This is a genomic window from Photobacterium rosenbergii (assembly GCF_003026455.1).
GTDB lineage: Bacteria > Pseudomonadota > Gammaproteobacteria > Enterobacterales > Vibrionaceae > Photobacterium > Photobacterium rosenbergii.
The window spans coordinates 1-56,064 of the sequence record NZ_PYMB01000025.1 but is presented as its reverse complement, the minus strand read 5'-3'; the positions used below and the strand labels follow the sequence as shown (position 1 = coordinate 56,064).

53 protein-coding genes and 1 riboswitch are annotated in these 56,064 nt (G+C 51.0%); of the genes, 35 read left to right on the top strand and 18 right to left on the bottom strand.

The window, feature by feature from the left end:
- Positions 1-423: 423 nt before the first annotated feature.
- Genes hemG through C9J01_RS25270 form a run of 3 tightly spaced genes read right to left on the bottom strand, consistent with a single transcriptional unit; the run spans position 424 to position 3,092 of the window.
- The gene (gene hemG, locus C9J01_RS25280) at positions 424-948 is read right to left on the bottom strand and encodes a menaquinone-dependent protoporphyrinogen IX dehydrogenase (RefSeq protein WP_107300866.1); all 525 of its coding nucleotides are present in this window, start codon (positions 946-948) and stop codon (positions 424-426) included.
- A 19-nt stretch (positions 949-967) separates the two neighbouring features.
- Entirely contained in the window at positions 968-2,425 is a 1,458-nt protein-coding gene (locus tag C9J01_RS25275; RefSeq protein WP_107300865.1) for a TrkH family potassium uptake protein, read from the bottom strand.
- Positions 2,426-2,459: 34 nt separating this feature from the next.
- A complete protein-coding gene (locus tag C9J01_RS25270; protein WP_107300864.1) occupies positions 2,460-3,092 on the bottom strand; it encodes a YigZ family protein in 633 nt (210 codons plus the stop codon).
- Between the two features lie 439 nt (positions 3,093-3,531).
- Between C9J01_RS25270 and fadB the strand changes: the two genes are divergently transcribed.
- The 3 genes from fadB (at position 3,532) to acuI (ending at position 8,030) form a co-directional block, all read left to right on the top strand.
- Positions 3,532-5,694 carry a fatty acid oxidation complex subunit alpha FadB gene (fadB, locus tag C9J01_RS25265; RefSeq protein WP_107300863.1) on the top strand — a complete coding sequence of 721 codons (2,163 nt, stop codon included), beginning with the start codon at positions 3,532-3,534 and terminating at the stop codon, positions 5,692-5,694.
- A gap of 27 nt (positions 5,695-5,721) precedes the next feature.
- Positions 5,722-6,888 (top strand): acetyl-CoA C-acyltransferase FadA, encoded by a 1,167-nt coding sequence (gene fadA, locus C9J01_RS25260; protein WP_107300862.1) that lies wholly within the window; start codon positions 5,722-5,724, stop codon positions 6,886-6,888.
- Between the two features lie 161 nt (positions 6,889-7,049).
- A complete protein-coding gene (acuI, locus tag C9J01_RS25255; protein ID WP_107300861.1) occupies positions 7,050-8,030 on the top strand; it encodes an acrylyl-CoA reductase (NADPH) in 981 nt (326 codons plus the stop codon).
- Positions 8,031-8,089: 59 nt separating this feature from the next.
- On the opposite strand, the gene C9J01_RS25250 is transcribed toward acuI, so the two are convergent.
- Positions 8,090-9,031, bottom strand: coding sequence for a LysR family transcriptional regulator (locus tag C9J01_RS25250; protein WP_107300860.1), 942 nt, complete (start codon positions 9,029-9,031; stop codon positions 8,090-8,092).
- A gap of 147 nt (positions 9,032-9,178) precedes the next feature.
- Positions 9,179-9,361, bottom strand: a complete 183-nt coding sequence (locus C9J01_RS25245) for a hypothetical protein (protein ID WP_107300859.1) — start codon at positions 9,359-9,361, stop codon at positions 9,179-9,181.
- A gap of 139 nt (positions 9,362-9,500) precedes the next feature.
- Here C9J01_RS25245 and tusA point away from each other — a divergent pair, with 139 nt between their 5' ends.
- On the top strand, positions 9,501-9,749 hold the full coding sequence (gene tusA, locus C9J01_RS25240) for a sulfurtransferase TusA (RefSeq protein ID WP_107300858.1): 249 nt from the start codon (positions 9,501-9,503) through the stop codon (positions 9,747-9,749).
- A 59-nt stretch (positions 9,750-9,808) separates the two neighbouring features.
- Here the strand turns inward: tusA and C9J01_RS25235 are convergent, their stop codons facing one another.
- From C9J01_RS25235 to C9J01_RS25225, 3 genes are all read right to left on the bottom strand, one after another.
- On the bottom strand, positions 9,809-10,069 hold the full coding sequence (locus tag C9J01_RS25235) for a hypothetical protein (protein ID WP_107300857.1): 261 nt from the start codon (positions 10,067-10,069) through the stop codon (positions 9,809-9,811).
- Between the two features lie 176 nt (positions 10,070-10,245).
- Entirely contained in the window at positions 10,246-10,803 is a 558-nt protein-coding gene (locus tag C9J01_RS25230) for a TMEM165/GDT1 family protein (protein ID WP_107300856.1), read from the bottom strand.
- 93 nt (positions 10,804-10,896) lie between these two features.
- Positions 10,897-11,000: riboswitch (yybP-ykoY riboswitch) on the bottom strand.
- Positions 11,001-11,090: 90 nt separating this feature from the next.
- Positions 11,091-11,885 carry a YiaD family glycine zipper/OmpA-like lipoprotein gene (locus tag C9J01_RS25225; protein WP_473805719.1) on the bottom strand — a complete coding sequence of 265 codons (795 nt, stop codon included), beginning with the start codon at positions 11,883-11,885 and terminating at the stop codon, positions 11,091-11,093.
- A 180-nt stretch (positions 11,886-12,065) separates the two neighbouring features.
- On the opposite strand from C9J01_RS25225, the gene glyQ reads away from it, so the two are divergent.
- The 3 genes from glyQ (at position 12,066) to C9J01_RS25210 (ending at position 16,725) form a co-directional block, all read left to right on the top strand.
- Positions 12,066-12,977, top strand: a complete 912-nt coding sequence (gene glyQ / locus C9J01_RS25220) for a glycine--tRNA ligase subunit alpha (protein ID WP_039463466.1) — start codon at positions 12,066-12,068, stop codon at positions 12,975-12,977.
- Between the two features lie 9 nt (positions 12,978-12,986).
- The gene (glyS, locus tag C9J01_RS25215) at positions 12,987-15,056 is read left to right on the top strand and encodes a glycine--tRNA ligase subunit beta (RefSeq protein ID WP_107300855.1); all 2,070 of its coding nucleotides are present in this window, start codon (positions 12,987-12,989) and stop codon (positions 15,054-15,056) included.
- Between the two features lie 418 nt (positions 15,057-15,474).
- A complete protein-coding gene (locus tag C9J01_RS25210; protein WP_107300854.1) occupies positions 15,475-16,725 on the top strand; it encodes a valine--pyruvate transaminase in 1,251 nt (416 codons plus the stop codon).
- Positions 16,726-17,384: 659 nt separating this feature from the next.
- Here the strand turns inward: C9J01_RS25210 and ibpA are convergent.
- The 5 genes from ibpA to dnaA all read right to left on the bottom strand — a co-directional run bounded on the left by ibpA (position 17,385) and on the right by dnaA (position 24,265).
- Positions 17,385-17,825 (bottom strand): small heat shock chaperone IbpA, encoded by a 441-nt coding sequence (gene ibpA, locus C9J01_RS25205; protein ID WP_107300853.1) that lies wholly within the window; start codon positions 17,823-17,825, stop codon positions 17,385-17,387.
- Positions 17,826-18,223: 398 nt separating this feature from the next.
- Positions 18,224-20,638 carry a DNA topoisomerase (ATP-hydrolyzing) subunit B gene (gene gyrB / locus C9J01_RS25200; RefSeq protein WP_107300852.1) on the bottom strand — a complete coding sequence of 805 codons (2,415 nt, stop codon included), beginning with the start codon at positions 20,636-20,638 and terminating at the stop codon, positions 18,224-18,226.
- Between the two features lie 19 nt (positions 20,639-20,657).
- A complete protein-coding gene (recF, locus tag C9J01_RS25195) occupies positions 20,658-21,737 on the bottom strand; it encodes a DNA replication/repair protein RecF (RefSeq protein WP_107300851.1) in 1,080 nt (359 codons plus the stop codon).
- Positions 21,738-21,741: 4 nt separating this feature from the next.
- On the bottom strand, positions 21,742-22,842 hold the full coding sequence (gene dnaN / locus C9J01_RS25190; protein ID WP_107300850.1) for a DNA polymerase III subunit beta: 1,101 nt from the start codon (positions 22,840-22,842) through the stop codon (positions 21,742-21,744).
- Position 22,843: 1 nt separating this feature from the next.
- Positions 22,844-24,265 carry a chromosomal replication initiator protein DnaA gene (gene dnaA / locus C9J01_RS25185; protein WP_107300849.1) on the bottom strand — a complete coding sequence of 474 codons (1,422 nt, stop codon included), beginning with the start codon at positions 24,263-24,265 and terminating at the stop codon, positions 22,844-22,846.
- Positions 24,266-24,572: 307 nt separating this feature from the next.
- Here dnaA and C9J01_RS25180 point away from each other — a divergent pair, with 307 nt between their 5' ends.
- The 27 genes from C9J01_RS25180 to C9J01_RS25050 all read left to right on the top strand — a co-directional run bounded on the left by C9J01_RS25180 (position 24,573) and on the right by C9J01_RS25050 (position 48,935).
- Positions 24,573-25,328 carry an amino acid ABC transporter substrate-binding protein gene (locus C9J01_RS25180; RefSeq protein ID WP_107300848.1) on the top strand — a complete coding sequence of 252 codons (756 nt, stop codon included), beginning with the start codon at positions 24,573-24,575 and terminating at the stop codon, positions 25,326-25,328.
- 88 nt (positions 25,329-25,416) lie between these two features.
- Positions 25,417-26,088: an amino acid ABC transporter permease gene (locus C9J01_RS25175; protein WP_107300847.1), complete on the top strand. Its 672-nt coding sequence runs from the start codon at positions 25,417-25,419 to the stop codon at positions 26,086-26,088.
- Positions 26,085-26,822 carry an amino acid ABC transporter ATP-binding protein gene (locus C9J01_RS25170; RefSeq protein ID WP_107300846.1) on the top strand — a complete coding sequence of 246 codons (738 nt, stop codon included), beginning with the start codon at positions 26,085-26,087 and terminating at the stop codon, positions 26,820-26,822. The genes C9J01_RS25175 and C9J01_RS25170 overlap by 4 nt, the downstream gene beginning before the upstream one ends.
- Positions 26,823-27,008: 186 nt before the next feature.
- A complete protein-coding gene (rpmH, locus tag C9J01_RS25165) occupies positions 27,009-27,143 on the top strand; it encodes a 50S ribosomal protein L34 (protein ID WP_004411068.1) in 135 nt (44 codons plus the stop codon).
- Between the two features lie 13 nt (positions 27,144-27,156).
- Positions 27,157-27,513: a ribonuclease P protein component gene (gene rnpA, locus C9J01_RS25160; protein WP_107300845.1), complete on the top strand. Its 357-nt coding sequence runs from the start codon at positions 27,157-27,159 to the stop codon at positions 27,511-27,513.
- Complete coding sequence (gene yidD / locus C9J01_RS25155) at positions 27,480-27,737, top strand: membrane protein insertion efficiency factor YidD (protein ID WP_107300844.1); 258 nt, start codon at positions 27,480-27,482, stop codon at positions 27,735-27,737. The genes rnpA and yidD overlap by 34 nt, the downstream gene beginning before the upstream one ends.
- A gap of 2 nt (positions 27,738-27,739) precedes the next feature.
- On the top strand, positions 27,740-29,347 hold the full coding sequence (gene yidC, locus C9J01_RS25150; protein WP_107300843.1) for a membrane protein insertase YidC: 1,608 nt from the start codon (positions 27,740-27,742) through the stop codon (positions 29,345-29,347).
- A 137-nt stretch (positions 29,348-29,484) separates the two neighbouring features.
- The gene (gene mnmE, locus C9J01_RS25145) at positions 29,485-30,852 is read left to right on the top strand and encodes a tRNA uridine-5-carboxymethylaminomethyl(34) synthesis GTPase MnmE (RefSeq protein WP_107300842.1); all 1,368 of its coding nucleotides are present in this window, start codon (positions 29,485-29,487) and stop codon (positions 30,850-30,852) included.
- A 174-nt stretch (positions 30,853-31,026) separates the two neighbouring features.
- Positions 31,027-31,470: an FMN-binding protein MioC gene (mioC, locus tag C9J01_RS25140; RefSeq protein WP_107300841.1), complete on the top strand. Its 444-nt coding sequence runs from the start codon at positions 31,027-31,029 to the stop codon at positions 31,468-31,470.
- 432 nt (positions 31,471-31,902) lie between these two features.
- A complete protein-coding gene (gene mnmG / locus C9J01_RS25135; protein WP_107300840.1) occupies positions 31,903-33,792 on the top strand; it encodes a tRNA uridine-5-carboxymethylaminomethyl(34) synthesis enzyme MnmG in 1,890 nt (629 codons plus the stop codon).
- A gap of 9 nt (positions 33,793-33,801) precedes the next feature.
- Positions 33,802-34,422 carry a 16S rRNA (guanine(527)-N(7))-methyltransferase RsmG gene (rsmG, locus tag C9J01_RS25130; RefSeq protein WP_107300839.1) on the top strand — a complete coding sequence of 207 codons (621 nt, stop codon included), beginning with the start codon at positions 33,802-33,804 and terminating at the stop codon, positions 34,420-34,422.
- A gap of 16 nt (positions 34,423-34,438) precedes the next feature.
- Entirely contained in the window at positions 34,439-35,233 is a 795-nt protein-coding gene (locus C9J01_RS25125; RefSeq protein ID WP_107300838.1) for a ParA family protein, read from the top strand.
- 15 nt (positions 35,234-35,248) lie between these two features.
- Positions 35,249-36,136, top strand: coding sequence for a ParB/RepB/Spo0J family partition protein (locus tag C9J01_RS25120; RefSeq protein ID WP_170114933.1), 888 nt, complete (start codon positions 35,249-35,251; stop codon positions 36,134-36,136).
- 178 nt (positions 36,137-36,314) lie between these two features.
- Positions 36,315-36,704: a F0F1 ATP synthase subunit I gene (locus C9J01_RS25115; protein WP_107300836.1), complete on the top strand. Its 390-nt coding sequence runs from the start codon at positions 36,315-36,317 to the stop codon at positions 36,702-36,704.
- Between the two features lie 8 nt (positions 36,705-36,712).
- Entirely contained in the window at positions 36,713-37,498 is a 786-nt protein-coding gene (atpB, locus tag C9J01_RS25110) for a F0F1 ATP synthase subunit A (RefSeq protein ID WP_039468196.1), read from the top strand.
- A gap of 67 nt (positions 37,499-37,565) precedes the next feature.
- A complete protein-coding gene (gene atpE / locus C9J01_RS25105) occupies positions 37,566-37,823 on the top strand; it encodes a F0F1 ATP synthase subunit C (RefSeq protein WP_005302247.1) in 258 nt (85 codons plus the stop codon).
- Between the two features lie 49 nt (positions 37,824-37,872).
- The gene (gene atpF / locus C9J01_RS25100; RefSeq protein ID WP_039468204.1) at positions 37,873-38,343 is read left to right on the top strand and encodes a F0F1 ATP synthase subunit B; all 471 of its coding nucleotides are present in this window, start codon (positions 37,873-37,875) and stop codon (positions 38,341-38,343) included.
- A gap of 16 nt (positions 38,344-38,359) precedes the next feature.
- Positions 38,360-38,893, top strand: a complete 534-nt coding sequence (atpH, locus tag C9J01_RS25095; protein ID WP_107300835.1) for a F0F1 ATP synthase subunit delta — start codon at positions 38,360-38,362, stop codon at positions 38,891-38,893.
- Between the two features lie 16 nt (positions 38,894-38,909).
- Complete coding sequence (gene atpA / locus C9J01_RS25090) at positions 38,910-40,451, top strand: F0F1 ATP synthase subunit alpha (protein WP_107300834.1); 1,542 nt, start codon at positions 38,910-38,912, stop codon at positions 40,449-40,451.
- 44 nt (positions 40,452-40,495) lie between these two features.
- Positions 40,496-41,362, top strand: a complete 867-nt coding sequence (atpG, locus tag C9J01_RS25085) for a F0F1 ATP synthase subunit gamma (protein WP_107300833.1) — start codon at positions 40,496-40,498, stop codon at positions 41,360-41,362.
- A gap of 32 nt (positions 41,363-41,394) precedes the next feature.
- Positions 41,395-42,801, top strand: coding sequence for a F0F1 ATP synthase subunit beta (gene atpD / locus C9J01_RS25080; RefSeq protein WP_107300832.1), 1,407 nt, complete (start codon positions 41,395-41,397; stop codon positions 42,799-42,801).
- Positions 42,802-42,818: 17 nt separating this feature from the next.
- The gene (locus tag C9J01_RS25075) at positions 42,819-43,241 is read left to right on the top strand and encodes a F0F1 ATP synthase subunit epsilon (protein ID WP_107300831.1); all 423 of its coding nucleotides are present in this window, start codon (positions 42,819-42,821) and stop codon (positions 43,239-43,241) included.
- Between the two features lie 203 nt (positions 43,242-43,444).
- The gene (gene glmU, locus C9J01_RS25070) at positions 43,445-44,803 is read left to right on the top strand and encodes a bifunctional UDP-N-acetylglucosamine diphosphorylase/glucosamine-1-phosphate N-acetyltransferase GlmU (RefSeq protein ID WP_107300830.1); all 1,359 of its coding nucleotides are present in this window, start codon (positions 43,445-43,447) and stop codon (positions 44,801-44,803) included.
- Positions 44,804-44,991: 188 nt separating this feature from the next.
- On the top strand, positions 44,992-45,759 hold the full coding sequence (locus C9J01_RS25065; protein ID WP_107300829.1) for a DeoR/GlpR family DNA-binding transcription regulator: 768 nt from the start codon (positions 44,992-44,994) through the stop codon (positions 45,757-45,759).
- A gap of 18 nt (positions 45,760-45,777) precedes the next feature.
- Positions 45,778-47,610 carry a glutamine--fructose-6-phosphate transaminase (isomerizing) gene (gene glmS, locus C9J01_RS25060; protein WP_107300828.1) on the top strand — a complete coding sequence of 611 codons (1,833 nt, stop codon included), beginning with the start codon at positions 45,778-45,780 and terminating at the stop codon, positions 47,608-47,610.
- A gap of 312 nt (positions 47,611-47,922) precedes the next feature.
- Positions 47,923-48,303, top strand: coding sequence for a helix-turn-helix transcriptional regulator (locus C9J01_RS25055; RefSeq protein WP_039468230.1), 381 nt, complete (start codon positions 47,923-47,925; stop codon positions 48,301-48,303).
- A 230-nt stretch (positions 48,304-48,533) separates the two neighbouring features.
- A complete protein-coding gene (locus tag C9J01_RS25050; protein WP_107300827.1) occupies positions 48,534-48,935 on the top strand; it encodes a helix-turn-helix transcriptional regulator in 402 nt (133 codons plus the stop codon).
- Between the two features lie 24 nt (positions 48,936-48,959).
- On the opposite strand, the gene ilvA is transcribed toward C9J01_RS25050, so the two are convergent.
- The 5 genes from ilvA to ilvG form a co-directional block, all read right to left on the bottom strand.
- Positions 48,960-50,513, bottom strand: a complete 1,554-nt coding sequence (ilvA, locus tag C9J01_RS25045) for a threonine ammonia-lyase, biosynthetic (protein ID WP_107300867.1) — start codon at positions 50,511-50,513, stop codon at positions 48,960-48,962.
- Positions 50,514-50,519: 6 nt separating this feature from the next.
- Complete coding sequence (gene ilvD / locus C9J01_RS25040; RefSeq protein WP_107300826.1) at positions 50,520-52,361, bottom strand: dihydroxy-acid dehydratase; 1,842 nt, start codon at positions 52,359-52,361, stop codon at positions 50,520-50,522.
- A gap of 66 nt (positions 52,362-52,427) precedes the next feature.
- Complete coding sequence (gene ilvE, locus C9J01_RS25035) at positions 52,428-53,363, bottom strand: branched-chain-amino-acid transaminase (protein WP_107300825.1); 936 nt, start codon at positions 53,361-53,363, stop codon at positions 52,428-52,430.
- Positions 53,364-53,383: 20 nt separating this feature from the next.
- Positions 53,384-53,632, bottom strand: coding sequence for an acetolactate synthase 2 small subunit (ilvM, locus tag C9J01_RS25030; protein WP_107300824.1), 249 nt, complete (start codon positions 53,630-53,632; stop codon positions 53,384-53,386).
- Complete coding sequence (gene ilvG, locus C9J01_RS25025) at positions 53,632-55,278, bottom strand: acetolactate synthase 2 catalytic subunit (RefSeq protein ID WP_107300823.1); 1,647 nt, start codon at positions 55,276-55,278, stop codon at positions 53,632-53,634. The genes ilvM and ilvG overlap by 1 nt, the downstream gene beginning before the upstream one ends.
- A gap of 407 nt (positions 55,279-55,685) precedes the next feature.
- Here ilvG and C9J01_RS25020 point away from each other — a divergent pair.
- The coding region (locus tag C9J01_RS25020; RefSeq protein ID WP_272898739.1) for a magnesium chelatase domain-containing protein at positions 55,686-56,064 on the top strand (379 nt) is incomplete at its 3' end.

Genomic DNA, 56,064 nt, shown 5'->3' with positions numbered 1-56,064 from the left:
TAAGCGCACCCGAAGGATTGTTTATGTCGCTGCCGCTCGACTTGCATGTGTTAGGCCTGCCGCCAGCGTTCAATCTGAGCCATGATCAAACTCTTCAATTAAAGTTTTGGCTCAATGAATACTGTTATTACTTATTTCTAAGTAAGAATTGACTGTGCCGATATAGCCGAAGCTATTTCGTATTGGTCACTCAGTTTCATTGATAATTCTTTTGTTGACTATCATTTCACGAGTGCCCACACAGATTGCATGGTCAAATTGTTAAAGAACAATCCGCTACGTTGCCGGCTTAATTTGCCGTGCTCCGTGTCGGTGAGGTGGCATTATAGAGAGTTCGATCACGTTGGCAAGGGTCTTTTTTAAAAAAAACAACCAAACTTGACAGTTCGAACAAAAAACAGCCAAAACCATCAAAAAGCCAGCTTAAAAGGCTTTGAACTGGTCTGCAAACGCCTCTACTTTTTGCCAATCCGTATATTCGACTTCCTTGCTGGTATCGGTTTCACCACCAGTAATGCGCATAATGAACTGGATCATCACTCGGTCAAACCAACCGTACCGTGGATAACGCAATGCTCCGGCAAAAACGGCTTGCAAAGCGGGTTGCCATGGCGACTTCTTGAGGAACGTCTTCATATAGACACTCGTCTCAGGTGTATTCTTCCCTTCTTTACGGGCTGTCAGGTTTACACAGAAAAAGCCAACTTTATGTTGCTTCAATGCAGCGAGGTTCTGATCGATAAATTGATACAGCTTTTTATTAAGGTGGCCATAACGTATCGAAGCCCCAACCAAAATGCGGTCATATTGGTCAAAAGCAACGGCTGGCAGCTGGTTGACATCAGCCAACTCACACTGATACCCCTCGCCCAGTGTCTTCTCTATGTGGCGCAAAATTTTGATGGTTTGACCATCGCTGCTTGAATGAAGCAATAAGACTTTTTCCACGATGTTTCCTTATCAATTGTTAACTACGCCAAAACGTAGGAGTAAATAGCACCAGCAAGGTAAAGACTTCCAAGCGACCAAACAACATTGCGATGACCAGCACCCACTTGGCAGGATCGTTAATTTCACCAAAATGCACCGCCACCTCGCCCAGACCTGGGCCCAAGTTGTTCAAGGTTGCCGCAACAGCGGAGAATGCCGTGAGTTCGTCTAAACCGGTAGCAATCAAGGCCAACATACAGATCACAAACACCAAAGCATACGCCGAGAAGAATCCCCAAACCGCATCGACAACTCGCTGTGGTAGGGCTTTATTACCGACCTTGATGGTATATACCGCTCTCGGGTGAACCAATCGCTTGAGTTCCCTGACCCCTTGCAGCAACAGCAGGAACATCCGGATAACCTTTATACCGCCACCCGTCGATCCTGCACAGCCGCCGACAAACGATGAGAACAATAGCAAGACTGGCAAAAACAGTGGCCATTCAGAGAACCCGGTTGTGGTAAAGCCTGCCGTGGTTGATATAGACACGGTTTGGAACAGCGCCTGATCAAACGCATCATGGTATGAGTTATAGGAGTGGTGCTTGAGCAGCATGCCGAAACAGATCAGGAACAAAATCAACTGGGATGCAAAGAAAGCCCGGAATTCAGGGTCACGCCAATAGGTTCGCAGGTGAATGCCACCATTGGCAAAAGCCGCAAAGTGCAATGAGAAGTTACAGGCCGAAATCAGCAGAAACACCACGGTGATCATGTTTATCGTCGGGCTGTTGAAATACCCCATACTGGCATCATGGGTAGAAAAACCACCGATAGCCACCGTCGAGAAGCTATGGGCTATGGCATCGAATGCTGTCATTCCAGCTAACCAGAAGGCCAAGGCACAGCTAATCGTCAAGGCAAGGTAAATGTACCACAGCGCCTTGGCGGTCTCGGCAATACGTGGTGTCATCTTGCTGTCTTTGACCGGCCCCGGGATCTCAGCCCGGTACAGCTGCATACCACCGATTCCCAGTACCGGTAGAATGGCGACCGCCAATACAATGATCCCCATACCGCCAAACCATTGTAGCAACTGGCGATAGAACAATATCGCCTTAGGTAGGTAGTCCAGTCCGACAATCACGGTCGCCCCTGTGGTGGTCAGGGCCGAAAAAGATTCGAAAAAGGAGTCGGTCACTGAGAGATCGGGGGTTTTGGCCAGGATGAAGGGAACAGCACCGGCACTGCCGATTACGGTCCAGAACAGCACCACAATAAGGAAGCCATCCCGCGCCTTTAATTCCCTACGATAGTGCCGGTTAGGCACCCATAGCAATGCACCGCCTGCGAACAGGAGGAAAAAGGTCACGACAAATGGCAGACCAGCACCGTCACGATAGATAAATGCCACAAGGGCTGGTGCCAGCATGGTGACACTGAACAAGGCGAGCAGTAGCCCGACAATCCGGATTATGGAACGAAATTGCATTGCCTAATCGGCTCTCATATATAGTAGTGAAAAGTTAACAGGACGGCTCTGAACGATCGACTGCACTCACCTGCCCGCCACTGCGACTGAAAAGTGTCGCACTGAATGCCTCGACCTGGCGACGATCAAGTTCAATCACCAAAGTGACCTGTTGGCCATAGTCCGCTTCAACCTGCTGGCCGGCAAACTCTGCCACCAATGACTCCACCAGCGATACCTGATTATACTCGCAGCTGATCAGCAGTTCTGAAGTTATTAACTTTTCTTTGGTTTGTAGCACAGTTAGCGCTTGCTGAACCCCGCCACCATAGGCTTTGACCAAACCACCGGTACCGAGTTTTATTCCTCCCGAGTAGCGGGTCACCACTGCAGTGACCTCCCCAACGCCAGAACCACTCAGTTGGGCCAGGATCGGCTTTCCCGCCGTTCCGGATGGTTCACCGTCATCACTAAAGCCCCACTTCATCGAGTCTTCGGGCCGCCCAGCAACAAATGCCCAGCAATTATGCCTGGCATCATGGTGCTTATCTTTGATGTGTTGGACAAACGCCTTGGCAGCCTCGACGCTCGGAGTGTGTGCCAGATAGGTAATAAAGCGGCTTTTCTTGATTTCTTCTTCGAAAGTCGCACTGCTAGCCGGGATCAGGTAAGGCTCACTGACGGTCATATGCTGCCGTATTTCTCTGTTATTGATGGAATCTCTCAGGATACCATATCACCGGTAGTTGCTGTATCTACTGGACAGGACAAGGGCTAAAGGGAATGAATAAACAAAATCCTTTGGTGGAATAATAGCTACCGCTCCGAGCATAAAACTATGCGCCTTACTATCTATAAATTACTCATTACAACAAAAAAACAACATAACACCACTTCCCCCCTTCCATTTCAATAACCCATTAAGCAACTGAAAATAAATCAAAAAGGCTGTACAAAGACTCAAAAACCACATCCATCGATGCTTTTACCCACATCAAAAGTTAAACAAATGTTTAAAATAGGTATTGTAATCGTTGCACAACAGGTTCAGACTATTATTTAACCTACTGACAGGTCAAACCAGTTAAATCAAATCCGGCACAGACTGGAACTCATGGAGATAGAAGATGATTTACCAAGGTGAAACCCTATCCGTTCGCTATCTGGAAGATGGCATCGCCGAGCTTAACCTCAATGCACCCGGCGCAATCAACAAGTTCGACCTCAAAACCCTGGAAAGCTTCAATGAAGCCCTCAATGCGCTCTACCATCAGAGTGATTTGAAGGGGCTACTAGTAACCTCAAGCAAAGATGCCTTTGTAGTGGGCGCTGATATCACCGAATTCCTTGGCCTATTTGCTAAACCTGCCGAGGAGTTGTCGCAGTGGGTCACCCATGCCAACGACATCTTCAATAAATTGGAAGACTTACCGGTTCCGACCCTGTCAGCGGTTAATGGCCACGCCTTAGGCGGTGGTTGTGAATGTATTTTGGCGACCGATTTACGCTTGGCAGATAGCAAAGCACGTATTGGCCTACCAGAAACCAAACTCGGTATCATGCCGGGATTCGGTGGTACCGTTCGCCTGCCACGCCTGATCGGCGCTGATTCGGCAATGGAAATCATTACTGCCGGTAAAGACAAGAAAGCCCTCGATGCACTCAAACTCGGTATCGTGGATGGTGTTGTCGAGCCAGAGCAACTGCACTCTGCGGCACTGGCTATGCTAAAAGATGCCATCGCCGGCAAACTAGACTGGCAATCCCGCCGGGCACAGAAAAAAGCACCATTGGCGCTAAACAAAATCGAAGCGACCATGAGCTTTACCATGGCCAAGGGTATGGTCGCCCAAGTGGCAGGTCCCCATTACCCCGCGCCGATGGCCGCAGTCAAAACCATCGAGGAAGCAGCCTGTAGTGAGCGTGATGAAGCACTGAAGATTGAAAACAAGCATTTCGTCACCCTCGCCAAAACCGATGTTGCCCAGTCACTGGTCGGGATCTTCCTTAACGACCAATACATCAAAGGCCAAGCCAAGCAAGCAGCTAAAGCCGGACAACCCACCAGCAAGGCGATGGTATTAGGTGCCGGGATCATGGGGGGCGGGATCGCCTACCAGTCCGCCCTCAAAGGGGTACCGGTATTGATGAAAGACATCAGCGACGCTTCACTGGATTTGGGCATGGGTGAAGCCGCTAAACTATTGAACAAACAACTCGAGCGAGGCCGTATTGATGGTCTTGGTATGGCTAAAGTACTCGGTGGGATCACTCCGAGCCTGCATTATGCTGGTGCCGAAGAGGCCGATGTGGTGGTAGAAGCCGTGGTCGAGAACCCGAAAATCAAAGCCGCCGTGCTCAGTGAGGTCGAAGGCCTGGTGGGCGACGATACAGTGATCACCTCAAATACTTCCACTATACCAATCAACTTGCTGGCCAAGTCGCTCAAACGCCCAGAAAAATTCTGCGGCATGCACTTCTTCAACCCAGTACATCGCATGCCGCTGGTTGAGATCATCCGAGGCGAACACACATCCGATGAAACCATCAACCGCGTGGTGGCCTATGCCGCCAAAATGGGCAAATCCCCTATCGTGGTCAATGATTGCCCGGGGTTCTTCGTCAACCGGGTACTATTCCCTTACTTTGCCGGCTTTAGCCTGCTATTGCGTGACGGAGCTGACTTCCAGCAGATCGACAAAGTCATGGAGAAACAGTTCGGTTGGCCAATGGGCCCTGCCTACCTCTTGGATGTCGTCGGTATTGATACCGCGCACCATGCCCAGGCCGTGATGGCCGAAGGCTTCCCAGAGCGTATGGGCAAAGACTACAAAGACGGTGTGGATGTGATGTTCGAAAATGAACGCTACGGCCAGAAGAATGGCAAAGGGTTCTACGCCTACAGTATCGACCGCAAGGGCAAGCCGAAGAAAGCGGCGGATCCTGAAGTTGGTGATTTAATTGCCCCGGTAACCGGTAATGCGACACCTTACGATGCCGAAGCGATCATCGCCCGAATGATGATCCCAATGATCAACGAAGTGGTGCGCTGCCTCGAGGAAGGGATCATTGCCAGCCCGGCAGAAGCAGATATGGCATTGGTTTATGGCCTCGGCTTCCCTCCATTCCGTGGTGGTGTTTTCCGTTATCTCGATACCCTCGGCCTTGCCAATTATGTCCAGTTGGCGGATAGCTATGCCCACCTTGGTGCCGTTTACGAAGTACCGGCAGGCCTGCGTGAGAAAGCAGAGCAAAACGGCCGTTACTACCCAGTACCGAGCAACGCGTAACCATGGCTTAAGGATGAGGAATTGAAAATGAATAACGTTGTAATCGTTGATTGTATCCGTACCCCGATGGGACGCTCTAAAGGCGGCGCTTTCCGCCATGTACGCGCTGAAGATTTATCTGCCCATCTGATGAAAGGCTTGCTGGCACGCAACCCACAAGTCGACCCTGGCAGTATCGAAGATATCTACTGGGGCTGTGTCCAACAAACACTCGAGCAAGGCTTCAACGTTGGCCGAAATGCGGCGTTGCTGGCCGGTATTCCCCACACAGTCGGCGCGACGACCGTCAACCGCTTGTGTGGCTCCTCGATGCAGGCGCTCCACGATGCCGCCCGCGCCATCATGGTGGGTGACGCTGATACCTGTTTGATTGGTGGTGTTGAACATATGGGCCATGTACCAATGAACCATGGTGTCGACTTCCATCCGGGACTATCTAAATCCGTCGCCAAGGCTGCGGGCATGATGGGGCTTACCGCCGAAATGCTCGGCCGGATGCACGGCATCAACCGTGAAATGCAAGATGCCTTTGCCGCCCGCTCCCACCAACGAGCCCATGCCGCGACCATCGAGGGCCGGTTTGCCAACGAGATCTACCCAACCGAGGGCCATGATGCGGATGGTCGGTTGACCCTATTGAGCCATGATGAGGTCATTCGCCCGGAAACAACCGCGGAGTCACTATCGGCACTACGCCCGGTATTCGACCCTGCCAATGGTACCGTCACTGCCGGTTCTTCCTCGGCCCTATCGGATGGCGCATCAGCCATGTTGGTAATGAGCGAAGACAAAGCCAAGGCCCTTGGCCTGACTATTCGTGCCCGGGTCAAGGCGATGGCGATTGCCGGTTGCGATCCATCTATCATGGGCTATGGGCCGGTACCTGCCAGCCAGAAAGCATTGAAACGTGCCGGTCTATCCATTGAAGATATCGGTATGGTGGAGCTCAACGAAGCTTTTGCGGCCCAGTCACTCCCATGTGCCAAAGATCTCGGTTTGCTGGATGTAGTGGAGGAAAAGGTCAATCTCAATGGTGGGGCCATCGCCCTCGGGCACCCTCTAGGCTGCTCGGGTTCGCGTATTTCCACCACCCTGATCAACCTGATGGAACATCACGATGTCCAGTTTGGGCTGGCAACAATGTGTATAGGTCTAGGCCAGGGGATTGCCACTGTTTTTGAACGAGTTGAGTAATCTTTGCGTATAAAAAAGCCCGCCCCGGCGGGCTTTTTTTGATCTACACCTAACATGCGCACTTTACATAGATTAAATGACTAACTTTCATTTTATTCATAGTTGTTTCAGGTCTACACTCATAACCACTTAAGACGCTTGTATTAATTCGGAGCATCCCTATGTTTAAGGCACTGGTTCTAAACCAAGAAGAGAAAAAAACAATTGCGACAATCGAACAGTTGGACGACAGCCACCTTCCTGAAGGTGAAGTTCTGATCGATGTTGATTACTCTTCCCTGAACTACAAAGACGGCTTGGCCATCACAGGTAAAGGTAAGATCATCCGCAACTTCCCTATGGTGCCGGGTATCGACCTAGCCGGTACTGTCGTCAGCTCTGAAGATACACGCTACCAAACCGGTGACAAAGTCGTGCTCACTGGTTGGGGTGTGGGTGAAAACCACTGGGGCGGTATGTCACAGCGTGCCCGCCTGAAAGCGGATTGGCTCGTTCCTCTACCAACCGGTATGGATAGCAAGAAAGCCATGATGGTCGGTACTGCCGGTTTCACCGCCATGCTTTGCGTACAAGCGCTATTGGATGCCGATATCAAACCAGAAGCCGGTGAGATCCTAGTGACCGGCGCCAGTGGTGGTGTAGGTTCGGTCGCGGTAACCCTATTGGCCCAACTCGGCTACAAAGTGGCGGCTGTCACTGGTCGTGTTGAACAAAATGGTCCGCTGCTAGAGAAACTTGGTGCTAGCCGTGTTATCGACCGTAGCGAGTTCGAAGAGCCAGCACGTCCGCTAGAAAAACAAGTATGGGCAGGTGCTGTCGATACCGTTGGTAGCAAAGTGTTATCCAAAGTACTGGCACAAATGGACTACAACAGCGCAGTTGCCGCTTGTGGTCTAGCCGGTGGTTTTGATTTGCCTACAACCGTTATGCCGTTCATCCTGCGTAACGTACGCCTGCAAGGTGTCGACTCGGTAATGTGCCCAACTGAAAAGCGTATCGCTGCGTGGGAAAAACTGGTTGAGCTACTACCAGAGAGCTTCTATGAGCAGGCTTGTACTGAAGTTGAGCTTGATGCAGCGCCACAGTATGCAGAAGACATTACCAATGGCCAGGTAACCGGCCGTGTCGTGATCAAGCTTTAACAGCTATTGCGAACATAACAACTGTTTTTAAAGCCGGGTTTATCCCGGCTTTCTACTATTTACTCCAGCCCCATATCATCAATACGCTTGGCGATCAGGCGGCTACATTCCTCTTTGACTATCGCCCTTAACCACTCCTGGGCTGGTGAATGTTCACAGCGCGGATGCCAGATCATCGAGTAGTCAAACGGTGTAAAGGCAAACGGCAAGGGTTTGACCACCAAGTCGTAGCGTTCTGCTACCAAGTAAGCCAAATCCGCAGGCACGGTAATGATCAGCGGCATGGTATCGACAATCGCCAATGCCGCCTCCAGGTGATAGGCCCGTAAGACCATCTTGCGTTTGGGCTGACCTACCAGGGCTTGCTCAATCAGTGCTTTTACCCCGTCACTAATTGCAATCATCGCGTGGGGATGGGCGAGATAGTCTGACAGGCTCATCTCCTCATCGGCCAACGGATGGTGCTTGGAGAGCAGGCACAAGACACCAACGCGGCCCAAGATCTCACTGCGCAGTGGTTCAACCGGCCCGGTCGGACGGCAGATCGCAAGGTCAGCCCCTTCATAGGTCAGCTGATCGGCCAATCTATCATGTTGCAGGGGCAGAAACTCAAACGAGACCTCAGGTGCCTCCTGATATATACGCGGCAGGGCAAACGGCAAAATGGTCTGCATGGCATAATCAGTCGTCGCGATGGCGAAGGTCTGATCACAACTACGCGGGTCAAATTCGACCGGAGACAACAACTGGCGCAGGGACTCCAACGGCTCGCCCAACGCCCGGTCGAACTCCAACGCTTTTTCGGTCGGGATCAGGTGCTGTCCCTGACGGGTAAACAGCGGATCGCCTAGCAAGTCGCGCAACCGCCCCAGTACCCGGCTCATTGCCGATTGGCTCAGGTTCAAGCGGGTCGCAGCCTTGCTGACGCTGCTTTCCTCTATCAGTACCCGCAACGCCACCAGCAAATTCAAATCACGACGATAGATGTCTTCTAATTCCACAATGGCTTACCTTGGCAGGAAAGTTTGGCGTCATTCCAAACAGGATATGACTCAGTCTGGTATTATTTTATCGTCCAGATAAAAAAAATCCCGCTATATAAGCGGGGAAGCCCAAGAAAACTGGGGGAGTGTAGTAGATGTGCAGTGTTAGCTTTCTTCTTCCTCGAGCTCGGGAGAATTGGTGAGCTCTAGCCAAAGTCCTAGCGCGGCGGCAATCAAACCACCAAGCGCAATAAAACTGGTCTCATTCGGCGCACGTAGCATCAGAGAGCAAAACGTAATGAAGCAAAGTACGCTGTAAATAGTCAGGCGATCCATCTGAGTCAACATAGTTCCTCCTAATCCTTCAGAAGACAAACGTTAACGACTTGTTAATAACGTTACACGTTTTGTTTTGATTTGCCAACCCTTATTGATTAATTCTTGCCCATAAGTATGATCACTGTCTTCAACAGAAGATGTAGATGCTATGACCGCTATTTTTGACAATCCCACCCACAGCTTGGAAGCAGAAGGACTTCGCTGCCCAGAGCCTGTGATGATGGTGCGTAAAACCGTAAGGAAAATGGCCGAAGGCGATACCCTGCTCGTCACTGCCGATGACCCTTCTACGACTAGGGATATTCCAAGTTTTTGCCGATTCATGGATCACACCCTGATCGCGGCTGACACCGACAGCCTGCCTTACCGGTACTTAATAAGAAAAGGCACCAACTGACCGATCAAAAAAAGGCAGCTCATCGAGCTGCCTTTTTACTATTCGGGAACCTTCAAGGCTCAATCCTCATTACGGTAAGAATCTCGCAGTTGGCGGTTAGCTTTATCGAGCTCGTGGCGCAGCTCGCGGATTTCCTTCTTCATCGGCAGGACATAACGCAGCCTAACCAAGGCATCTACCGAGAGGTACGTCGTCACAATGGCACCAACCACCATCGGCAACCACATATCCGTCAATACCATACCAAGAATATTCAGCGCCAATGCAAAGTTGAATAACCAGAATTGACTCTGGGGCGATATTGCAAGAAAACGGTTCATAACCCCCTCCTATACAGCGGCAACCGTCCAAAGGTACTGGTACCAACATATCACGCCAACTTCCCCGGCACTGCTGCCATGCTCACAATTTAAGTGGTTGTTATCATAGTGTCATCTTAGCTTGTGAGCCGGGCCCATCAACCGGGATGTTCCACGTGGAACACGGTTAGCGAAGATTACATGCCGAACGCGGCGGCAACAGCAAGACCGAAGAACAAGGCCGCTGTGATCTTTCGAATCAAACCTAACGGCATACGATCAGCGGACAACTTGCCGATCAATACCACTGGTACATTAGCCAACAACATACCAATCGTCGTCCCCAATACTACCCACATCAGTGCATCACTGTATTTCGCGCCAAGCATAGTCGTAGCGACTTGGGTCTTGTCACCGATCTCGGCAATGAAAAAGGCAATGAAACTGGCGACAAACGGCCCACGGTTGGAGATCTCCTCGTCATCATCGAGCTTATCAGGGATCAGAATCCAGCCGGCCATAACAACAAAACTCACCACCAATACCCACTTAAGCACTTCAGGCGTTAGGTAGTCGGCAACCACAACACCGAGCCAGGCAGCCAAAGCATGGTTGGCAATAGTGGCAAAGAAGATCGCCAGAATAATAGGGATTGGTTTGCGGTAGCGGCTAGCAAGCAGCAAAGACAACAATTGGGTTTTATCGCCAATTTCTGCCAAGGCAACCGACGTAATTGAGATAGCTAAAACACTCACGACATGCTCTTCGGGGCGAGGAAAATTTAAAGAAACCACAGGTAAACGCACATGCCCCACCCCGGTTCATGCTGGTTTACCGATGGTCTCGCCAAACTCACTAGTAGGATAAACGTGAGTCACAAACGCCATGAAGATTTTGCTTCAATTATGTTGACGCTTGTCTTGTCAGGACAAGAGGCTACTCCCCAAAGGTGCGGCAATTCTACACATAGCTCAGGCTAAGTACAAGGTACAAAAAAGGGCCCGTTAGGGCCCTTTTTCCAACCAAGATTATTCTTGTGGAATTAACCTTGTGGAGACAGCACGATTTCTACTCGGCGGTTCTGGGCACGGCCCTGTTCGTTTTCGTTAGACGCAATCGGGTGTGATTCACCCATACCTTTTGTCACGATACGGTTGCTGGCTACACCACCACGCATAAGCTCGTTACTTACTTCGCTAGCACGCACCTGGGACAGGCGTAGGTTGTAAGATGCCGCACCTGTACTGTCAGTAAAACCATAAACATTTAGCATGGTTTCATCATATTCTTTGGCAACCAGCGCCACACTGCTAAGGGCGTTTTTAGCCTGGCCACTCAGCGCGGTGTCATCAACACCAAAGGTAATGGTGTTTGGCATGTTCAGGACAATATTGTCGCCGTCACGGGTTACGCTGATACCGGTGGATTGCAGTTGCTTGCGTAGTTCAGCTTCCTGCACATCCATGTAGTAACCGATACCGCCACCCAGCGCAGCACCCGAAGCCGCACCAATCAGGGCACCCTTACCACGGTCGCTCTTGCTCGAAGACGCAGCACCGATAGCAGCACCCGCCACCGCACCGATGATTGAGCCACTGGTCGCTTTCGCAGTTTGATCTTCACCAGTATAAGGGTTGGTTGTTGAACAACCTGTTGCAACCACAGCCGTTGCCGTAGCAAACACCAGGTTACGAATCCATTTGCTAGATTTAGCGCGATTAGTCAAATCCATATTGTTTACCTTTCTTATTCTCGGCTCTGGGCCGATGTCATTGTGTGCAGCGTCTTTGGCAAGCCAAAGCTGTTCATTGGCGGCAGTATTGTATCTGGCCGTCATTAGCTCATATCAGAACAATGTCAAAAAACTCCATACCCTGACAAGCTAGGCACATTAATTTAAGCAAATTAATCAAAGATGACCAAAAAACATGCACTCCCCCTACTAGCGCAGGGGTTGGCAAGGTATACTGGATCGTTACTAAAAATCTCTCAATCCATTAATCACGCGAAGCTGACAATGCAGAAATACGATATTAAAACCTTTCAGGGCATGATCCTCGCGCTGCAGGATTACTGGGGCCAACAGGGTTGTACTATTGTGCAACCTCTGGACATGGAAGTAGGTGCAGGTACCTCTCACCCGATGACATGTCTTCGTGCTCTGGGTCCAGAACCTATTGCAGCAGCGTATGTGCAACCATCACGTCGTCCAACTGACGGCCGCTACGGCGAGAACCCGAACCGCCTTCAGCACTACTACCAGTTCCAGGTGATCATCAAACCATCACCGGACAATATCCAGGAGCTATACCTAGGTTCACTAGAAGCCCTTGGCATCGACACCCAAGTCCACGATATCCGTTTCGTAGAAGATAACTGGGAAAACCCAACGCTAGGTGCTTGGGGCCTTGGCTGGGAAGTATGGCTAAACGGTATGGAAGTGACCCAGTTCACTTACTTCCAGCAAGTCGGTGGCCTTGAGTGTAAGCCAGTCACTGGCGAAATCACTTACGGTATCGAGCGTCTTGCAATGTACATCCAGGGTGTTGACTCGGTGTACGACCTAGTATGGACAGACGGCCCGCTAGGTAAAGTGACATACGGTGATATCTTCCACCAGAACGAAGTTGAGCAATCGACTTACAACTTTGAATACGCAGACGTAGACTTCCTTTTCACTTTCTTCGATCAGTGCGAGAAAGAGTGTCAGGAGCTACTAGCACTAGAGAAACCTCTACCGCTACCTGCTTACGAACGTATTCTAAAAGCAGGCCATGCATTCAACCTTCTTGATGCACGCAAAGCCGTTTCTGTTACAGAGCGCCAGCGCTACATCCTGCGCATCCGTAACCTCACCAAGCAAGTGGCTGAAGCCTACTACGCTTCTCGTGAAGCTCTTGGCTTCCCAATGTGCAAAAAAGACAAGTAAGGATCACGCATGGCTGAACACAATTTCCTTATTGAACTTGGTACCGAAGAGCTACCGCCAACGGCACTACGCACACTGGCAGAAGCATTTGCGACCAACTTCGAAGCTGAGCTAAAAGCAGCGGATCTCCCACACCAAGGTGTGAAATGGTTTGCTTCCCCTCGCCGCCTAGCACTTAAAGTTGCCGGTCTTGCTGAAAACCAGCCTGACAAGGTGGTTGAAAAGCGCGGTCCAGCTGTTTCTGTGGCATTTGACGCTGAAGGCAATGCAACCAAAGCGGCTCAAGGCTGGGCACGCGGTAACGGTATTACCGTTGACCAAGCTGACCGCCTTGTTACCGACAAAGGTGAATGGCTGCTGTTCAAACAAGAAGTCAAAGGCCAAGCGGCTGACGCACTGCTTTGCGACATGGCAGCAAACGCTCTGGCTAAATTGCCAATCCCTAAGCCAATGCGCTGGGGTGACAAAGACACCCAGTTTATCCGTCCAGTTAAAACCCTGACTATGCTTCTGGGTGACAAGCTGATCCCGGGTACTATCCTTGGTGTAGAATCTGCACGTACTATCCGTGGCCACCGCTTTATGGGTGAAGCTGAGTTTACTATCGACAACGCCGATCAGTACCCAGCAATCCTGGAAGAGCGCGGCAAGGTAATGGCTGATTACGAAGCACGTAAAGCCATCATCCTAGCGGATGCCCAGAAAGCAGCTGAAGCGGTTGGTGGTAAAGCTGACCTTGAAGATGAGCTGGTCGAAGAAGTAACGTCTCTGGTTGAATGGCCAGTGGTATTGACTGCATCTTTCGAAGAAGACTTCCTCAACGTACCGTCTGAAGCGCTGGTTTACACCATGAAAGGTGACCAGAAGTACTTCCCGGTTTACGACGCTGAAGGCAACCTAGTACCGAAGTTCATCTTCGTAACCAACATCATCTCGAAAGATCCTCAGCAAATCATCGAAGGTAACGAGAAAGTTGTCCGCCCTCGCCTTGCTGATGCCGAGTTCTTCTTCAACACCGACCGTAAGCGCCCGCTGATCGATCGTCTGCCTGAACTAGAAACGGCTATCTTCCAGAAGCAGCTGGGTACCATCAAAGACAAGACTGACCGTATCACAGAGCTAGCTGGTTACATTGCCGAGAAGATCGATGCCGATGTGACTAATGCTAAGCGTGCTGGCCTGCTAGCCAAGTGTGACCTAATGACCTCTATGGTATTCGAATTTACCGATACCCAGGGTGTAATGGGCATGCACTACGCTCGCCATGATGGTGAAGCAGAAGAAGTGGCATTGGCACTAAACGAGCAGTACATGCCACGTTTTGCCGGTGACGAACTACCAAGCACTGGTGTTTCAGCTTCCGTTGCAATGGCAGACAAGCTAGATACGCTAGTGGGTATCTTTGGTATTGGCCAGGCTCCTAAAGGCTCTGACCCATTTGCCCTTCGCCGTGCTGCACTAGGTGTACTGCGCATCATCGTTGAGAAAGGCTACAACCTAGACTTGGTTGACCTGATTGCCAAAGCGCAATCACTGTTCGGTGATAAGCTCACTAACGCCAATGTGGCAGACGAAGTGATCGACTTCATGCTAGGCCGCTTCCGTGCTTGGTACCAAGACGAAGGCCACAGCGTGGATGTTATCCAGGCGGTACTGGCACTACGTCCTACCCAACCAGCAGATTTCGACAAGCGTGTTAAAGCGGTAACCCACTTCCGCTCTCTAGATGCTGCTGAATCACTGGCAGCTGCGAACAAGCGTGTAGGTAACATCCTAGCGAAATTTGACGGTGAACTGGCGGCAGATGTAGATAGCAGCCTATTAGTTGAAGATGCAGAGAAAGCATTGGCGACTGATATTGCATCAACACTAGCACAGCTTGCACCTGTCTTTGCCGAAGGTGATTACCAGCAAGCATTGTCTGAGTTGGCTAACCTGCGCGAGCCAGTTGATGCGTTCTTCGATAACGTAATGGTTATGGCCGATGACGAGAAACTAAAAGTGAACCGTCTGACTATGCTGAACCAACTACGTAACGAGTTCCTAAAAGTGGCTGATATTTCGCTACTACAAAAGTAATCGCGAACTCGCTAATTGTAATCTCAAGCCCCGGTTTAACCCGGGGCTTTTTTTGGCCATTGCCACACCTTGAGTTTCCCATCCTCGCCTATTTCCTTGCCTAACAACGATATTGTTCCCAGCCAAATTAAACCATGCCCCTACTTCGCTGTTTCACGTGAAACGCAGTAACAATAGCACTTAAAATCGACACCGTTTCACGTGGAACAATATAGTAATCAATATCAGAACCTGCGCAGCTAGACTTTGTATTGAAGCAGAGATCCTCACTGGGATGGCAACAAAATGATGGGAAGGGGATCTAGTGTTACAAAGGGTTTAATAAAACGCTTTGTTAAGGTATGTTGACGAACAGCACAACATAAACCATAACCATATCGCATAAGATAAACACAACGCCCCGAGGTCAGAAGTAAAGATGGAGTTTTCTACATTTGGTGACAAGTTCGCCCGCTACTCAGGTATCACCCAGTTAATGGATGATTTGAACGATGGATTACGCAACCCCGATGCCATCATGCTCGGCGGCGGTAACCCAGCCCAAATCCCTGAAATGGTAGAGTACTTCAACCAGCTCTGCAGCCAGATGGCAGCAACGGGTGAGCTGACGCAGGCACTGACCAATTACGACGGCCCGCAGGGAAAAAATATTTTTATCAATGCCCTCGCCGAGCTATTAAAATCTCGCTATGGATGGGACATCAGTGCCAAGAATATCGCGCTGACCAACGGGAGCCAAAGTGCCTTCTTCAACCTGTTTAACCTATTGGCTGGCCAGTTCAAGGACGGCACCAAAAAGAAAATCCTACTGCCATTGGCACCGGAGTACATCGGCTATGGGGACTCGGGTTTAAGCGAAGATATGTTTATCTCGTACAAGCCTGAAATCAGCCTACTTGAAAATGGCCTGTTCAAATACCATGTGGACTTCAAGCACTTGGTGGTTGATGACAGTATCGGTGCCATCTGTGCCTCTCGCCCGACCAACCCCACGGGGAATGTCCTGACCGACGAAGAAATCCACCACCTTGACCAGTTGGCCCGAGAACACCAGATCCCACTCATCATTGATAATGCCTACGGAATGCCGTTCCCAGATATTATTTTTGAAGATGTCACCCCATTCTGGAACGACAACACTATCTTGTGCATGAGCCTATCTAAGCTTGGCTTGCCGGGTGTCCGATGCGGAATTGTGGTTGCCAGCGAAGAAATTGCGACAGCGATAGCCAACATGAATGGCGTACTCAGCTTGGCACCGGGCAGTGTCGGCCCAGCTATCGGTTACAAGATGATTGAGCAAAATGACCTGATGCGCCTTAGCGAAGATGTCATCAAACCTTTCTACCTGCGCAAGTCCAAGCATGCAGTTGAGATGTTGCAACAGGCTATTACTGATTCCCGATTTAGGATCCACAAACCCGAAGGCGCAATGTTCCTGTGGCTGTGGTTCAAGGATTTGCCAATTAGCACCATGGAATTATATCGCCGCCTGAAAGCCCGGGGGGTGCTCATTGTGCCTGGGGAATATTTCTTTATTGGCCTTGATGAGGACTGGCAGCACGGTCACGAATGCCTACGTATGAACTACGTACAAGAAGATGAAGTAATGCGTAAGGGCATTGCTATCATTGCTGAGGAAGTGGAAAAAGCCTACCAAGAACACTAACCCCCCAGCACTTACAACGATGCAGTTTAGACAGGCTACTCCGGTAGCCTGTTTTGTTTTCGCCACCAACAAAAGAGCTCAATGAACAATGTGGCTTGCTGCAAAAGCAAAGGCATTTTAGTAATGCTCCCACCAGCATCTTATTGACACAACGTTGATAACACAGGCCTTCCATCTCTAACGAGCAAACTGTTCATACTCCATTAGCTGTAAAATTATTCCGTGCAAATAACATCGCCACCTGCCACCTGTTGAGGTTTAGCCTTTTCGAACATCTGAGCATCGCATTGGTTTGTTGGTATAAGAAGAGTGGCTTCTCTAGAAGTTTGTTCTTTGTTAGATAGCCTTATCTTTTTCAACAAAGTTTCACGTGAAACAGGAAGGCAGCGTATCAAGGTAATTACGGAGATGAACGGATGTACCATCCTTACCAAGTAGCCTTTGTTAACGTAGAGCATCCTAACCAAGGTACTGGCTTTGAAATTGACTAGGCTGTTAACCCTTCAACCTTGTTTCAAGGTTAACTGTGCATGAGCCTGAGGTATCCACCAATGAAAGATAGTCGACTAAAACAAAGGATAGGAAAAAGGAAGAATAAAAAAGGCCAGCACGCTGGCTGACCTTTCACACCTCTAACGGAATAATATCACCGTGTAAGATTACTCGCTTTCAAGCAAGCGGCGACCGTTGATCGCAATCTTACGCGGCTTCTGCTCTTCAGGGATCTCGCGCTCAAGATCAATATGCAGCAGGCCATTTTCCATCTCGGCACCGACCACTTTTACGTAATCAGCCAACTGGAACTTACGCTCAAAGTCACGCTCAGCAATGCCTTGGTACAGGTACTGGCGTTCTGCCTCACCATTCGCTTCGCGGGTACCACGCACAATCAATTTGTTCTGTTGCTGGGTAATATCCAATTGCTCGTCGGCAAAGCCTGCCACAGCCATGGTAATACGATAGTGGTTTTCATCTTGCTGTTCGATGTTGTATGGCGGGTAACCGGCATTTGCGTTGGTTGCCGATTTCTCCATTTGGTTGAATAGGCGATCGAAGCCGATAGCAGAGCGGTATAGAGGAGTGAAATCTAGGTTACGCATAAACTTTATCCTTCTTATGAAGCAATACATTAAACGATTGAATTGTCGAAGTGGCTTTCCTTCTGCGGACAAGCCGGTCGCAGGCCCAATCTATGGCACCTTGCTCTTCATAAATATATATAGGGTCATCACAACACGATTCCAACCCCAGCAATAAAATTTTTTATCCGTGCACCCACCAACGCTACACCTTACAACCAATTAGGGCATGATAATTGGTAAAAGGAAGTGATGTACGGCTACCGGTATGCCGAACAATATTGATTGCGTGCGGACTTAGGTCGTGGCCCGCCTTCCCTGCGGCTTTTACTCAAAAACTTTTTCTAGCTAGATGGCAGGAATAAAAAAACGCCGCACTAAGTGCGGCGTTTCTAAGCTGAATCAAGGTACGCTTTTAATTACACGTCCAGGTTCGCATTCAGGGCGTTCGCCTCGATGAAGTTACGACGCGGCTCTACGTGATCACCCATAAGTGTTGTGAACAGCTCATCCGCAGCAACTGCATCGTTGATAGTTACCTGCATCATACGGCGCGTTTCAGGATCCATAGTGGTTTCCCAAAGCTGCTCAGGGTTCATCTCACCCAGACCTTTGTATCGCTGTAGCGACAGGCCGCGGCGGGACTCTTTAATCAGCCACTCCAATGCTTCCTTGAAGCTACTTACCGGTTGCTTGCGCTCACCACGTTGTACGTAGGCAGACTCCTCAAGCAGTTCAAACAAAGCTTCAGACAATGATGCCAGTTTGCCGTACTCTTTCGAGTTAAGCAGGTCGGCACTTAGCAGGTATTCATGCTCTACACCGTGGGTACGTACCGTCACTTTTGGCAGGTACAGGCCCTGCTCTTCGTCACGAACCACAGCATAAGTGTACTGGCTCTCACCTGATTGCTTAGCATTCAACGCAACAACCAACGCCTTGCTCCAAGCTTCAACATCAGCTTCGTTACTAAGCATCTCTGCCGCCAAACGAGGCTGGTAAGTAAACTCGTTTAGCATCAGCGTCGGGTAACGACGGCTCATACGCTCAATAAGTTTATTTGCGCCGTTGAACTGCTTAACCAAAGATTCCAGTGCTTCACCAGAAATTGCAGGAGCACCCTCAGCGGTAAACAGCGCAGCATTATCCAGAGCCAAAGCAACCTGGTACTGGCCCATGTCCTCGTCATCCTGGATATATTGCTCCTGCTTGCCCTTCTTAACCTTGTAAAGCGGTGGCTGCGCGATGTAGATATGACCACGTTCGATCAGCTCAGGCATCTGACGGTAGAAGAATGTCAGCAGTAGCGTACGGATGTGGGAACCATCGACATCGGCATCGGTCATGATGATGATGTTGTGGTAACGCAGTTTATCCGGGTTGTATTCGTCACGGCCGATACCACAGCCCATCGCGGTGATCAGTGTTGCGACTTCCTGAGAAGACAGCATCTTGTCGAAGCGGGCTTTCTCAACGTTCAGGATCTTACCTTTCAGCGGTAGGATAGCCTGGTTCTTACGGTTACGACCCTGCTTGGCACTACCGCCCGCAGAGTCACCCTCCACAATGTAGAGTTCAGAAAGGGCTGGGTCTTTTTCCTGACAGTCAGCCAGTTTGCCTGGTAGGCCAGCCAAATCCAGCGCACCTTTACGGCGGGTCATTTCACGTGCTTTACGCGCCGCTTCACGGGCACGAGAGGCATCGATAATCTTGGTACAAACTGTTTTGGCATCCGCTGGGTTTTCCAACAGGAACTCGCTCAGCTTCTCACCCATGGTTGATTCAACCGCAGGCTTCACTTCACTCGATACCAGTTTGTCTTTGGTTTGGCTTGAGAACTTAGGATCTGGCACTTTCACCGAGACAACCGCAGTCAAACCTTCACGGGCATCATCACCCGATGTCGCGGTTTTGGCTTTCTTCGAATAACCTTCCTTATCCATGAAGTTATTCAGGGTACGGGTCAATGCACCACGGAAACCAGCAAGGTGGGTACCACCATCGCGCTGCGGGATGTTGTTGGTGAAACAGTAGATGTTTTCCTGGAAGCCATCATTCCACTGCATCGCCACTTCAACACCGATGCCATCTTCGCGGGTAAACTCGAAGTGGAACACTTTCGGGTGGATTGGCGTTTTGTTGCGGTTAAGGTGTTCAACGAAAGCACGGATACCACCTTCGTACATGAAGTGGTCCTGCTTGTCTTCCTCACGCTCGTCAATCAACTTGATCGACACACCTGAGTTTAGGAACGACAGTTCACGTAGGCGCTTAGCCAGGATTTCATATTGGAATTCAATATTACTGAAAGTCTCTGCGCTCGGCCAGAAACGGATACGGGTACCGGTTTTCTCAGTTTCACCAATAATACCCAGTGGCGCCTGAGGCTCGCCATGGTGGTAAACCTGCTGGTGGATAGAACCACCACGATTGATAGTTAGCTCAACTTTTTCGGACAGGGCATTCACAACAGAAACACCTACCCCGTGCAAACCACCAGAAACCTTGTACGAGTTGTCATCGAACTTACCACCAGCGTGAAGTACCGTCATGATAACTTCCGCTGCCGACACGCCTTCTTCAGGGTGCATTTCAGTCGGGATACCACGACCATCATCACTTACAGACACAGAACCATCTTCGTGGATAGTGACGATGATATCTTCACAGTGGCCAGCAAGAGCTTCGTCGATAGAGTTATCGACTACCTCAAATACCATGTGGTGCAAGCCTGTACCGTCATCGGTATCGCCAATATACATCCCTGGGCGCTTACGTACCGCATCAAGGCCCTTAAGTACCTTGATACTTGATGAATCGTAGTTGTTGGACATTGAGTTACTCTCGCTTAATTTATCCTGCGGTTATTTTACCGTGTTCCACATGAAACATCTTGCCATTTTCATCATGCATTTCCGCTATTTGGTCAATGCTGATCGCACTGATAAAGACTTGCGCCCCGGTCTCTTTCAACCGTTGCGCCAACAGTGCCCGACGATGGCTATCCAGCTCGGAAGCAAAATCATCAATTAAATATATACACTGCTTACCCGTTGCTTCGGTCAGGTGCAATCCTTGCGCAAGGCGCAAAGCACACATCATCAGCTTGAGCTGACCGCGGGAAAGCACATCCTCTACTGGGGTGCCGGCCACCTTCACCCGCAAGTCCGCTTTATGCGGGCCGCTGGCGGTGTAGCCCAATTGGCTATCCCGTTCGAAATTACGCTGAAGCAGTTCAGCATAAGGGGTGTCTTTTTCCCAACCCCGGTAGTACCCGAGTTGGATATCAAATTCAGGCAAAAAGACTTCGCAGATCTCTTTGGCTTTTTGTTTTACGGCTTCGAGATAATCATGCCGCCATTGCGAAATCTCTTCAGCCAATACGCTGAGTTCCTGATCCCAGTAACTCAATTCGCGGTAATGCCTGGCCGTTTTGAGCAAAGCATTACGTTGTTTGGTCAGCCGTTTTACCCGCGCCCAGGCATGATAAAACTGGGGTTCCACGTGAAACACCCCCCAATCAATAAATGAGCGGCGAAACTTCGGACCACCAATAAGTAAATCGAACCCTTCTGGCGTGATCAGTTGCAGCGGTAACAACTGGGCGAGCTGAGCCAATTTCTGACTCCCTTCCCCGCCGATTTTTAGCTCGGTGGTACCATCGCGCTTTTTGTTGATCCCAACAGGGAGCTCTATCGCCGAAGAAGATTGCAAGCGGCCATGGACAAACAGCTCTTGCTGGTCATGGCGGATCACCCTTCCTGTCAGGTGACTTCGGAAAGAACGGCCATGGCCGAGAAAATGGATCGCCTCCAACACACTGGTCTTGCCGCTGCCGTTGGCACCAACAAGAAAATTGAAGCCTGGTGACAATGACAAGTCACAGGCTTCAATATTGCGGAAATCTTTGACGATCAGACGTGTTAACGACATGACCTTATAGCCTGATTGGCATCACCACGTACATGGCATCACCGCTGGCACTGTCTTCCAACAGTGCACTGGCATTAGCATCCGTCAGCGACCAACGTACTTGCTCACACTTGAGGGTGTTAAGCACATCAAGCACGTAACTCACATTGAAACCAATCTCGAGCGGCTCGCCCTCATAGTCAACATCCAGGAACTCTTCGGCTTCTTCCTGCTCTGGGTTGTTGGCAGTAATGCGCATCTCACCCTGTGACAGGTTGAGCCTGACACCACGGAATTTCTCGTTCGACAAGATTGCCGCACGAGAGAAAGCCTTACGCAGTTCATCACAGCTCGCTTCCACAACCTTGGTGCTGTTCTGTGGCATTACGCGGCGATAGTCAGGGAAACGGCCATCTACCAGCTTAGAAGTGAATACGAAATTGTTCACCTCGGCACGGATATTGGAGTGGCCGATCTGCAAGCGCACTTCTTCATCAGGGCTATCAAGCAGGCGCATCAGCTCCATGACCCCTTTGCGAGGAACAATGATTTGCTTGGCTGGCAGTTCGGCACTGGTTGCCACCGAACACACAGCCATCCGGTGACCGTCCGTTGCCACCGAACGCAGCAACTGGCCATCGGTCTCAAACAGCATACCGTTGAGGTAATAGCGCACATCTTGGTGAGCCATCGAGAACTGGGTGCTGTCGATCAACTGGCGCATCTGGCCCTGAGGAAGGGTAATTTCGACTTCGCTCTGCCAGTCTTCGATATTGGGGAAATCAGCAGCTGGTAGTACCGATAGCGTATAACGGCTACGGCCAGAGCGGATAATCGCACGGTCCCCTTCAAGGGAAATAGCAATATTGGCACTGTCAGGCAAGCCTCGGCAGATATCGAGGAACTTGCGCGACGGTACGGTCACGGCCCCTTCTTCGAAGTCGCCTTCCAAGGCCAGCTTGGCAATCATCTCAACTTCGAGATCGGTACCTGTCATCGATAGGCAACCCTGCTCGACAACCAACAGAATATTGCCGAGGATCGGCAATGAAGGACGGCTACCCAATGCACCAGAGACCTGCTGCAGGGGTTTTAGAAGCTGTTCGCGTGCAACTGTAAATTTCATATTAAGATGACAGTGTTCTTATTAGGTTAGAATAATCTTCTTTGATGTCATGGCTTTCCTCACGCAGCTGCTCAATTTTGCGGCACGCGTGTAGCACCGTGGTATGGTCCCGGCCACCAAAGGCATCGCCAATCTCCGGCAAGCTGTGGTTAGTCAGCTCCTTGGCCAGCGCCATCGCCATCTGGCGCGGGCGGGCAACAGAGCGGGAACGGCGCTTGGATAGCATATCAGCCATCTTAATTTTATAGTACTCGGCCACGGTCTTTTGAATATTATCAATCGTGACCAGCTTTTCCTGCAAGGCTAGCAAATCACGCAGTGCCTCACGGACAAAATCAATCGTAATTGCCCGGCCGGTAAAATTGGCGTTGGCAATGACACGGTTCAGTGCCCCTTCCAACTCACGGACATTGGAGCGCAAACGCTTGGCAATGAAGAATGCCACTTCGTCTGCCAGGCGGATATTGTGGTCCTCGGCCTTCTTCATCAGGATCGCCACACGGGTTTCCAATTCCGGCGGCTCAATCGCCACCGTCAGGCCCCAGCCGAAACGTGATTTGAGGCGGTCCTCTACCCCATTAATTTCTCGCGGGTAACGGTCGGAAGTCAGGATGATCTGTTGATTGCCTTCCAGTAGCGCATTGAACGTGTGGAAGAACTCTTCCTGCGAGCGCTCCTTGTTGGCAAAAAACTGGATGTCATCGATCAGCAAGGCGTCGACACTACGGTAGTAGCGTTTGAATTCTTCGATGGCATTGTTCTGTAATGCCTTGACCATATCCTGGACAAAGCGCTCGGAGTGCATGTACACCACTTTGGCATTGGGCTTGCGATCGGCAATGGCATTGCCTACTGCGTGCAACAAGTGAGTTTTACCGAGGCCAGTACCACCGTAGAGGAACAACGGGTTATACGCCGCTCCAGGATTATCGGCTACCTGGCGACAAGCCGCTAGGCCCAATTGGTTCGACTTACCCTCAACAAAATTGTTGAAGTTGTGCTTGGGGTTGACGTTCGAACGGTAACCGGACTGCGATTCAGGCTGGACCGGCGACGGTGCTGGCTCCCAGATACGAGAAGGCGCATCGTCTTCAACCAAAGGTGCCGGAGCCGCTGCGGCAGGCGCCGGGCTCAGTGTAGGCGGTGGCGATACCGGCTGCGGCGGCGGAGCAACAACAGGCTTGCTCCCGACCTCAAAGCGCAGGATCGGCATATCGTTTCCGCAAAACTCATTGAGCAGGCGGTTGATGTTGTTGAGGTACTTATCACGCACCCAATCCAGCACAAAGCGGTTGGGGGCGAACAGGGTCAACGTATTGTCGCTCAACTCGGCTTGAAGCGGTCGAACCCACATACTGAATTCTGTTGCAGGGAGTTCCTCTTGAAGGCGTTGAAGGCACTGCAACCAAAGCGAAGATGACAAGCTCGACTCCACACTGAATAACAAAACACAAAAAGGGATGCAATTTTATACCCGCTGGCTCAGGATCGCCAGCAAAGAGATCGCAGATCAAGTGAATAAGATCCGACTTATTCACATAGATCGCACAATTATACGTGTGATCACCACAATTTTACCCCTGCTTACCCACAAATCCATGAACATCAGCCATTCAACACTCATACTTTTTGTTATTTAAAATAACTCCAAGTTATTTATGGAAACCTATTATTAACAGATAGGATGACTCCAACAGAATATCATCACAGCAACCTGAGGAGTAAACAGGATGAAAAGCTGGGTAATCACTTCATTGACTGCAATCGCCCTAACCTTGTCTGTTAGCCAAACAGCGATGGCTGCCACCGATGTAAAAGTAGGAATGTCAGGACGCTATTTCCCTTTTACTTTTGTTAAGCAAGATCAGCTACAAGGCTTTGAGGTCGATCTGTGGAACGAAATCGGCAAACGCAATGACTACAATGTCGAGTTTGTTACCGCTAACTTCTCAGGTCTGTTCGGTCTATTGGAAACCGGTCGTATCGACACCATTTCCAACCAAATCACCATGACTGAAGAGCGTAAAGGTAAATACCTGTTCTCAGAACCTTACGTAGTTGATGGCGCACAGCTTGTCGTACGCAAAGGCAATGACAAGATCACCAGCACGGATGATCTCGACGGCAAAACAGTCGGTGTTAACCTAGGCTCGAACTACGAGCAGCTACTACGCCAGCTTGATACTGATGGCAGCATTAAAATCAAAACCTACGATACCGGTATCGAGCACGATGTAGCCCTTGGCCGTACCGATGCATTCGTGATGGACCGCCTGTCGTCACTTGAGCTGATCAAAAAAGCTAACCTACCGCTACAGCTGGCAGGTGAACCGTTCGAGAAAATTGAAAACGCCTGGCCATTTGTCCAAGGTGAAAAAGGTGAGAAGCTGCGCGATGAGGTCAATGTTGCCCTTGAAGCAATGCGCAAGGACGGCACCCTGGCTGAAATCTCCATCAAGTGGTTTGATGCCGATATCACCCACTAAGTTCGCTCGCTATCCTTCATATTCACAAGACTCACCCCCGGGTGGGTCTTTGTCGCTGATAAACCACGGTAAATAAGAAGACACCACTATGGGTTTTGATTTTGACTACATGCTCTCCCTGATGCCGATCCTGTTCAACTACCTCGGCACCACCATGGGAATGGCACTTTGGGGCCTGGTATTTGCCCTGATCATTGCATTGGTACTGGCCCTGCTTCGAATTTACCGCATCCCGGTGCTCGATCAGCTTAGCCAGCTCTATATCAGTTTCTTCCGTGGCACCCCGCTACTAGTACAGCTGTTCCTGCTCTACTACGGCCTGCCACAGGTGATGCCGGTATTTGTCGGCCTCGATGCCTTTACTGCAGCGGTTATCGGCCTGAGCCTACACTTTGCCGCCTATATGGCCGAGAGTATCCGGGCTGCCATTATTGGTATCGACCGCAGCCAGCGGGAAGCCAGCCTGTCGATAGGCATGACCGAGCTGCAAGCAATGCGCCGTATCATCCTGCCGCAGGCTACCCGGGTCGCCCTGCCTTCGCTGATGAACTATTTTATCGACATGATCAAATCGACCTCACTGGCCTTCACCCTCGGGGTGGCAGAAATTATGGCTACGGCCCAGATGGAAGCCTCTTCAAGCTTCAAGTTCTTCGAAGCCTTCCTTGCGGTTGCCCTGATTTACTGGGGTATCGTCCTTGTCCTGACCCGGGTACAAAACTGGGCGGAAGCCAAACTTAACAGGGCTTATACACGATGATTAAGATTGAAAACCTGACCAAACGCTTTGGTGATGCGACGATTTTCTCCGGCTTGGATCTGACGATCAGTAAAGGGGAAATCGTAGTAGTGATCGGCCCATCAGGTACCGGTAAGTCGACCCTGCTGCGCTGTATCAATTTCCTCGAAACCGCTGATGAAGGCCACCTGACCCTAGGCGACGTCTCGGTCGAGAGCCAGAAGGCAGGACAAAAAGAAATCTTAGCACTGCGCCGGCAAACCGGCTTTGTCTTCCAGAACTATGCCCTGTTTGCCCACCTGACGGCGCGACAAAACATTGCCGAAGGGCTGATCACAGTCAAAGGCTGGAACAAAGAGGAAGCCTATAACAAGGCGCAGCAAATCCTAGACGATATCGGCTTAGGCGATAAAGGCGACCAATACCCTGCAGCGTTATCAGGCGGGCAGCAACAACGGGTTGGCATCGGCCGTGCCATGGCACTCGAAGCAGAACTGTTGCTGTTTGACGAGCCGACATCGGCGCTGGATCCCGAATGGGTCGGCGAAGTGCTGAGCCTGATGCAGAAACTGGCGACACGACACCAAACGATGTTGGTCGTCACCCACGAAATGCAATTTGCACGCGAAGTGGCCGATCGAGTGATCTTTATGGCCGATGGCAGCTTCGTCGAGCAAGGTACACCGGATCAGATCTTCGGTAACCCGCAAGATCCGAGGCTGAAAAAGTTCCTGAGCCAGGTCGGGATCCGTTAAGGATCCTTGCACTCCTGCGTATAGGAAGTATAATTCAGCGCCCGCAGTTCTCTGCTGGGCATAATTATTGACTATTTAAGAGTCAGTGATTACAATTCCGCCTCTTTGATTAGAGGCAACGACTGAAAACAGTCGCTAAACTCTAACCAAACTTAAAAACTGATCAGTTAATTTAAGGTAAAACCCATGAAACGCACTTTTCAACCTTCAGTTCTAAAGCGCAAGCGTACTCACGGCTTCCGTGCACGCATGGCTACTAAGAACGGTCGCGCAACTATCAATGCACGTCGCGCTAAAGGCCGTAAGCGTCTTTCTAAGTAATCATTAGATTATTTTGAGTAAGCACGCTTTCTCTCGGGAGTTACGTCTGTTAACTCCCGAACATTACAAACAAGTCTTCCAGCAAGCTCATCGTGCTGGCTCTCCCCACTTAACTATTCTTGCCCGCAATAACAACCTTGACCATCCGCGTCTTGGCTTGGCTGTCCCTAAGAAACAGATTAAAACTGCCGTTGGCCGTAACAAATTCAAGCGTGTCGTACGCGAGAGTTTCCGCCAAAAGCAACACGATCTGCCGGCGAAGGATTTTGTCGTTATCGCCAAGAAGAGTGCCAGTGAACTGAGCAACGAAGAACTTTTCAAGCTGCTAGATAAATTATGGCATCGCCTGTCTCGCCCTTCGCGTGGCTAGTCATTGGACTAGTCCGCTTTTACCAACTGGCAATTAGCCCTCTCATCGGGCCGCGTTGTCGCTTCACCCCTACCTGTTCCCAATACGCGATCGAAGCCATAAAAACGCACGGAGCACTAAAAGGAGGTTGGTTCGCGGCGAAACGTCTATTAAGATGTCATCCTTTAAACGACGGTGGTTATGACCCCGTTCCGCCAACCAAGCATAACGACAGAGATAAGTAACGATGGATTCCCAACGCAATATTCTGTTAATTGCCCTACTGTTTGTCTCTTTCCTGCTGTTCCAGCAGTGGAATACTGACAGCAACCCGCAACCGCAGGGTGTAGCGCAACAAGTAACTCACAGTGGTGATGTCCCTTCGCATTCCGCTGACGGCCAGCCTATCACTGACCAAAGCACGTCAAACAACCTTATCACCATTAACACTGATGTACTGGCGCTTACTGTCGATACGCTTGGTGGTGACATCATCGAAGCCAAACTACTGGCTTACGACAACGAATTGGAATCGGAAGACCCGTTCGTTCTTCTAAAGAATGACCCAAGCCACAGCTACACGGCTCAATCAGGTCTTATCGGTGCCCAGGGTATCGATACCGCAGCCGGCCGTGCCCAGCTACAAGTTTCTGCTGACAGCTTTACGCTGGAAGATGGCCAAGATGAACTGCGTGTTCCGATGACCTTCGAGCAGGACGGTATCAGCTACACCAAAACTATCATCGTTAAGCGCGACAGCTACGCGGTAGATGTTGAATACACCATCAACAACCAATCAGAGCAGCCAGCTAGCGTGCAAATGTATGCCCAGCTTAAGCAGAACCTGATGGATGACGGTGGCAGCCTGACCATGCCGACTTACCGTGGTGGTGCTTACTCAGCCGACAACGTGAAGTACAAGAAATACAGCTTCGACGATATGCAGGACAAGAACTTGAACCTGGATATGAATCAAGGCTGGGCGGCAATGATGCAGCACTACTTTGTCACTGCATGGATCCCACGCGCAGACCAAGCGAGCAACCTATACACCCGCACCAGTAATGGCCAGGGTTACATCGGTGTTCGCATGCCAACAACCACTGTTGCACCAGGTAGTGAGGAGTCACTAACTGCTACGCTATGGGTTGGTCCTAAGCTACAAGACCAAATGGCAGCAACAGCACAGAACCTAAACCTAACCGTTGACTACGGCTGGCTATGGTTCATCGCAAGCCCACTACACAGCCTACTGTCGTTCATCCAAGGTATCGTGGTGAACTGGGGTCTAGCGATCATCATCCTAACCTTCATCGTTCGTGGTGCGATGTACCCGCTAACCAAAGCGCAGTACACCTCTATGGCGAAAATGCGTATGCTGCAGCCAAAACTGCAGGCAATGCGTGAGCGCCTGGGCGACGACCGCCAGCGCATGAGCCAGGAAATGATGGAACTGTACAAGAAAGAGAAAGTGAACCCATTGGGTGGCTGTCTACCAATCTTGCTACAGATGCCAATCTTCATCGCCCTATACTGGGCACTGATGGAGTCAGTTGAGCTACGTCACGCGCCGTTCTTCGGTTGGATCCACGACCTATCAGCACAGGACCCGTTCTACATCCTGCCGATCCTGATGGGTGCGACCATGTTCCTGATCCAGAAGATGAGCCCAACAACAGTTACCGACCCGATGCAACAGAAGATCATGACCTTCATGCCGGTGATGTTCACCTTCTTCTTCCTGTTCTTCCCGTCAGGTCTAGTGCTGTACTGGCTAGTCTCTAACATCGTAACACTTATCCAGCAGACGCTAATTTACCGCTCGCTGGAGAAGAAAGGCCTGCATAGCAAATAGTGCAGACCCATGTTGAGATAAAAGGCGGCCTGCGGGCCGCCTTTTTTATTCCCTTAACCCCGGGCGCTTGCCTTTGCTGGGCAATCGCCACTACTCTGTTTACAATTGCAGCGTATTTATCAAGCTAAGCCAAAATTATGACTGAACATACAGATACCATTGTTGCCCAAGCCACCCCGCCGGGACGTGGCGGCGTCGGCATTATCCGCGTCTCGGGTCCGAAAGCCAAAGAAGTCGCCCTTGCTGTTGCCGGCCGCGAACTCAAGCCTCGCTATGCCGAGTACCTGCCCTTCAAGAACGAAGACGGCACGGCATTGGATCAGGGTATTGCATTGTTCTTTAAAGGACCGAACTCCTTTACTGGCGAAGATGTGCTGGAACTGCAGGGCCATGGTGGTCCGGTATTGATGGATATGATGATCCGCCGCATCCTGGAAATCGACGGGATCCGCGCAGCACGTCCGGGTGAGTTCTCGGAGCGCGCCTTCATGAACGACAAGCTCGACCTCGCGCAGGCAGAGGCGATTGCCGACCTGATTGATGCCAGTTCAGAGGAAGCGGCGAAAAGTGCCTTCAAATCGCTCCAGGGGGCCTTCTCGGTGCGTGTCAACGAGCTGGTGGAAGCCCTTATCCACCTCCGTATATATGTCGAGGCAGCCATTGATTTCCCAGAAGAGGAAATCGACTTCTTATCAGATGGTAAAGTCGCGGGCGATCTCAATGGTATTATCGACCGCCTTGATGCGGTGCGCCGCGAAGCCAACCAGGGCGCGATTATGCGCGAAGGTATGAAGGTAGTGATTGCCGGCCGCCCTAATGCCGGTAAATCCAGCCTGCTCAATGCCCTGTCAGGCAAAGATAGCGCCATTGTGACCGACATCGCTGGTACCACCCGTGACGTCCTGCGCGAGCATATCCACATTGACGGTATGCCACTGCATATCATCGACACTGCCGGCCTGCGCGAGGCCTCTGACGAAGTAGAGCGCATCGGTATCGAACGCGCGTGGGAAGAAATCCAACAGGCTGACCGGGTGCTGTTCATGGTGGACAGTACTACCACTGACGCCACCGACCCAGCCGAGATCTGGCCAGAGTTTGTCGAGCGTCTACCTGAAGGCCTGGGCATTACCGTGATCCGCAACAAGGTCGAGCTAACAGGTGAAGATACTGGCATTTGCCACGTCAACAACCCAACATTAATCCGCCTGTCTGCCCGTACCGGTGATGGGGTTGAGCCACTGCGTGAGCACCTCAAGGAGTGCATGGGCTTTGCGGGGACGACCGAAGGGGGCTTTATGGCCCGTAGGCGCCACCTCGATGCGCTAGAGCGCGCAGCAAGCCATTTAGAGACGGGTAAAGAGCAGCTTGAAGGTTTCATGGCCGGGGAAATCCTTGCCGAAGAACTGCGCCTCTCCCAGCAGCACTTGAGTGAAATCACCGGTGAGTTCACCTCCGATGATCTACTCGGCCGGATCTTTACCTCGTTCTGTATCGGTAAGTAATCGATCCCGCCAACGCGATCCCCTCCCACAGCCTGTTTCGGATCCTCGGGGCAGGCTGTGAATAACCTTTCGAAAAAGATCCCCCTTCCCGCAAGATCAGGCTTTCATCCGTGCTCTGAGCCAGTACAATGCTGTGTATAAATTTGTTGTGAATATCTACACAGGTATCAGACCATGAGCCATATCACCCTTATTACCGGCAGTACCCTAGGCGGTGCCGAATATGTCGCAGACCACCTCAGTGACTTGCTCGAACAAGCCGGCCACAGCACCGAAATTACCAATCAGGCCGTATTAGAACAGCTCTCCACTGACCATATTTGGCTGGTGGTCTGCTCCACCCATGGCGCAGGCGAGTTTCCAGACAACTTCCAGCCTTTCGTAGAGCAGTTGAACAGCCAACAGCCGGATCTTTCCCGCTTACGCTACGGTGTAATCGGCCTGGGTGACTCCAGTTACGATACATTCTGTGCCGCAGCCAAGAATATTGATCAACAACTGGCAAAATTGGGGGCGAGCCGCCTTGGTGAACGGCTGGAAATTGATGTTTCACAGGATCCGGTACCGGAAGATCCGGCAGAGGCATGGTTGGAAAACTGGAAAAAACACCTAAATTGAGCAAAAAACGCACAAATATTTACTCAGTGTTTTACGAACCGTAAACTTTTTTCTGTGGATAACTATAGATCTAAACGGTGATCAACCGATAGTTATCCATTTAATAACTTATCAGCCCTTCCCCCCCTGTTGATAACTAGCAATTTTGATCCCAGCTAATCCTTGTAGAGATCCATGCTGCTCCACAACAAATGATCCTCCCTAACATCATGATCATTAGGATCATTTATCACTTATCCACACGATCGGGCGATCTATATAATAGATCTAACAGAAGATCTCTTTAAAAGATCTTATATATATTTAAGAGCATCATTCTCTCGGATCAAATGATCTTCAGGAAAGATTCTCTCCACGACTGAAACAGGATAGAATGTTGCACCTTTGCTCAAAGATAACTCACTGGCAATTTTGAATACCCGAGGTAGTTTCATGTTTTACCAGGACAATTTTGATGTCATCGTCGTAGGTGGCGGCCATGCCGGTACTGAAGCCGCATTGGCGGCAGCGCGTATGGGACAAAAAACCCTGCTGCTGACACACAACATTGATACGTTGGGACAGATGTCATGCAACCCAGCAATCGGCGGGATCGGGAAAGGACACCTGGTTAAAGAAGTTGACGCCCTTGGTGGTTTAATGGCCCGGGCGATCGACAAAGGCGGGATCCAGTTCCGTACTTTGAATTCGTCTAAAGGCCCTGCTGTGAGGGCAACACGTGCCCAGGCAGACCGCGCCCTGTACAAGGCTGCTGTTCGCGAAGTGCTGGAAAACCAGCCAAACCTAATGCTGTTCCAGCAGTCTGTTGACGATCTGATCATTGAAAATGATCGTGTCGTGGGTGCAGTGACTGAAATGGGTCTTAAATTCCGTGCCAAAGCGGTCGTTTTGACCGTAGGGACATTCCTAGGCGGTAAGATCCACATCGGTCTCGAAAATTACAGTGGTGGCCGTGCTGGCGATCCACCGTCGATCGCATTGGCTTCACGCCTACGTGAAATGCCATTCCGTGTTGATCGCCTTAAGACAGGTACGCCACCGCGTATCGATGCACGCAGTGTTGACTTCAGCCAGCTGCAGGCACAGCATGGTGACAACCCAACACCACTGTTCTCGTTTATGGGCAAAGCTTCGGATCATCCACGCCAGATCCCGTGCTTTATTACCCACACCAACGAGAAAACCCATGATGTGATCCGTAATAACTTGGATCGTAGCCCGATGTACTCTGGGGTGATCGAGGGGATCGGCCCGCGCTATTGCCCGTCGATTGAAGACAAGGTGATGCGCTTTGCTGACAAAGACAGCCACCAGATCTTCATCGAGCCTGAAGGCTTGACCACCCATGAGTTGTACCCGAACGGTATTTCCACCAGCTTACCGTTTGACGTTCAGATGCAAATCGTTCGTTCGATGAAAGGCTTCGAAAACGCCAATATCGTCCGTCCAGGTTATGCTATCGAGTATGATTTCTTCGATCCGCGTGATTTGAAGCAGACTTTCGAGACCAAATTTATCAATGGCCTGTTCTTTGCTGGCCAGATTAACGGTACAACTGGCTATGAAGAAGCAGCAGCACAAGGCTTGTTGGCCGGTATGAACGCTGCGCTACTGGCACAGGATCGCGAAGGCTGGAGCCCGCGCCGTGACCAAGCTTATATGGGCGTACTGATCGATGATTTGTCGACCATGGGAACCAAAGAGCCGTACCGTATGTTCACTTCCCGCGCCGAGTACCGTCTCCTGCTGCGTGAAGACAATGCAGATTTGCGCCTAACAGAGATTGGCCGTGAGTTTGGCCTGGTTGATGATGAGCGCTGGGCGCGTTTCAACCAGAAGCTGGAAAATATGGAACAGGAACGCCAGCGATTGAAAGGTATTTGGGTGACACCGACTTCTGAACAGGTCGAAGCGGTAAACCAAATTCTAAAAACGCCTATCGTCCGTGAAGCCAGTGGTGAAGATTTGCTGCGTCGCCCTGAAGTGACTTACAACCAGCTTACCGGCATCGAGATGTTTGGCCCGGCCCACGAAGATAGCCAGGCCAGTGAGCAGGTTGAGATCCAGGTGAAATACCAAGGTTATATCGATCGCCAGAAAGACGAAGTGGAAAAATCCCTGCGTCACGAGAAGACCAAGCTACCGTTTGACCTTGAATACAGCGTGGTCAAAGGCTTGTCGAATGAAGTGATTACCAAGCTGAACGACGCCAAACCGGAAACCATTGGTATGGCATCACGTATTTCAGGTATCACCCCGGCAGCCATTTCCCTGCTATTGGTGTACCTCAAGAAGCAAGGCTTGCTGAAAAAAGGCGAATAGGAGTAATTTGTGAAACAACGTCTGGTGCAACTGATAGCACAAACTGATCTCACAGTCACAGAACAGCAAATTGACCAGCTTGTCGGCTATGTCGCCATGCTGGATAAATGGAATAAAGCGTATAATCTGACATCGGTACGAGATCCGTATGAGATGTTGGTGAAACATATTATGGATAGTATTGTGGTAAGCCCTCACCTTGACGGTGAGCGGTTTATCGATGTGGGTACCGGTCCGGGCCTGCCAGGGATCCCTCTGGCGATCATGAACCCGGACAAGCAGTTCACATTATTGGATAGCCTGGGCAAGCGGATCCGTTTTATCCGCCAGGTGATCCATGAACTGAAGATCGATAATGTCACTCCGGTGCAGAGCCGGGTTGAGGAATTCCAGCCTGAGATCGGTTTCGATGCCGTACTGAGCCGTGCGTTTGCCTCAATGAGTGATATGGTATCTTGGTGCCACCATCTCCCTGCTAGCCACGGGCATTTCCTGGCGCTCAAGGGACAATTTAATCAGCAGGAAGTGACAGAACTGCCGGAATGGTGTTCTGTGACGGAAGTCAAATCTTTGCAAGTTCCAGAGTTAGAAGGCGAACGCCATCTAGTAATCTTGAACGCAAAGGATTAATGGATGAGGTTTTTTCGTGGGAAGAGTCATAGCGGTAGCCAACCAGAAGGGAGGCGTGGGTAAAACCACAACATGTGTCAACTTGGCAGCGTCATTGGCGGCCACTCAGCGCAAGGTCTTAGTCATTGACCTTGATCCCCAGGGTAATGCCACCATGGCCAGCGGCGTGGATAAATACCAAGTCGATGCAACGGCTTATGAGCTTCTAGTCGAAGAAACCCCGTTCAATGATGTCGTGATCACCGACACCACTGGCGGCTATCACCTGATAGCTGCCAACGGTGATGTCACGGCGGCAGAAATCAAACTGATGGAAGTCTTTGCCCGTGAGGTTAGGCTGCGTAACGCCTTAGAGGTAGTTCGTGATAACTATGATTTCATCTTTATTGATTGTCCTCCTGCCTTAAACCTTCTTACAATCAATGCAATGACAGCAGCAGACTCTGTTCTGGTTCCTATGCAGTGCGAATACTTCGCCCTCGAAGGGCTGACGGCATTGATGGACACCATCAGTAAACTTACCGCTGTCGTCAACAGCGAGCTGAAAATTGAAGGATTGCTGCGGACCATGTACGACCCGCGCAACCGACTGGCGAACGAAGTGTCGCAGCAGCTCAAGAAACATTTTGGCGACAAGGTATATCGCACCGTTATCCCGCGTAATGTTCGTCTTGCCGAAGCACCTAGCCATGGTAGACCTGCCATGTACTATGACAAGTATTCGAGTGGTGCCAAAGCCTATCTGGCCTTGGCGGGTGAGATCATTCGCCGTGACGAGCTGGCAAAAAATGCCGGTGCGGTCGACGCATAAAGGGTAACCATGAACATGAATAAACGAGGCCTGGGAAAAGGCCTTGATGCCTTGCTGGCCACCAGCTCTGTTGCTGCAACGAAACAGCAACAGGCTGACAAAGCACAAACATTGTCGGCTGACGGCACGCTCAAGGAGCTGGCTATCAGCCAACTGGCACCGGGCCGCTACCAGCCGCGCAAAGATATGTCGGATGAGGCGTTGGCTGAACTGGCTGAATCAATCCGTGCCCAGGGCGTTATCCAGCCGATTGTGGTGCGTGAAACCGCGCCGCAGCAGTTTGAGATCATTGCCGGGGAGAGGCGCTGGCGTGCTTCGCGTCAAGCGGGCCTTCAGAAAGTCCCTTGTATTATCAAGGATGTTAACGACAGGGCAACCGTTGCGATTGCCCTGATTGAGAACATCCAGCGTGAAGATCTCAATGCGATTGAGGAAGCGCAGGCACTGGAAAGGCTGCAGAGTGAGTTCTCACTTACTCACCAGCAAGTTGCTGAAGCCGTGGGCAAGTCCCGAGCGGCGGTATCCAACTTGTTACGTCTTAACCAGCTGGAAGCACCAGTGAAGCGAATGGTAGAGCAAAAGCAGCTGGAAATGGGCCATGCCCGAGCGCTTCTTGCCCTGCCCAATGAAAGCCAGCTAGAAGCGGCACAAATTGTTGTGGCCAAGATGTTAACGGTTCGTGATACCGAACGTTTGGTCAAGAAGATGCTGACCCCGCAACCTGAGCCTAAAATGGCGGTGGCCAACCCGCAAATCGAAGCGGTAGAAAACCAGCTAAGTGAGCAGTTTGGCACCCAGGTGGCGATTAATCAGCAGAAGAACGGCAAGGGAAAGATCGTGATCAGCTTCGATCAAGCCGACAAGTTAGAGCAAATTGTTGCAATGTTAGGTCACGAAATGTGACGTAGAACGTGCATATTTTGTTGCAAAAATTACAACATCGTGATCAAGTTATTGTGTTGTAAAATCTAACATCTTTTTTTGCTGCGATTAGATTGCATTCAATCTAATGAGCCGTATAATTTTCGCTGTTTTCCCAGCACGTCGTAAGTGCAGTGGAACGGACTCGAGGAACGAATACATGGTATCGGCGCTAGTTAGACCGGGACGCCAATTGGCGAAGCGGTTGCTGTTGCTACAATCTGGCGTCGTTTTGATAACGGCAATCATGGCAGTTTTTGCTGTCAGTGTTGACTGGGGAATCTCCGCACTCATCGGCGGCGGCATCTTTGTGATCGCCAATGCTGTCTTTGCTACCTGTGCGTTTTTGTTCAGCGGTGCCCGCAAGGCCCGTCTGGTCATGGCGTCATTCTATGGTGGCGAAGTGCTGAAAATCCTCATCACGGTCATCCTGTTTGCCATTGTTTACCTGTATGTCGAGGTGGAACTTGTTCCCCTCAAACTGACCTATTTGCTGGCTCTTGGTATTAATATCTTTGGGCCGGTTTTATTCATTAACAACAACAAATAGGATGAGTTATGGCTGCGCCAGGTGAAGCGCTAACGCCGTCAGGCTACATCACTCACCACCTGACTAACTTGTCAGTCGGTGAAGGATTCTGGGCGGTACATATAGATAGCCTGTTTTTCTCAGCCCTGACCGGTCTACTCTTTCTTTGGGTATTCCGTAAGGCTGCAAAAACAGCGACATCAGGAGTCCCTGGGAAACTACAGTGTTTTGTGGAAATGGTAGTAGAGTTCGTTGACGACAACGTCAAGGAAACCTTCCATGGCCGCAACCCGCTGATAGCTCCTTTGGCTCTTACCATTTTCTGCTGGATTCTACTGATGAACATCATGGACTTGGTGCCAATTGATTTTCTTCCGTATCCTGCTGAACATTGGTTGGGTATTCCTTACCTTAAGGTTGTACCGAGTGCTGATGTCAACATCACCATGTCAATGGCGCTGGGCGTTTTCGCCTTGATGATTTACTACAGCATCAAAGTGAAAGGTCTCGGTGGCTTTGCGAAAGAACTGGCTCTTCACCCGTTCAATCACCCGGTCATGATCCCGTTCAACCTGCTTCTTGAAATCGTTTCGCTACTGGCGAAGCCGCTTTCACTAGGTATGCGTTTGTTCGGTAACATGTTCGCTGGTGAGGTGGTGTTTATCCTAATCGCGGCACTAATGCCGTGGTGGGCACAATGGCTGGGCTCGGTACCGTGGGCAATTTTCCACGTTCTAGTCATTACAATTCAAGCATTCGTGTTTATGATGTTGACTATTGTGTACCTGTCTCAGGCGCATGAAGACAATCATTAACGATTATTTGTAAATTATTCAATTTTTTACTGGCACTTTAGCCGACAACTATAAACTGGAGATAGTGATGGAAACTTTACTAAGCTTTTCTGCAATTGCCGTGGGCATCATTGTAGGTCTTGCTGCACTGGGTACTGCGATCGGCTTCGCCCTTCTAGGTGGTAAATTCCTTGAAGGTGCTGCACGCCAGCCTGAAATGGCTCCAATGCTACAAGTTAAGATGTTCATCATCGCAGGTCTGCTTGATGCGGTTCCAATGATCGGTATCGTAATCGCACTACTATTCACATTCGCAAACCCATTCGTTGGCCAGCTAGCTGGTTAATCAAAAAGAACGAACGGACCCATAGCAACCCTTTTTAAGGAGATGCGTTGTGAATATGAATGCAACTTTGCTGGGTCAGGCTATCGCCTTCTTTATGTTTGTGGTGTTCTGCATGAAATATGTATGGCCACCAATCATGGAAGCGATTGAAGAGCGTCAGAAAAAAATTGCTGACGGTTTGGCAGCGGCTGATCGCGCTGCCAAAGACCTGAACCTGGCGCAGAGCAATGCTTCTGACCAACTGAAAGAAGCAAAACGCACTGCAACTGAGATCGTAGAGCAAGCGAACAAGCGCAAAGCTCAGATCATCGACGAAGCGAAGGCGGAAGCCCTGGCTGAGCGTGACAAAATTCTGGCCCAAGGTCTTGCTGAGATCGAAGCCGAACGTAACCGCGCTCGCGATGAGCTAAGAAAACAAGTTGCAACTCTGGCTGTGATTGGTGCTGAGAAAATCATTGAGCGTTCTATCGATAAAGATGCGCACGCTGATCTTCTTAACAAAGTCACTGCAGAACTGTAATTAAAGGGGCAAGCACATGTCGGATATGACTACTATCGCACGCCCCTACGCTAAAGCAGCCTTTGATCTTGCGGTTGAGAAAGGTGAGCTAGCCCAATGGGCGGAAATGCTCACCTTTGCTGCCGAAGTCACCCGTAACGAGACCATTCAGGACATCCTGGATAGTGGTTACGCGGCGGACAAGCTGACAGAAATCTTCCTGTCAGTATGCGGCGAGCAACTTAACGAAACCGGGCAGAACCTGATTAAGGTAATGGCCGAGAACGGACGCCTGAAAGCCCTTCCTGCTGTCTGCGACGAGTTCCTGCTCCTGAAGAGTGAGCTGGAGAAGACTATCGATGCCGCTGTGGTTTCCGCAGTTGAGCTTGATGATAGCCAACTTGAAGCGATTAGCGCGAAGCTGGAGCAGCGCCTGTCCCGTAAGGTGAAGCTGAATTGCAGTGTAGACGAGACCCTTATTGCTGGGGTTGTAATTAGAGCTGGAGACTTGGTCATCGATAACTCAGTACGCGGCAAGCTAGACCGCCTGAGCGATACTTTGCAGTCTTGATTTGGGGAATTGGAGCATGCAACTTAATTCCACGGAAATTAGCGAACTGATCAAGCAGCGTATTGAAAACTTCAACGTTGTAAGTGAAGCGCGTAACGAAGGTACTATCGTGTCGGTAAGCGACGGTATCATTCGTATCCATGGCCTTGCTGATGTAATGCAAGGTGAAATGATTGAATTACCTGGTGGCCGTTTTGCACTGGCACTTAACCTTGAGCGTGACTCGGTTGGTGCGGTTGTAATGGGCCCATATGCTGACCTTCAGGAAGGCATGAAAGTAACGGGTACTGGTCGTATTCTTGAAGTACCAGTAGGCCCTGCACTGCTAGGCCGCGTAGTGAACACACTAGGTGAGCCAATCGATGGTAAAGGTCCAATCGAAACAGAGACTTTCTCTCCTGTTGAAGTGATTGCACCGGGTGTAATCGACCGTAAATCGGTAGACCAGCCTGTACAGACTGGTTACAAGGCCGTTGACTCGATGATCCCAATCGGCCGTGGCCAGCGTGAGCTGATCATCGGTGACCGCCAGACGGGTAAAACCGCTATGGCGATCGATGCCATCATCAACCAGAAGAACTCTGGTATTTACTCTGTTTATGTAGCTATCGGCCAGAAAGCGTCAACCATTGCTAACGTGGTTCGCAAACTGGAAGAGCACGGCGCACTGGAAAACACCATTGTTGTTGTAGCTTCTGCATCAGAAGCGGCAGCACTGCAGTACCTAGCACCATACGCTGGCTGTGCAATGGGTGAATACTTCCGTGACCGCGGTGAAGATGCCCTGATCGTATACGATGACCTGTCTAAGCAGGCTGTTGCCTACCGTCAGATCTCTCTGTTGCTACGTCGTCCGCCGGGCCGTGAAGCCTTCCCTGGTGACGTTTTCTACCTCCACTCTCGTCTTCTAGAGCGTGCTGCTCGTGTTAACGAGAACTACGTAGAAAAATTCACTAACGGTGAAGTGAAAGGCCGCACCGGCTCACTAACTGCCCTGCCGATCATCGAAACGCAGGCAGGTGACGTATCGGCATTCGTACCGACCAACGTTATCTCTATCACCGATGGCCAGATCTTCCTACAGACAGAACTGTTCAACGCCGGTATTCGTCCAGCAGTTGACCCAGGTATCTCTGTATCGCGTGTAGGTGGTTCTGCCCAGACCAAGATCATCAAGAAACTGTCTGGTGGTATCCGTACCGCTCTTGCACAGTACCGTGAACTTGCGGCATTTGCCCAGTTCTCGTCTGACCTTGATGAAGCAACGAAGAAGCAGCTTGATCACGGTCAGAAAGTAACTGAGCTGATGAAGCAGAAGCAGTATGCACCGATGTCTGTGTTCGAACAGTCACTGGTTATCTTTGCTGCTGAGAAAGGCTACTTGAATGACATCGAGCTAACTAAGCTTGCTGATTTCGAAGCCGCGTTGCTTTCATATGCCAAAGGTCAATTTGCTGAGCTAGTGTCTCAGGTTGATGAAACGGGTGCTTGGAATGATGAAATCGAAGCCCAGTTCGTGAAACTGGTTGAAGGTTTCAAAGCGACCCAGACTTGGTAATTGGTTGGTGGTCGCTTGCGATCACCTACTAACGGAGAGTAACGATGGCCGGCGCAAAAGAGATTCGTAACAAGATCGGTAGTGTTAAAAACACTCAGAAGATCACTAAGGCGATGGAAATGGTGGCGGCGTCTAAGATGCGTAAAACGCAAGACGCCATGGAGTCATCACGCCCATACGCACAAACTATGCGCAAAGTGATCGGTCATATCGCCCTTGGTAGCCTCGAGTATAAGCATCCTTATCTCGAAGAGCGTGAAGCCAAGCGCGTTGGTTACATCATTGTTTCTACAGACCGTGGCCTGTGTGGTGGCCTGAACATTAACTTGTTCAAGCAAGCCATCCACGACATCCAGGGCTGGTCTGAACAGGGTGCAGATGTTGATTTGGCGCTAATTGGCTCCAAGGCAACGGCATTCTTTAACAGCTACGGCGGCAACGTGGCCGCACAGGTTTCTGGCCTGGGCGACAACCCTTCAGTGGATGAACTGATCGGTACCGTTGGCGTGATGCTGAAGAAATATGATGAAGGCCAATTGGATCGCCTGTACCTGGTTTACAACAAGTTTGTAAACACCATGGTTCAGGAACCAGTGATTGATCAATTGCTGCCTTTGCCTAAGTCGGAAGACGAAGAGATGCAGCGCAGCCATGCTTGGGACTACATTTATGAGCCTGAGCCGAAAGCCCTGCTGGATACCCTGCTGATTCGCTACGTTGAATCCCAGGTATACCAGGGCGTGGTCGAGAACCTTGCCAGTGAGCAGGCCGCTCGAATGGTCGCGATGAAAGCAGCAACCGATAATGCAGGAAACCTGATTGATGAACTGCAGCTTGTGTACAACAAGGCCCGTCAGGCCGCGATCACACAAGAACTGTCTGAAATCGTTTCTGGTGCTGCTGCTGTTTAAGGCAAAGATTTAATAAGTTTAGAGGATTAACGATGGCTACAGGTAAGATCGTACAGATCATCGGTGCGGTAGTCGACGTAGAGTTTCCACAGGACTCTGTACCACAGGTATACGATGCCCTTCACGTTGATGCAAAAGAGAACGGTACGCTAGTACTGGAAGTTCAGCAGCAGCTTGGTGGTGGTGTTGTCCGTGGTATCGCAATGGGTACTTCTGATGGCTTACGTCGTGGTCTGTCTGTTGAAAACACAGGCCGCCCAATTGAGGTTCCAGTTGGTAACGCAACCCTAGGACGTATCATGAACGTTCTGGGCCAGCCAATTGATGAGTGTGGTGAGATCGGTGAGAAAGAGCGTTACGCGATTCACCGTGAAGCACCAAGCTACGAAGAGCAGTCAAACGCGACTGAACTACTAGAAACAGGTGTTAAGGTTATCGACCTGATTTGTCCATTCGCTAAGGGTGGTAAAATCGGCCTGTTCGGTGGTGCGGGTGTAGGTAAGACCGTTAACATGATGGAGCTTATCAACAACATCGCCCTGCAGCACTCTGGTCTGTCAGTATTCGCCGGTGTTGGTGAGCGTACTCGTGAAGGTAACGACTTCTACTACGAGATGCAGGAAGCAGGTGTTGTAAACATCGAAAACCCTGAAGAATCGAAAGTAGCAATGGTTTACGGCCAGATGAACGAGCCACCAGGTAACCGTCTACGTGTTGCACTGACTGGTCTGACAATGGCAGAGCGTTTCCGTGACGAAGGCCGTGACGTTCTTCTGTTCATCGATAACATCTACCGTTACACCCTTGCGGGTACTGAGGTATCGGCACTACTAGGCCGTATGCCTTCAGCGGTAGGTTACCAGCCTACTCTTGCAGAAGAGATGGGTGTACTTCAGGAGCGTATCACATCGACCAAGACAGGCTCTATCACGTCTGTACAGGCCGTTTACGTACCTGCGGATGACTTGACTGACCCATCTCCGGCGACAACATTCGCCCACCTTGATGCGACAGTTGTACTTTCTCGTCAGATCGCTTCTCTGGGTCTATACCCTGCGATCGACCCATTGGATTCAACATCACGTATGCTTGATCCGCTAGTGGTTGGTCAGGAGCACTACGATATCGCGCGTGGCGTACAGAGTATCCTGCAGCGCTATAAAGAGCTGAAAGACATCATTGCAATCCTGGGTATGGACGAGCTATCTGAAGAAGATAAGCAGGCTGTATCCCGTGCCCGTAAGATTGAGCGTTTCCTAACTCAGCCTTACCACGTTGCTGAAGTCTTCACAGGCGACCCAGGTATCTACGTATCGCTGAAAGATACGCTACGTAGCTTCAAAGGTCTTCTAGCGGGTGAATACGACGATATCCCAGAGCAGGCATTCATGTACTGCGGTGCGATTGAAGACGTATTGGAAAACGCGAAGAAGCTTTAAGCTAAGTAGGAGGCGACATGGCAGCGATAACCTTCCACCTGGATGTAGTAAGTGCAGAGAAACGTCTGTTTTCTGGCCGCGCTGAAAACATTCAGGTGACCGGTAGCGAAGGTGAACTGGGTATTCACGCAGGTCACACCCCGCTGCTGACCGCTATCACGCCGGGTATGGTCCGTATTACTAAACAGCATGGCGAAGAAGAGGTCATTTACCTTTCTGGTGGCATGCTAGAGGTTCAGCCGGGCACGGTTACCGTGTTGGCTGACACCGCTATCCGCGGTGAAGATCTGGACACAGCGAAAGCGGAAGAAGCGAAACGTCAGGCTGAGGAGCGCATCCACAACCAGCATGGCGATATCGACTTCGCACAAGCAGCCAGCGATTTGGCGAAGGCTATTGCTCAGCTTCGAGTCATCGAACTGACCAAAAAAGCCCGCTAACATCAGCAAGGCCAAAAAAGCGACCCTCGGGTCGCTTTTTTTATGCCTGCTCTCCGGCGCCCATGATGCAGGCACCACAGAGTACGACTGGCACAGTGAGTTATTACTCGCAAAAAATTATCTAATTTCCCTGCCGCCACTGTCCTTGGCATTATACAATGGCGCTAGGTTACTTATTTGATATGCACCAAGAGGATTAAGTCATGAGCTTTAGCGCTGTGATTCTCGCCGCGGGAAAGGGAACCCGCATGTACTCCAACCTGCCTAAAGTGTTGCATACACTGGCAGGCAAGCCGATGGCCAAACACGTGATTGATACCTGTGCGGGTCTAGGCGCCAACAATATCCACCTGGTATATGGCCACGGTGGTGATCAGATGCAGGCTGCCCTGAGCGCAGAGCCTGTCAATTGGGTATTGCAGGCCGAGCAGCTAGGTACGGGCCATGCGGTCAACCAGGCTTGCCCTGATCTGGCGGAAGATGAGAAGGTGCTTATCCTATACGGTGACGTACCACTGATCAGCAGTGAAACTTTGGAAAACTTACTTGATGCCCAGCCTGACGGCGGTATTGCCCTACTGACTGTTGTTTTGGACGATCCGACCGGCTATGGCCGTATCGTGCGTCGCAACGGTCCGGTTGTAGCGATTGTCGAGCAGAAAGATGCTTCTGAAGAGCAGAAGCTGATCAAGGAAATCAATACTGGTGTGATGGTAGCCAACGGCGGCGACCTGAAACGCTGGTTGTCTGCCCTGAAGAATGACAATGCCCAGGGCGAATACTACCTGACCGATATTATCGAAATCGCCCACAACGAAGGCCGTGCTGTTGAAGCGGTACACCCAGTTCGTGCTATCGAGGTCGAAGGTGTGAATAACCGTGTTCAGTTGGCCAAGCTTGAGCGTGCTTTCCAGAGCATGCAGGCTGAGCGCTTGCTGGAGCAAGGCGTGATGCTGCGTGACCCTAGTCGTTTTGACCTACGTGGTGAACTGCAGTGTGGGACTGATGTGGAAATCGATGCCAACGTCATCATCGAAGGTAGCGTATCGCTGGGTAATAACGTAATTATCGGTGCAGGCTCTATCCTAAAAGACTGTGAGATTGACGATAACACCTTGATTCGCCCATACAGCGTCATTGAAGGGGCGACGGTTGGTGAGGATTGTACGGTGGGTCCATTTACCCGCCTTCGCCCAGGAGCAGAGCTGGTGGGTGACTCGCATGTTGGTAACTTCGTTGAAATGAAGAAAGCGCGTTTGGGCCAAGGCTCGAAAGCAAACCACCTGACTTACCTGGGTGATGCTGAGATCGGCGATCGTGTAAACATCGGTGCGGGTACCATTACCTGTAACTATGACGGTGCCAACAAGTTCAAGACCGAGATCGCCGATGACGTGTTCGTTGGCTCGGATACTCAGCTTATTGCGCCAGTTAAGGTCGGCAAAGGGGCAACCATTGGTGCCGGTGCGACAATCAACCGCGATGTGGGTGAAGGTGAGTTGGTGATCACTCGCGCGCCAGCCCGTACAGTCAAAGGTTGGAAGCGCCCAGAGAAGAAGTAGTCCTTTTCTCTTTTATTTATTCAAAGGCAAGGCGGTGTCCTTGCCTTTTTCATATCTGCGGCAAGATTGCCGTGTATTTATCGCTCTTCTTTCGAATAAAAAATTAATTGCACATAGTTGATCAGAAAAGTTTTGATCTGCTAGTATTTCTTTCAGTTCGAAACTTATGGTTATCAGTTCGTAATTTCATGTCAAAGCGTAATACCCAACAGCGCCGCCATGCCATTCTTTCAATGGTCAATGAGCAGGGCGAAGTAAGTGTCGATACTCTAGCTAAGCATTTTGCCACCTCCGAAGTGACAGTCCGCAAGGACCTGGCTGAACTAGAAAAAAATGGTTTGTTGCTGCGCCGTTATGGTGGTGCGGTATCGATACCCACTGAAATGGTCAGTGAACCGGAAGAACAAGTTTCGGTTCGTAAGTTGGCAATTGCCAAGGCCGCCGCTGCACGTATCCGTGACCATAACCGGATCATTATCGATAGCGGCAGCACCACAGCAAGCTTGATCAGCCTACTGAATGACAAGCATGGCCTGATCGTAATGACCAATTCGCTCAATGTCGCCAATGCGCTCAATAGCCTGGAAAACGAGCCGACCTTGTTGATGACAGGGGGCACTTGGGACCCGCATTCCGAAGCGTTCCAGGGCCAAGTGGCTGAATCAGTGCTACGTTCTTATGACTTTGACCAGTTATTTATTGGTGCAGATGGTATCGATACGGCGCGTGGTACAACAACCTTTAACGAACTGGTGGGCCTCAGCCGGGTAATGGCCGAGGTATCACGGGAAGTGGTGGTGATGGTGGAATCGAGCAAGGTGGGTCGCAAGATCCCTAATCTCGAACTGCCGTGGGAAAACATCAGCACCCTGATCACCGATGACGGCTTGGACATGAAAGCCAAACAACAGATTGAACAGCATGGTGTGCAGGTGGTCTGCGCCCCAGCGGAATAAATTTAGGAGCAAGAAACTATGTGTGGGATTGTTGGTGCGGTAGCACAGCGTGATGTAGCGGAAATTCTGGTTGAAGGGCTACGCCGTCTTGAGTACCGCGGCTATGACTCTGCCGGTGTCGCGGTTGTCGATGGTGACGCGAATCTAACCCGTGTGCGCCGCCTGGGCAAAGTCCAGGAACTGGCCGATGCAGTAGACGAAGCCAAGGTTATTGGCGGCACTGGTATTGCCCACACCCGTTGGGCGACCCACGGTGAGCCGTCTGAAGTCAACGCCCACCCACACATGTCTGGCGACATCGCCGTTGTCCACAACGGTATTATCGAAAACCACGAAGAGTTGCGTGAGCTTCTTCAATCCCGTGGTTACGTGTTTGAGTCCCAAACCGATACCGAAGTTATCGCGCATATGGTTGAGTGGGAACTGCGTACATCTGAAACGTTGCTAGAAGCGGTACAGAAGACAGCTAAGCAACTGGACGGTGCTTACGGCACCGTTGCGCTCGATCGCAAAGACCCATCCCGCATTGTGGTGGCGCGCTCAGGTAGCCCAATTGTCATCGGTTTCGGTGTAGGTGAAAACTTCCTAGCCTCAGACCAACTTGCCCTGCTTAACGTGACTCGCCGTTTCATGTACCTAGAAGAAGGTGATGTAGCAGAAATCACTCGCCGTGAAGTAACCGTATTTGATGCTAGCGGTGAGCGTGTTGAGCGTGAAATCACTGAATCTAATGCAGAGCATGATGCGGGCGACAAGGGCCAGTACCGTCACTTCATGCAGAAAGAAATCTACGAGCAACCAACCGCGTTGATCAACACAATGGAAGGCCGTATCACTGCGGACTCTGTGGTGACTGAAGCGATTGGTGTCAACGCGGCAGACATCCTAAGCAAGGTCGAGCATGTCCAGATTGTGGCCTGTGGTACGTCTTACAACGCGGGTATGACTGCGCGTTACTGGTTCGAAGACATTGCTGGCGTAAGCTGTGATGTGGAAATCGCTTCTGAATTCCGCTACCGCAAATTTGTTACCCGTCCTAACAGCCTGCTGATCACCCTTTCCCAGTCAGGTGAAACGGCCGATACCCTAGCCGCGCTTCGCCTAGCGAAAGAGAAAGGCTACATGGCGGCAATGACTATCTGTAACGTCGCAGGTTCATCCCTGGTGCGTGAATCTGATTTTGCCTTCATGACCCGTGCGGGTGTTGAGATTGGTGTGGCTTCAACCAAAGCGTTTACTACTCAGCTTTCAGCCCTATTGATGCTGGTAACAGCACTGGGTAAACAACAAAACCGAATCAGCAAAGAGAAAGAGAAGGAGATCGTCGAGGCCCTGCATGCTCTGCCGCAGCAGATCAACGCTGCCCTGTCTTTCGAGAAAGAGATCGAAGCGCTGGCGCCTGATTTTGCCGACAAACACCATACCCTGTTCCTTGGCCGTGGTGAGTTCTACCCAATCGCGATGGAAGCGTCTCTGAAACTCAAAGAGATCTCCTACATCCACGCCGAAGCTTACGCCGCCGGTGAACTGAAACACGGTCCTCTAGCGCTAATCGATGCTGATATGCCAGTGGTTGTAGTGGCACCAAGCAATGACCTGCTTGAGAAGCTGAAATCAAATGTTGAGGAAGTACGTGCACGTGGTGGCCTGCTGTATGTATTCGCTGATGAAGATGCCGGCTTTGAAGGTGATGAGACAATGAAGATCATTACCATGCCACACGTCAGTGAGATCACGGCAGCGATTTACTACACCATCCCAATGCAGTTGCTTTCTTACTATGTCGCACTGATCAAAGGTACGGATGTGGACCAGCCGCGTAACCTTGCCAAGGCCGTAACAGTCGAATAAAAATCAGCCTGTTAGCCAATGTGCTAACAGTTTGTCTCAAAAGTGAGAAAAGGCACCCAAGCGGGTGCCTTTTTTATTGCCCTTAGGTGGTAGCGTCTACTATCTAGACAGGGGTGAATGATTTTTTTGCGTTTTAGGAAAATTGGGCATCCTGGTTACCATTTGCAAACCAAATTACAACAGCGCGAACGGTATATACGAGTAAATTGTTGTTATTTAATGGATTGTTAAATTACTCTCAAGTTGGCTTATGTTGTGCAATCCAGTAATGAAAGCTAGGCATTATTCATTGTGTTGTATTGGAGGTGTGACATGACAGATCCGAAAGCCCAAATCGCAGCCCGTATAAAAGAAGCCAGGGAATGGAAAGGCCTGACCCAGGTCCATATGGCCCAGCAACTGAAGGTCGCTCGCCAGACTTACTTGGATTTGGAAACAGGTAAGACTGAGCCCAAAGTCCGGATGCTCTCGGAAATTTCGGAGATAACCGAGCGCCCATTAACTTGGTTCGTGTACGGTGATGAAGGCATTGAAATTTTGGAAAGTGAATACAAAGAAGAGATCGATCGCCTGTTGCAGTATTTCAGCCGATTACCCCATTCAGCCAGAAATGTCATTTTGCAGCAAAGTATTAATTTGGCGGGGTTTATGGCGGAATATACCCGTGCGCTAACCCAGCGTGACAAGTCATAAAGTGGTCAGATATGTGTCGGTGTATGCCGACATAATCATATGGTGACTGTCTTAATTGCTGGTCAACGAAGGGAGAGAATCACAGTTTATAAACTTGCCTGCTATGTAAATCATTGTTCCTAATGAATAATCATCATATGAATGACATTATACTCATTAAGGGAGTGAGATACTCCTTCCATATCCATAGGTTGCAGTATATGGCGTGGAAGGGATAAGCGGGGGAGGCTATGGAACAAGTAAAAACGTGGATCGCACAACGGATAAAAGATGCGAGGGAGTGGAAAGGTATTTCCCAGGTGGCGATGGCCAGACACCTAGATGTCGCCAGACAAACCTATCTGGATCTTGAATCGGGAAAAACAGAACCGAGAATTTCCACTTTGGTGAAGATTGCTGAACTTACCGGACAGCCGTTAGGCTGGTTTGTGTTTGATATCCAGCGTCCGGAAATGCAGCATGAACAGTTGAAGTCTGAATTGATCCAACTTTCAGCCCTGTATGAAAAGCTCTCTGAGCCCCTGCGCAGTAAATTGCTGGCTTGCCATATCAGTCAGCTTAAAGTGGTACTGGAACATATCAGCATGGAAGGTGACAGTGAAAACAAAGCAGCCCCGGAGGCTGCCTTGTAGTTGTCAGAAATACGAATCCCGGTGTTATTGAGCAAGGAAGAACTGATAGGCCGGGTTATCTGTTTCATCTTTCCAGCTATAGCCGAGTTCACGGAGGTGGCTGGTAAAGGACAATAAATCCTGCTCTTCCAATTCAAATCCACACAACACCCGGCCATAGTCAGCACCATGGTTACGGTAATTGAACAGGCTGATATTCCAGTGGGTGCCCAAGGTGTTGAGGAACTTGAGTAGCGCACCGGGATATTCCGGAAACTCAAAGCTATATAACCTTTCTTTCAATGGCTTCGACGGCCTGCCGCCAATCATATAGCGGACATGGACCTTAGCCATTTCATCATCAGACAAATCCACTACTGGATAACCACCTTTGCGTAGATCGGTAATGATGCTGTCGAGCTCCTCCTGCCCTTGAATCAAACGTACCCCGACAAAGACATTGGCCAAGCTGTCATTGTTGTAGCGGTAGTTAAACTCAGTGACTGCCCGGCCGCCAAGGATATGGCAGAAATCCAGGAATGCCCCAGGTCGCTCAGGGATGGTAACGGCTAATAAACCCTCACGTTTTTCACCTAGCTCACAGCGCTCAGAGACATAACGCAGGCCATGGAAGTTGAGGTTGGCCCCCGACAACACTGCCGCTAGCTGTTTGTCTTTTAGCTGGTGGCGTTCAGCAAATTTCTTCAGCCCGGCCAAAGATAGCGCACCGGAAGGTTCGGCAATAGCCCGCGTATCTTCGAAGATATCTTTTACTGCAGAGCAGATCTCATCACTGCTTACCGTAATAGAGTCATCGAGGTACTGCTGGCACAGGCGGAATGTCTCTTCGCCAATCCGTTTGACCGCGACACCATCGGCAAACATACCGACCTGCTCCAGGGTTACCGGTTCGCCGGCATCCAGCGCTGCACGCAGGCAGGCGGAATCTTCGGCTTCGACCCCGATCACTTTGATTTGTGGCATTAGCTGCTTGATCAATACCGCGACCCCGGCCGCAATACCACCGCCACCGACGGGAACAAAGATATAGTCGAGGTGACCATTTTGCTGCACCAGTTCAACCCCAATCGTTCCCTGCCCGGCAATCACTGCTGGGTGATCGAAAGGAGGGATGAAGGTGTAACCGTGTTGCCCTGCCAGCATTTCGGCATGGGCTTTGGCTTCATCAAAGTTTCCGCCATGCAGAACGACTTTGCCGCCGAAACCACGAACAGCATCCACTTTGATGTCCGGGGTCGTACGTGGCATGACAATGGTCGCCTGTACGCCGAGGTGCTTGCCTGACATAGCCAAGCCCTGGGCGTGATTACCTGCCGAAGCGGCAATCACCCCAGCCTGACGCTGGGCGTCAGTGAGCTGGGACATCATATTGTAGGCACCGCGCAGCTTGAACGAGTGAACCGGCTGGCGGTCCTCCCGCTTGAGCTGGACTTGGTTGCCGATGCGCCCGCCTAGGCGGGGCATGCTTTGTAACGGCGTGACCTGAGCGACTTCATAAACCGGTGCCCGGAGAATATCCCGCAGGTAATCTGCCCCGCTGGGGAGCTCGACCTCATTGGCCTGAGTGGCTTCGCTCATCATAGGCTACCCTTCCAGTTTCGATTTATCGCGCACCGCGCCTTTATCGGCACTGGTCGCAAGGTTGGCGTAGGCGCGCAGGGCAAAAGACACTTCACGCTGGCGATCCAATGGCTTCCAACCACGTTGCTCGGCTTGCGCACGGCGGCTGGACAGCGTTGCTTCATCAACTTGGAGATCAATGCTGCGGTTCGGGATATCAATAGCGATGGTATCGCCGTCTTGGATCAGGCCAATGGTACCGCCGTTGGCAGCTTCCGGAGAGACGTGGCCAATTGACAGGCCGCTGGTGCCGCCGGAGAAACGGCCATCGGTGATCAGGGCACATTCCTTGCCAAGCCCCATGGACTTGAGGTAAGTGGTCGGGTAAAGCATTTCCTGCATACCCGGGCCACCCTTAGGTCCTTCGTAGCGGATCACGACCACATCGCCGGCTTTGACCTTGCCGCCCAAAATACCTTCAACTGCGGTTTCCTGGCTTTCGAACACAATGGCAGGGCCAGTGAAAGTCAGGCAGCTCTCATCCACACCTGCTGTTTTGACGATACAGCCGTCCAGTGCCATGTTGCCAGATAGTACAGCAAGGCCACCGTCTTGGCTAAAGGCATGTTCTTTGCTGCGGATACAACCGTTCTCACGGTCATCATCCAGCGTGTCCCAGCGGCAATCTTGCGAGAATGCCTGGGTAGTACGGATCCCGGCAGGGCCTGCACGGAAGAATGATTTCACGTCCTCGGACTGGGTTTGGACGATATCGTAATGCTTGAAGCTTTCCGAGAACTGCTCGCCCAGTACGTTGTAGCAATCGCTTTGGAATAGGCCTGCACGATCTAGCTCGGCAAGGATGCCGTAAACACCACCCGCCCGGTGGACATCTTCCATGTGGTATTTCTGGGTCGACGGAGCCACTTTACACAAGTGTGGGACCTGGCGTGACATACGGTCGATGTCTTCCATGGTGAAATCCACTTCGCCTTCTTGTGCTGCTGCCAGAAGGTGGAGGACAGTGTTGGTTGAACCGCCCATGGCAATATCCAGTGCCATAGCATTTTCAAACGCTTGCTTGGTAGCGATATTACGAGGCAGCGCGCTTTCGTCATCCTGCTCATAGTAACGCTTGGTCAGGTCGACAATGCGCTTGCCGGCATTGATAAATAGCTGTTCGCGGTCGGCGTGGGTCGCCAGCATCGAACCGTTGCCCGGTTGACTCAGGCCAAGGGCTTCGGTCAGGCAGTTCATTGAGTTGGCGGTAAACATACCGGAGCAAGAGCCACAGGTTGGGCACGCCGAGCGTTCGATTTGCTCGCTTTGCTCATCAGAGACGTTTGGATCGGCACCTTGGATCATGGCATCAACCAGATCCAGCTTGAGGATCTGATCCGACAGCTTGGTTTTGCCGGCTTCCATCGGGCCGCCGGAGACAAAGATCACTGGGATGTTAAGGCGCAACGAGGCCATTAGCATCCCCGGGGTGATCTTGTCGCAGTTCGAGATACAAACCATGGCATCGGCGCAGTGGGCATTGACCATGTACTCGACCGAGTCGGCGATCAACTCACGTGACGGTAGTGAGTAGAGCATGCCGCCGTGGCCCATTGCGATACCATCATCAACAGCAATGGTATTGAATTCTTTGGCGATACCGCCCGCCGCTTCAATTTCTTTCGCGACTAACTGGCCGAGATCCTTGAGGTGGACATGGCCCGGAACAAATTGGGTGAACGAGTTTACCACCGCAATAATTGGCTTGCCGAAATCTTCATCTTTCACGCCAGTGGCGCGCCATAGGGCACGGGCACCAGCCATATTACGGCCATGGGTTGTGGTGGCGGAGCGGTACTTGGGCATAACGAAAAATCCTTTTGCTGTATTGCTTGGCCGGCGTGGTATCCACACCGGCTGCTGTGTCAGTGTTTACTTGTCGGTAGGGTAAACGTAGTCAAGCCAACCCCATTTGTCTTCGGTGGTGCCGTTGAACAGGCCGAAGTAGGCTTCCTGCAGCACCTTGGTGATTGGGCCACGCTTGCCCTCGCCCACCGTGATCTGGTCAACGCTGCGGACCGGCACGATTTCAGCTGCGGTACCTGTCATGAAGATCTCATCAGCGAGGTATAGGGCCTCGCGGGCGATGTTTTCTTCACGGACTTCATAGCCACGCTCTTTGGCCAGGGTCATGATGGTATCGCGGGTAATACCCGGCAAGATGGCGCTGGTGGTTGGTGGCGTTGATAGGATGCCGTTACGAACAACGAACAGGTTCTCGCCTGCCCCTTCAGATAGGTAGCCGTCTACGCTTAGGGCAATACCCTCGGCATAGCCGTGGCGGCGGGCTTCTCCGCCAACCAGTAGCGAAGATAGGTAGTTACCACCGGCTTTGGCTGCCGTCGGGATGGTGTTCGGCGCGGCACGGTGCCAGCTGGAAATCATCGCATCAACACCATTTTCCAGTGCTTCTTCACCGAGGTAGGAACCCCATGGGAAAGCCGCAACCATCAGATCCATCTCGGTGCCTACTGGTGGGCAGACGCCTAGGCCAACATTGCCGACATAGCCCAGCGGGCGGATATAAGCTGACTCCAGCTTGTTGACCCGTAGGGTTTCGCGGCAGATCTCCATCAGCTCGTCTGAGCTGTATGGGATCGGGAAGCGGTAGATTTTGGCTGAGTTCTTCAGGCGATCCATGTGCTCTTTGTGGCGGAAGACCGCCGGACCTTTCGGGGTGTTGTAGCAGCGGATACCTTCGAAGACCGAGGTACCGTAGTGCATGGCATGGGTTAGGACGTGCACCTTGGCATCGCCCCAAGGCACCATTTCACCGTTGAACCAAATAAAATCCGCTGTGTTGGCCATGTTTGTTCCTTCCTTAAAATCTAATCTCGGTTTTCTACGAGTGTGGTTTCTACGGTACGAATATCCCAAAGTTTCTCGATTTGGTTGATCAGCGTCGTTATCGGGCGGTCGCTGTCGACAAGGATTTCGATACTGGCAATTTTGCTTTCATGGTTTTGGGTTGCATTCACTTGTTTTATCACAAAACCACGGTGGCGGATAACGCGCAAGATCCGCTCTAGTAATACTGGCTTATCATCCGCTTTGATGTCGAGTAAATATCTGTCCATTAAGTATTCTCCAGCATATCTTGATTTGCCGCGCCAGGTGGTACGAGGGGCCATACATTGTCTTCTTCTGAGATCAATACATGGAGCAGGTAAGCCGTTTTGCTCGCCATCATTTCTTTCAGTGCCGGCTCGACTTCTTCCTTACGGGTGATGGTTTTGCCCGGGATATCGAAGGCCTTGGCCAGCATCACGAAATCTGGGTTGTCATCAAGGATGGTTTCGCTGTGGCGGCCATCGAAGAACAAAGATTGCCACTGGCGTACCATGCCGAGGCGCTGGTTGTTGATCAGCACCATCTTGACCGGGATCTGGCGGCGCTTGAGGGTGCCGAGCTCCTGGATGTTCATCATGAACGAGCCGTCGCCGGTGATCAGGATAGACTCGTCATCCGGGCGGGCTACCTTGGCACCCATCGCGGCAGGTAAGCCAAAGCCCATGGTGCCAAGGCCTGCAGAGGTGATGTAGTTCTGTGGCTGGCGTGGCTGGATGTGTTGGGCCGCCCACATCTGGTGCTGGCCGACATCCGTCGAGACCATCGAGGAGTCCGGCATCATGTCTGATAGCTGCTTCATTAGCAGTGGGGCATAGATCAGGTCGCCCGGGTGGTCGTAGCGCCACTTGTTCTGTTGGCGCAGGCTTGAAGTGTAGTCAACCCAGTCACTGATATCCTGGCTCAGTTCAAGCTGCGGCAGGATAACGTTGATATCACCACGCAGCGGGGCATGGGCATGACGCAGCTTGTTGAACTCGGCGGCATCGATATCGATATGGATCACCTTGGCATGGGGTGCGAAGGTATCTAGCTTGCCGGTCACCCGGTCATCAAAACGGGCACCGATAACAATTAGCAGGTCACACTCTTGGACCACTAGGTTGGCCGTCTTGGTGCCATGCATCCCTAGCATCCCCAAATAATGCGGGTCGTGGCGCTCGATTGTGCCAAGGCCTTTGAGGGTGCTGACCGATGGCATCGGGTTCATGGCAAGGAAGGTACGAACCGTGTCGGTAGCATGGGCCAACTGGACGCCACCGCCAACATACAACACAGGGCGCTGGCTTGCAGAAAGAACCTGCTGGGCGGTTGCTATCTGGTCGTTGGATACGACAGGGATAGCTGGTGGAGTGATCGGGGTCAGGTCTCCTTCAGGGGCGAGGGCAAGCTGGACATCTTTGGCTATATCGACCACCACCGGACCTGGGCGGCCGGCCTTGGCAACCTCGAAGGCCTCGGCAAGGGTTGGGATCAGATCGTTGATATCGGTCACCAGGTAGCTGTGCTTGGCACAGGCCAGTGACATGCCGATCACATCCATTTCTTGGAAGGCATCGGTGCCGATGTGCGAGCTGGCAACTTGCCCAGTGATTGCCACGATTGGCACCGAATCAAGGAAGGCGTCAGCCAGACCTGTCATCAAATTAGTCGCTCCCGGGCCTGATGTTGCCATGCATACCGCGACATCCTGGGTGGCTCTTGCCATCCCGATAGCGGCCATGGCTGCGCCTTGCTCGTGGCGGCATAGGATATGCTCGACACCACCGTCATAAAGCGCGTCGTAGATTGGCATGATGGCCCCGCCCGGGTAGCCAAATACCGTTGTTATCCCCTGCTTCTGCAGCGCCTTTACGACCAACTCTGCTCCCGTCATCGCTGCTCTCCCCTGTTCCTTGCCTGTGACGTGCTGATGGTTATTTCAGCTGTTCTGGTTAATTAGTTCAAAAAAAAGCCCCCTAGCCTGTTGGCTTAGGGGGCTTCTCTGCGTTTGTTGTGCTTGTCAGCTAATTTACGCCTGCCCGACCCCCTCGTAGTGAAATGAGCACCACGATGACGTTGATAATGAGTAGGAGGGCGTTGGCCATAAATTGCATTGACTGTCTGTCCGATTTTTAATGTTAAGACGTTGTGTTGACCTAGTGGTAACACAGACATCGATCGCATGACAAGAAAAAAATCAAAATTATTTTGCAATCCGGCTGCATAAATAGGCTATTGGTGAAACCTATTAGGTGAAAAGTATTAACTTTTTTGGTTGAAATAACAGCAGGATGACGATTGATGAACCTTGCCATTATCCATAGCCGTGCCAGCGTCGGGGTGCAGGCCCCAGCCGTTACCGTTGAGGTACATATCAGTAATGGGATGCCGGCATTCCAGCTTGTTGGGTTACCAGAAACCAGCGTTAAGGAAGCCAAGGACAGGGTGCGCAGTGCCATCGTGAATGCCGGGTTTGAATTCCCATCCCGGCGGATAACGGTCAACCTCGCCCCCGCCGACTTGCCCAAGGAAGGGGGAAGGTTCGACTTGCCTATCGCGCTGGGTATTCTGGCTGCTTCAGAGCAGATACCTGCAAATAAGCTGCATGATTATGAGTTTTTGGGGGAGTTGGCATTGTCTGGCGAGCTGCGCCCGGTCAAAGGGGCGCTGCTCGCCAGAC

Coding starts and splice junctions, on each gene's coding strand:
- C9J01_RS25115 (WP_107300836.1), top strand. CDS start 36,315: ATGGTATCGGCGCTAGTTAGACCGGGACGCCAATTGGCGAAGCGGTTG.
- C9J01_RS25175 (WP_107300847.1), top strand. CDS start 25,417: ATGGGTTTTGATTTTGACTACATGCTCTCCCTGATGCCGATCCTGTTC.
- ilvA (WP_107300867.1), bottom strand. CDS start 50,513: ATGAGCGAAGCCACTCAGGCCAATGAGGTCGAGCTCCCCAGCGGGGCA.
- ibpA (WP_107300853.1), bottom strand. CDS start 17,825: ATGCGTAACCTAGATTTCACTCCTCTATACCGCTCTGCTATCGGCTTC.
- C9J01_RS25170 (WP_107300846.1), top strand. CDS start 26,085: ATGATTAAGATTGAAAACCTGACCAAACGCTTTGGTGATGCGACGATT.
- C9J01_RS25065 (WP_107300829.1), top strand. CDS start 44,992: ATGTCAAAGCGTAATACCCAACAGCGCCGCCATGCCATTCTTTCAATG.
- C9J01_RS25180 (WP_107300848.1), top strand. CDS start 24,573: ATGAAAAGCTGGGTAATCACTTCATTGACTGCAATCGCCCTAACCTTG.
- C9J01_RS25055 (WP_039468230.1), top strand. CDS start 47,923: ATGACAGATCCGAAAGCCCAAATCGCAGCCCGTATAAAAGAAGCCAGG.
- mioC (WP_107300841.1), top strand. CDS start 31,027: ATGAGCCATATCACCCTTATTACCGGCAGTACCCTAGGCGGTGCCGAA.
- C9J01_RS25275 (WP_107300865.1), bottom strand. CDS start 2,425: ATGCAATTTCGTTCCATAATCCGGATTGTCGGGCTACTGCTCGCCTTG.
- yidC (WP_107300843.1), top strand. CDS start 27,740: ATGGATTCCCAACGCAATATTCTGTTAATTGCCCTACTGTTTGTCTCT.
- C9J01_RS25270 (WP_107300864.1), bottom strand. CDS start 3,092: ATGACCGTCAGTGAGCCTTACCTGATCCCGGCTAGCAGTGCGACTTTC.
- atpD (WP_107300832.1), top strand. CDS start 41,395: ATGGCTACAGGTAAGATCGTACAGATCATCGGTGCGGTAGTCGACGTA.
- recF (WP_107300851.1), bottom strand. CDS start 21,737: ATGTCGTTAACACGTCTGATCGTCAAAGATTTCCGCAATATTGAAGCC.
- atpH (WP_107300835.1), top strand. CDS start 38,360: ATGTCGGATATGACTACTATCGCACGCCCCTACGCTAAAGCAGCCTTT.
- C9J01_RS25050 (WP_107300827.1), top strand. CDS start 48,534: ATGGAACAAGTAAAAACGTGGATCGCACAACGGATAAAAGATGCGAGG.
- glyQ (WP_039463466.1), top strand. CDS start 12,066: ATGCAGAAATACGATATTAAAACCTTTCAGGGCATGATCCTCGCGCTG.
- ilvD (WP_107300826.1), bottom strand. CDS start 52,361: ATGCCCAAGTACCGCTCCGCCACCACAACCCATGGCCGTAATATGGCT.
- mnmG (WP_107300840.1), top strand. CDS start 31,903: ATGTTTTACCAGGACAATTTTGATGTCATCGTCGTAGGTGGCGGCCAT.
- rpmH (WP_004411068.1), top strand. CDS start 27,009: ATGAAACGCACTTTTCAACCTTCAGTTCTAAAGCGCAAGCGTACTCAC.
- atpE (WP_005302247.1), top strand. CDS start 37,566: ATGGAAACTTTACTAAGCTTTTCTGCAATTGCCGTGGGCATCATTGTA.
- C9J01_RS25245 (WP_107300859.1), bottom strand. CDS start 9,361: ATGTTGACTCAGATGGATCGCCTGACTATTTACAGCGTACTTTGCTTC.
- C9J01_RS25120 (WP_170114933.1), top strand. CDS start 35,249: ATGAATAAACGAGGCCTGGGAAAAGGCCTTGATGCCTTGCTGGCCACC.
- glmU (WP_107300830.1), top strand. CDS start 43,445: ATGAGCTTTAGCGCTGTGATTCTCGCCGCGGGAAAGGGAACCCGCATG.
- ilvM (WP_107300824.1), bottom strand. CDS start 53,632: ATGGACAGATATTTACTCGACATCAAAGCGGATGATAAGCCAGTATTA.
- glmS (WP_107300828.1), top strand. CDS start 45,778: ATGTGTGGGATTGTTGGTGCGGTAGCACAGCGTGATGTAGCGGAAATT.
- atpB (WP_039468196.1), top strand. CDS start 36,713: ATGGCTGCGCCAGGTGAAGCGCTAACGCCGTCAGGCTACATCACTCAC.
- gyrB (WP_107300852.1), bottom strand. CDS start 20,638: ATGTCCAACAACTACGATTCATCAAGTATCAAGGTACTTAAGGGCCTT.
- atpA (WP_107300834.1), top strand. CDS start 38,910: ATGCAACTTAATTCCACGGAAATTAGCGAACTGATCAAGCAGCGTATT.
- C9J01_RS25210 (WP_107300854.1), top strand. CDS start 15,475: ATGGAGTTTTCTACATTTGGTGACAAGTTCGCCCGCTACTCAGGTATC.
- ilvE (WP_107300825.1), bottom strand. CDS start 53,363: ATGGCCAACACAGCGGATTTTATTTGGTTCAACGGTGAAATGGTGCCT.
- C9J01_RS25225 (WP_473805719.1), bottom strand. CDS start 11,885: ATGACGGCCAGATACAATACTGCCGCCAATGAACAGCTTTGGCTTGCC.
- acuI (WP_107300861.1), top strand. CDS start 7,050: ATGTTTAAGGCACTGGTTCTAAACCAAGAAGAGAAAAAAACAATTGCG.
- yidD (WP_107300844.1), top strand. CDS start 27,480: ATGGCATCGCCTGTCTCGCCCTTCGCGTGGCTAGTCATTGGACTAGTC.
- tusA (WP_107300858.1), top strand. CDS start 9,501: ATGACCGCTATTTTTGACAATCCCACCCACAGCTTGGAAGCAGAAGGA.
- ilvG (WP_107300823.1), bottom strand. CDS start 55,278: ATGACGGGAGCAGAGTTGGTCGTAAAGGCGCTGCAGAAGCAGGGGATA.
- mnmE (WP_107300842.1), top strand. CDS start 29,485: ATGACTGAACATACAGATACCATTGTTGCCCAAGCCACCCCGCCGGGA.
- dnaN (WP_107300850.1), bottom strand. CDS start 22,842: ATGAAATTTACAGTTGCACGCGAACAGCTTCTAAAACCCCTGCAGCAG.
- fadA (WP_107300862.1), top strand. CDS start 5,722: ATGAATAACGTTGTAATCGTTGATTGTATCCGTACCCCGATGGGACGC.
- atpG (WP_107300833.1), top strand. CDS start 40,496: ATGGCCGGCGCAAAAGAGATTCGTAACAAGATCGGTAGTGTTAAAAAC.
- fadB (WP_107300863.1), top strand. CDS start 3,532: ATGATTTACCAAGGTGAAACCCTATCCGTTCGCTATCTGGAAGATGGC.
- C9J01_RS25075 (WP_107300831.1), top strand. CDS start 42,819: ATGGCAGCGATAACCTTCCACCTGGATGTAGTAAGTGCAGAGAAACGT.
- C9J01_RS25235 (WP_107300857.1), bottom strand. CDS start 10,069: ATGAACCGTTTTCTTGCAATATCGCCCCAGAGTCAATTCTGGTTATTC.
- glyS (WP_107300855.1), top strand. CDS start 12,987: ATGGCTGAACACAATTTCCTTATTGAACTTGGTACCGAAGAGCTACCG.